This is a genomic window from Chryseobacterium sp. Leaf394 (assembly GCF_001424105.1).
Classification (GTDB): domain Bacteria; phylum Bacteroidota; class Bacteroidia; order Flavobacteriales; family Weeksellaceae; genus Chryseobacterium.
Window position 1 is genome coordinate 1,114,401 of record NZ_LMQH01000011.1, and the last position, 57,671, is coordinate 1,172,071.

Genomic DNA, 57,671 nt, shown 5'->3' on the forward strand with positions numbered 1-57,671 from the left:
CCTTTTTCTTCATCAGGAATTCCGCCAATCACAAAAGCTGCGCCTTTTTCAGTTTCAAAATGTGCTTCCATAGCAGCTAATTTTATAGGCTGTCTTTCTGCAACAGATTTTGCGGCAACGTCACCACTCAAAGGTGCGCCAAAAGCTCCAATCAATGCAAAGCCGGCGGCAATTCTGAACGCTTTGGTATGAAATTCAACATTCTTTTTTCTCATAATTAATAATGCATGAACTCCCGCAACGGCAAATCCTGTCGCACAAAATGCGGCAACTGTCATGTGTAAAGCCTGAGGAAACCACGCTTCATTGAACATGGCTTTAATAGGATCGATATTGACGTATTCTCCATTAATATAATCAAAACCCGTAGGTGAATTCATCCAGGCATTCGCTGCAACAACCAGAATTCCTGATGCCAAACCACTTAATCCAACCAAAAATCCGCAAAACCAATGAAACCATTTGTTGAATTTATCCCAACCGTAAAGAAAAAATCCAATGGCGATAGCTTCAATAAAAAATGCTGTACCTTCTAGAGAAAACGGCATTCCGAAAATTGGTCCGGCGTGCCTCATAAAACCCGGCCAGAGCAATCCTAACTCGAAAGAAAGCATGGTTCCTGAAACCGCTCCGGTGGCAAATAAAATGGCAACGCCTTTGCTCCATGCTTTCGTAAGCCCTTTGTAAATTTCGTTTCCTGTTTTCAGATATTTCCAGTGGGCAAATGCCATGAGAAAAGGCATTACCATTCCCACGCAGGCGAAAATGATGTGAAATCCTAATGAGAGTGCCATTTGGGCCCGTGCAGCTAAGAAATCGTCCATAATTTTAATTTTTCAGCTGAAAGTTACGGATAAAATTATGGTAACATAATATGATTTAAAACATTGCAATTATTTCAGATTTGGGTTGTAACTTTAATGTTTTTTATGTCCGGAAAGGACTCACTTTTTTAGGATAAATTCTGATATTTTAAGATTCAAAATACTTTCATAAGTCGAAAAAAATCACGATATTTGTAAGAATTTTTATTCAAAACGAAGTGCAAAGAAAACGAAGTGTAAAATTATTAAACAGAAAGGGTGCTATCGCCTTTTTTCTTTTTTCTGCTTCATTTTATTCTGCTCAGTTTATGAATGGGTTGAATCGTATTTATATGCAGGAAGGAGAGAAAATAAATCTTCCCAGAGAATACAACTTTTTTGTAAATGAACAGAAAAAAAATTCACAAGAAATTTTTTTTAAAAACCTTCAGCATTCAGATGGAAATGGAGGTAGTTTCAATTCTTTAGATTTAATTTTCTTCGAAAACAAAAAGTACGATTTTTTGAAGACGGGATTTGTGATTGTTCCTGAAATCAACAGCAAATTGATGGGTAAACCGATTTCTACAGTCCCGGTAAGAGCCACAGGTACTTGGAAAGCACCCAAAGGAACCGTAGATTTTGACACCTACAATCCTCGAAATAATACCACGAATTTCTTTTATATGAAGTTTTTTGGTAACATTACTGATGAACAGCTGTTAGCTCACTTTTTTAATATGAAAGTGGCAAATTTTAATAGTAAAATAGATAACTCCGTACAGTTTATCAGGGATATTAATAAAGCAAATAAAATTCAGATTAATGAGAATTTTGATTCAGAATCACCTGGTCTGTTGACTAGGTTATGTAAGGAAATAAATAGTAAGATGCCAGATTCTGATTGTAATTTTGCTCCATACAAAGCCTATCTGGCAAACCCTGATGAGGATAAAACCAGAAAAAACCTTGATGACTTTTATGGGAGTATTTGGAATAATGGAGTGGACGATGTAACCAATGAGTATATTCTTCCGAGAGGAAGTATTGATTTACCGCAGAACGCTTTGAAACTTGTACTTCCGAATCAGTTCTTTTACGGAAAAAGCAAAAATGATCAATCTGACGTATTTTTTTACATCAACAATATTCAGCATAATTTAACATACGATTTCAAATTAAAAACATATGTTTTTATATTTAAAATAACTCCATTTGCAGACAGTCTTTCTTCCGATTTTAAATTTATTAGCAGCTATCATAATACGCTCAAAGGAAAACAGGAAGTTGGAGAAATTGAGGTGAAAAAAAATGAGATTAAAAATATTGAACTTTTATTATATCCCGACAGAATGGAAGTACAGGTTTATTTTAAGGGAAATGATAATAGATTCGATTACCATTATAAATTGAAAAATATATTTAATATTAAAAAGAACAACCAATAAATATGAGTCAAAAACAATATAATGCAGGAAGTATTCAGGCCCTTGAAGGGATGGAACACGTTCGATTAAGACCGTCCATGTACATCGGTGATGTGGGTGTGAGAGGTCTTCATCACTTGGTTTATGAGGTAGTGGATAACTCTATCGATGAGGCATTGGCCGGACATTGTGACACCATTTTGGTTACGATACATGAAGGAGAGAGTATATCTGTCAAAGATAACGGTAGAGGAATTCCTGTAGATTTTCACGAAAAGGAACAAAAATCAGCTCTCGAGGTTGTAATGACCAAGATCGGAGCGGGTGGTAAATTTGATAAAGATTCCTACAAAGTTTCCGGAGGTCTTCACGGGGTTGGGGTATCTTGTGTGAACGCGCTTTCTACTTTATTAGTTGCGACGGTAAGCCGTGACGGTAAATTATACCAGCAAAAATACTCTGAAGGTAAGGCTCTGGCAGACGTTGCTGAGATTGGTACAACAGACGAAAGAGGAACCGAAGTTTTCTTTCAGCCGGATGGCACTATCTTTCAGGAATTGGTGTACAATTATGATACGCTTGCCGCAAGATTAAGAGAATTATCTTTTTTAAATAAAGGAATTACGATTACACTTGTTGACGAAAGAGAAAAAAATGAAGACGGATCTTACGCTTTTGAAGTTTTCCATTCTGAAGGAGGATTGAAGGAATTTGTAGAATTCATCGACGGAAACCGTGAATCTATCATGGAGAACGTTATTTTCATGGAAGGGGAAAGAGAAAATATTCCTATCGAAGTGGCAATGCGCTACAATACGTCATTCAGCGAGAATCTTCACTCTTATGTAAATAATATCAATACGCATGAAGGAGGTACTCACCTGGCAGGTTTCAGACGTGCTTTAACAAGAACTCTGAAAAAGTATGCTGATGATTTGGGTATTCCGGCTAAAGAAAAAGTTGAAATTACCGGAGATGATTTCCGTGAAGGTTTGACGGCTGTAGTTTCTGTAAAAGTAATGGAACCTCAGTTTGAAGGTCAGACGAAAACTAAATTGGGTAACTCTGAAGTTTCCGGTGCGGTTGATAAAATCGTTGGTGAAATGTTGACCAACTTCCTCGAGGAAAACCCTAATGAAGCAAAGCTTATCGTACAGAAAGTTGTTTTGGCTGCAAAGGCAAGACAGGCTGCGAAAAAAGCCCGTGAAATGGTTCAGAGAAAATCTCCGATGGGAGGTTCCGGTCTTCCGGGAAAATTGTCTGACTGTTCTTCAAAAAATCCGGCAGAATCTGAATTATTCTTAGTCGAGGGAGATTCGGCAGGTGGAACTGCCAAACAGGGGCGTGACAGATTTTTCCAGGCTATTTTACCGTTAAGAGGTAAGATTTTGAATGTTGAAAAGTCGATGCTTCATAAAGTTTACGATAACGAAGAAATTAAAAATATTTACACGGCACTCGGAGTTTCTGTAGGAACTGAGGAAGACAGTAAAGCTTTAAACTTATCTAAATTAAGGTATCACAAAGTTGTGATCATGACCGATGCTGATATCGACGGTTCTCACATCTCAACTTTGATTCTGACGTTTTTCTTCAGATTCATGAAAGAAATGATCGAAAACGGTTATATTTATATCGCTCAGCCGCCTTTATATTTATTAAAGAAAGGTAACAAAAAGATTTACGCTTACAACGAAAAAGAACGTGAAGAATTTACTCTTGAAATGGCTCCGGACGGAAAAGGTGTTGAGGTTCAGCGTTATAAAGGTCTTGGGGAAATGAATCCAGAACAGCTTTGGGAAACAACTCTGAATCCTGAACACAGAATTCTGAAGCAGGTGACGATTGATAATGCAGTTGAAGCAGATTCAGTATTCTCAATGCTGATGGGGGATGAGGTTCCGCCAAGAAGAGAATTTATTGAGAAAAATGCCAAGTATGCGAAGATTGACGCATAACTGATCATACAAAATTATATAGTAAGGAAGACTTTTTTAGGTCTTCCTTTTTTTATTTCTCAAAATATTGATTTTTTATTTAACATTTAATTAAGATTTTTATATTTTTGGTGAAAACTATATTCACGATGAAAATCATAATTGCCGGAGCTTTATTTGTGGCTTCATTTTATTACTCCCAAACTTATCCTGTCTCTTCAATCTCTCCGGAAATTAAAAAAAATGCCAGTGCGGTCATCCGAAGTGAAAGCACTCAGGTTGAAATTAATAAGATCGATGAGATCATTTATAAAAATTATTCTGCGGTAAGCGTTCTTAACAAAGAAGCGGTGAGTTTTGCTGTTCCAAAAATATTTTATCAGAAAGGCGATGTCATCAGCAATGTAAAAGTTGTGGTTTATGACGAAAGCGGAAAGAAAATTAAATCATTTTCCAAAGGTGATTTTCTGGATATCGCAGCGAACAGTCAGGGATCTTTTTATTCAGACAGCAGGGCGTTAATTTTGTCTTATACTCCATCTGTATTTCCGTATACCGTAGAGTTTTCATATGAACAGAAAGATGAAAGCACGGTTTTTATTCCCGATTTTACGCCGTTCGCCAATTTCAATATTTCCCTTGAAAAAAGTACATTTTCGGTGGTAAACAATTCAGGAATTAATCTCAGATCAAAGGTGTATCCGTCGTCCTTCGGTTACGCGTCCGTAAGTGCCGATGACAAAGGCAATACAAAGACTTATACTTATCAGAATATTCCTGCGCTGGATGAGGAAGTTTTGGTTCCGAATCCTCAGAAAATTCTGCCTAAAGTAAGTTTTTCTCTTGATGAGTTTAATCTTGTCGGGAAAAAAGGAAAAATTACGACTTGGAAAGATTTCGGATTATGGTATCACAACAGCCTGTTAAAGCCTGTTTCAGCATCTACTCCACAAATCAAGGCGGAAATTGCAGCTTTAAATCTTACCGGAACCAAAGAAGAAAAAATAAAGAAAATCTACCAGTATATGCAGAGCAAGACAAGATATATTTTTGTTTCTCTCGGAATTGGCGGATGGCAGCCAATGTTACCGGATGATGTTCAGAAAAAGGGCTACGGAGATTGTAAAGGTCTTACCAATTATATGAAAATACTGCTTGATGAAGCTGGAATAGAATCGCATTACGCTATCATCAATTCAAATCCCTCAGCAATAAGTTTTGATAAAGACTTTCCGAAGATGGGTGGTAACCACGTTATTCTGGTAATTCCGACTGAAAAAGGAAATATCTGGCTGGAAAATACATCGCAGGAAATTGCTTTTAACCATTTGAGCTACAGTACTACAGACAGAAATGTTTTGGCGGTGAAACCATCCGGAATAGAAATTATTGATACTCCGAATTACACAGCACAGCAAAACAGAGAAAAACAGTTGATTAATATCGTTTTGAATGCTGATAAAACCATTAACGGAAAAGCAAAGATGCAGTATACCGGAAATCAGTATGATTTTAATCTTGGATTTGCGGGTTTGTCTCAAAAAGAAAGAAATGACGCTTTAAAGTCACAGATGTCTATGCTGAATTTTGAGAATCTTGAAATGAATGACTTTAAAAATGACCGCGATGTGGCATCCATTAATTATGATCTTAGTTTTAAAGCTTTAAACTACTCAAAACTGGTGGGCAGCAGTCTTATTTTCAGAGCCGTACCTATTTATTCAGAAGGCTTTTTTCATGATAATGAGACAAGAAATTTACCGTTCGAAACAAAATTTGCCTACGAAGACGATTACGAAATCGCTTACGAACTTCCCGAAGGCTACTTCATTGAAGAATTGCCACAAAACGGAATTTTAACTTCTGAATTTGGAACATACAGCCTGAGTTTTGAGAAAAAAGAGGCTCAGCTGATTGTAAAAAGAGTTATTCAGATAAAAAAAGGCATTTACAACAAAGAAAAATACAACGATTATGTAAGCTTCAGAAAAAAAATTCTGAATGCGGACAACTCAAAAATAATGATCTCCAAAAAATCTTAACCATGAAAAAAATATTATTAACCTTCTGCTGTGTTTCAGCAGCATTTCTGTATTCTCAAAAACATGAGTTTCTGAAAATGCCCAAATTTACAATTGAAGATTTAAAAAAAACAAAGTCTGCAATTGATGAGAAAGCACCGGCAGAAATACTTTACCGTTCAGTTCACTACAGAATTGACGATACTTCCGGCGATCTTCTGAAAAATATTTCCTACAGAATAAAGGTTTATGATAAAGATAAAGTGGAGGATTGGATGAATCTCGAAATCTCGCTCTATGACAATAATTCCGGAAGTAAAGAGGCTTTGAGATCAATGAAAGCTGTAGTATACAATCTTGAAAACGATAAAATTGCAGAAACAAAAGTTGATAAGAGTTCGAAATTTAAATCCAAGGAAAATAAGCATACTACTGTAAACAAATTTGCTTTCCCCAACATCAAAAACGGATCTGTAATTGAGTACAGATATGAAGTTTCGTCGCCTTTTGTCTATCAGGTTCCGATGGCATATATCGAGCTTGATATTCCCTCTGAGTACACAGAATACGTTTTTGAATCACCTGTGGAAATGTCTTATCACATCGACTTTACCGGTAGTCTTGCTCCTAAACACCGGAAAGTGGAAGAGGCGCAACTCTATGGCAGAACTACAAAAACTTACCGTTTTGCCTATGAAGATTTAAAAGCATTTAAATCTGAAAAGTTTGTAAAAAATGAAGACAATTACCGCACAAAAATACGTGCTGAACTGCATTCTACTTTTTTCAATAACAATTTAAAAATGTATACATCTACATGGGAAGATATCAGGAAAAAACTTTGGGATGATGAAGATTTCGGAAGTCAGTATAAAAAAGACAGGGCCGTGAAAGAGATAATGCCTGCCGAAATATTGAGTGAGAAGGATGAGATTGCAAGAGCAAATAAGATTCATAATTTCGTAAAAACCAATTATATCTGGAACGAAAACAACGGATATTACGCAGAAAATGGAGTGAAAAATCTTATCAAGACAAAAACCGGCAATTGCGGAGATTTAAATCTGATGCTGTTGAGTATGTTCAGAAGTTCTGGTATTAAAGCGTATCCGGTTTTGATTTCTACCATTAAAAACGGAAATGTAAATGTAACTTTTCCCAATGTCGGAAACTTTAATTACATGATAGTCTGTGCTGAAATCAATGGGAAATCTTATCTGTTTGATGCAACATCAAAACAGTCTGCAGAAGGAATTCTACCATCAAGAGTCTGGAACAACACAGGTTTACTTCTGAAGGATGATAAGGCTGATGTCATCAGTATCAACAATATCAAAATGTCTTATAATTATCTGACGACGAAGGCTAAAATCAATGAAAACGGCAGTATCAGTGGGATTTATGAAGATAAAGATGTTGGTTTGTTCGCCATGAATGCAAAAGAAAATTACGATGAAAATCAGGAAAAATACAGGAAACAGTACAAAGAAAATTTCTCAGTAGATTTTACAGATATAAAAACGAACGTCCTTGAAAACGGGGACTTTGAATCTAAAATGAGTTTCAGTTCTGAAAACCTGATTGATAATGTCGGAAAGAAAAAGATTTTTAATCCTTTGCTGTTTCTGCATTCGACAGGTAATGATTTCAGTCAGACTGAAGATAGAAAATACATGATCGATTTTATTTCTCCCGTCTCAAAAATTAAAACAGTTGAAATTGAAATTCCTGAAGGTTACGAAATCAGTGATTTGCCAAAAAGCAAAAAAATTGTCACTGAAGATAAGGAAATCAGCTACTCGTATATCGTGGAGAAAACCGATAGAAAAGTAAAGGTTATTTCACAATACAAAATAGCAAGTGCAGATTATCCTAAAGAATATTATCCTGCCTTCAAACAGATCTGGAAGGTTATTTCTGACAGTGAAAGCCAGGTGATGAGTTTAACGAAAACAAAGCAGTAATAATGATAAAACGATTTGCGGTAGGATTAGTAATGTTTTCAAATCTTTATTTTTCGCAACACAAATTTTTAGAGTACCCTGTGATTAATGAGGAGGAACTGAAAAAATCAAAATCACTTATTGATCAATCCGCTGCGGCGGAGATTCTTTACAACAGTATACGGTATAATATTGAAGGCCTGTCGGCAGAGAAAACTTATTTTTCGAAAATAAAAATTTTTGACAGAAAAAGATCTGAGAAATGGCTGAATATCGAGATTCCTGTAATGTCTGGTGAGATGATTTCCGGTTTTATAGTTAATGTATATCATCATAATAATGGGAAGGTAGAGAAATTGAGCTATAACAAAAAAGAGCAGCTCAAGGAAAATGTAGTGAAAGGTTTAAAATTTTACAAAATGGCGATCCCTGATGTGGCAGATGGCGATGTGATCGAATATTCTTACAAACTCGATACGGGAATTTTTAATGTTAGCTGCTACCTCGAACATGATATTCCTGTTGTATATCAGGAGTATAACCTGGAATATCCTGACGATATTATTTATACATTTAATAATGCTGGGAGTCTTTTACAACCGAAACATCATGAGTCAAAACTCGACAGCCGTTTGGGAAAAGCATACAGAAGTGAAAGATTTGCCTTCGCCGATATGAAGCCGGTGAAGCAGGAAAAGCATGTGAAAAATATTGACAGATTCAGAAAAAGGATCAAACCTGAACTTCAGAAGTACACGTTCGGAAACTATAGTTATGAATATGCAAGAACATGGAATAAAATTGCAAAAAATCTTGATGGAAATGATAACTTTGGAGGTTTTCTAAAATCTTCAGTAAAAAATGTTTTGTCTGAAGAAATTAAAACAACAATAAAAAAAACAGACCGGGCAGACAAGATTTTTGCATATGTAAAAACGAACTTCAGGTGGAAAGATGATTATGGAATCATCACAAGTCAAACTCCTAAACAACTGGTAAAAGAAAAATCAGGAAATGCGGCAGACGTCAATTTGCTTTTGGTAAGTCTTATGCGGAGTGCTGGTCTGGAAGCTAATCCGCTGCTGATTTCCACTGTAAATAATGGAATTTTAAATATCGTCTCTCCCAATGTCAATAATCTGAATTTTGTATTGGCAGCAGTGAAAATTGATGGTCAGTATTATTTCTATGATGCGACTTCACCAAACTCAAAAGCAAACCTGCTTCCGGAAAGAGACTGGAATGACTTTGGTATTTTGGTTGAGGGAGAGAAAGCTACCGATATCTCCTTTTCAAACACAAACAACAGCACGAAAAATTTATTTGTAAAAGCTAAATTAGATTTGGAGAATTCTCAAATTAGAGGTAATTTTTCTCAGAAAGAAACCGGAATGTATGCTATCGAAACATACGACTCTTACGAATATAGTCCTGTAAAATATAATGATGCTTTCAAAGCTCAATTAAATATTACCACTGCAAATGTTGAGACCAAAAAGATAGCAGACGGTGAGATGCACTCCACATTACTTTTTACTGATAACGGAAATATTGATATCGTTGGTTCAAAAATAATTTTAAATCCATTATTATTTTTAAAAGCACAAAATCATGGTTTTGATCAGGTGGAAGAACGAATAAACTCAATTGATTTTGTCTCACCGAATCACCACACAAAGACTGTAGAAATCGAAATTCCTGAAGGTTATAAGATAGCTGAGATGCCAAAACCGCAGAGTACCAGAACTGATGACGACGAGGTGTCTTACAGGTATAAATGCGAAATTTTGAAAGACAATATTTTGCGGGTAACCTCTGAAATTAAAATTGCTAGTGGAAACTATCCCAGAGAATACTATCCTTTTTTCAAACAGGTTTATAAATTAATTTCTGATGCCGAAAATCAGGTCATCAGTTTAACAAAAAAATAAAAACATAAAAAACCATTCACATTTGAATGGTTTTTGCATTCAAAAGCTAAAATTGTTGTATGAAAAAATCTGCCTTAGTACTCGCCATCGGAATTTGCGCATCTTTTATGTCCTGTAAGGAGGAGAAAAAGGTTGATGTGGCAACCAGCTCAGTTCCGTCGACAGAAAAATTTGTTGTAGATTCAATTTCGGTAAAAGATTCGTTAGTGATGAGCCCAAAACTCTCACTTGAGTACCGTTCGGAGGTTCTGCTGTATCCTTCAGTTAAAAATAAAGCTTTGCTGGACAGTATTTATTTCATCTATAAAGGCATCACAGATTTTTCTATTAATGGAATGCAGGATTTCCTTCAGAAAGATAAAAATGATTATTTTGACGATACAAAAAAGCGCAGCAAAGACTGGCTTTCAGATATTAGTTACAAGCAGAGCTGGTACACGAGTTTCAAGATGACGCAGACCTCGCATAAAAATGATTTTCTGCAGATGGAATATCTTTCTTCAGCCTATGAAGGCGGCGCTCATGATAACTATTGGTTTTCAAACAGGGTTTTTGATTTAAAGAACAGTAAAAAACTGACTCTATCGGACATAACAACGATGCCTGAGGCAAAAATTTCGCAGATCCTGAAGAAAAATATGGATAAAATTCACAGTGGAACTACCGATTCTCGGGGAGATGTGAAAAATTCTGATATGCTTCTCGTAGATGTGATTGAACCGAATGAGAATTTTTATTTTGATGAGAAAAATCTTTATTTCCATTACAGTCCCTATGAAATTGCGGCCTTTGCTGCCGGCGATATCGTGATTCCGGTATCCTGGATTGAATTGCAGGGAACATTGAAACCTGAATTTCAACAAAGATTAAATTTGAAGTAGATTAAAAATAATCAGTTCAAAAACTTTGAAATAGAAATTTATAAAACTTTCCAAATACTGATTTTGGAAAGTTTTTTGCTTTCAGTCTGAAAAAATATTCATGAAAAAAATTGCCGTGGCACTGTCCGTTTTCGCCTTATTTGCATCCTGCAAAAAGAATGTTGCACAGACTCAGGTTACCAAAACTGAAGACAGCATAAAAATTGAGAAACAAAATCCTGAACTTACCATCGACTCACTGCTCGTGCACGATTCCGCAAAAATTTCTAAAAACCTTTCTGCAGAATTTAGACAGAAGTTATTGACTTTTGAAGGTTTAGAAAAAAAAGTCCTTGACAGCCTTTATTTTGGAGAACTTCTTTTAAAAGATCAGCCAATGGAGGACTTTTCGAAAGAAAAGATTCTTCAACGGATGAATGACAATATGAAAAATTATTTTGCAGAGACAAAAACGGGAGAGGAAGATTTTGTAAGAGAGTATAAACAGACATGGGACCAGATTTCTGATATGAAAGTTTTCTCGAAGACCAAAGACTATCTCACCATACAGTATAACGGTTACGGCTTCAGTGGGGGAGCTCACGGTTATGGATATGATCTTTATAAAGTGGTTGACCTTAAAAATCAGTCAGTTATTCAATTGTCTGATCTTATTGACAGTTCAAAAATCACATGGAAACCCATTTTATTGAAACATGTTGACAGAGAAATGCTTTTCGATGAAAATATTACAGCAAACAATAACTTTTATTTCGATTCGAATTCTCTCACATTTATTTACAATCAGTATGAAATTGGTCCTTACGCCGCCGGAATAATTGAAATCAAAGTTCCGTTTTCAGAAATTAAACAGGCTTTAAAACCTGAATTTAAAAAGAGACTCAACATTAACTAATATTAATGCTTCCGGATCAGGAAGCATTTTTTATTTTTACAAAATGGAAAAAGTAGCTTTCATTATCAATCCTTTTTCAGCCAAAAAAAATTATCAGCCTTTTCTTAGCGAGCTGAAAGCAAAAGTAGAAAATCCTTTGTACTACATTTCAGAATCAATTCCGGGGACGGATGAGTTTATCAGACAGAACTATGATAATGTGGAAATTTTTGTAGCGATTGGAGGGGACGGAACGATTTCTACGGTAGCAGGCAATATCATCAATTCAGAAAAAATACTTGCCATATTTCCGGCAGGTTCTGGAAACGGTTTTTCCAACGAAACGCAGTTCAGTAAAAATCTGGATGAGCTTTTAGCTAAAATTAAATTTAAAAAATTCCGGAAAATTGATACGTTTACCGTTAATGAAAGGCTTTCCATCAATGTTTCAGGCACGGGTTTCGACGGTAAAGTCGTGAAGGAATTTGAAAAAACCAGCCGTGGATTCAAAAATTACATCAAAGTTTCTCTGAAAACATTTTTCAGTTACAAACCTATCAAACTGAAATTTTCTGATGAAAAATACAGTCAGTACAACGGTAAATATCTGATGGTAAACATCGCAAATACCCGTCAGTTCGGCAACAATGCTTATATCGCACCAATGGCAAGCAAAAGTGACGGTTTGGTAGATATGGTTTTGGTTAAAAAATTTCCGCTGACCTATTCACCTTTGTTTGCATTCAGGATGTTTACGAAAAAACTGAAAGAAGATGACTACATCACTTATCTGCCGGTCTCAGAAATTGAATTTAAAGTGAATACCAAAAACTGGCATCTGGACGGTGAGTTCAACAGAATAGAATCTCCGATCCGCATCAAAGTGCAGCCGGCAAGTCTGAACATTTTGATCTGAAAATAAAAAGAAAATATTCAAAAAGGCTGTTATTTTCTGAACATCACAGTTCTCAGAATGAAATAACCCTGCCAGCGTTCAAAATGCTGGCAGGGCTATTTTTATCGTTTGGATTAACTTAAATTATTTAAAAACTAATTTTCAAACTTCCAGTTTCTTTTCAATCTCATTTGGATTTGCAAGACAATATTTCAGCTGCTCTTTATCAAGTTGCTTTTCCCAGTTGGCCACAACAACTGTCGCCACAGAATTTCCAATGACATTCGTTAAGGCACGGCATTCACTCATAAATTTGTCGATTCCCAATATCAATGTCATCCCTGCAATTGGTATTTCGGGAACTACTGCCAATGTTGCAGCCAAGGTGACAAAACCCGCGCCCGTAACTCCTGCAGCTCCTTTAGAACTCAACATTGCAACTAAAAGAAGCATCAGTTGTTTTTCGAGGGAAAGATCTACATTCAAAGCCTGTGCAATAAAAAGTGAAGCCAATGTCATGTAAATATTTGTTCCGTCAAGATTAAATGAATAACCGGTGGGAACAACAAGACCAACAATGGCTTTCGAACAGCCTGCCTTTTCCATTTTTTCCATAATCCCGGGAAGGGCAGATTCTGAAGAACTCGTACCTAAAACCAGAAGAAGTTCTTCCTTAAGATAATACATCAGTTTAAATATATTAAAACCGTTGTACCAGGCGACAGCTCCCAAAACTACGACAACAAAAAGTGCGGATGTAATGTAGAAAGTTCCCACAAGAAAAATCAGATTAAGAACAGATGCCAAACCGTATTTCCCTATTGTAAATGCCATAGCACCGAATGCTCCTATTGGTGCAAGTTTCATGAGCATATGAACGATTTTGAAAACCGGAGTAGATAACATCTGGAGAAATTCGGTTATTTTTCCGCTTTTTTCCTTCGTTAAAACAAGGGCAACTCCAAATAAAATGGCAACTAATAAAACCTGTAGAATATTTTCGCCGACTAAAGGACTGAAAAGCGTTTCCGGAATGATATTCATAATAAATCCCGTCAGAGTAGTATCGTATGCCTTTTGCTGATATTGTGAGACGTCACCGGAAAGACTTGCGGGATCGATATTAAGTCCGGATCCCGGTTGTAAAATATTTCCGACAACCAATCCGATGATCAAAGCTAAAGTGGAGAAAGTGAAAAAGTAGATCATTGCTTTCACTGCAATTCTTCCTACTTTTTTCAAATCGGTCATGTGCGCAATTCCCAGAGTAAGTGTAATGAAAATCACCGGAGCAATAATCATTTTCACCAGTTTGATAAAGCCGTCACCCAGAGGTTTCATTTTTTCACCGAGTTCAGGATAGAATTTTCCGAGAAGGATTCCCAGAACAATCGCAACAATTACCTGAAAGTACAATTGCTGATAAAACTTTTTTGATTTCAAAGTATAAATTTAGCGGGGAAATTAAGAAATTAAATTAAATAGTAAATTTAAATCTTAAATCTTAAATCTTAAATCTTAAATCTCAAATCTCAAATTTTAAATTTTAAATCTTGAATCTTGAATCTTGAATCTTCAATCACTCCACCGCAACAGAATCATCACCACGGCCATCGGCAACAGCATGAATATTTCCGTTTTCATCCACCAAAATCATTTCCGTTCTGCCAAGTTGATCCCATCTTTCAGATTTGTAGCCTAAATTTTCAAGGTTTTTGATAGTGAATTCTGGAAAATTCTTTTCGAACGCAACCCATTCAGGCAACCACTGATGATGGAATTTTGGAGAATTAACGGCAAGATTGGCATTTAATTTAAAATCAATTACATTCACCACAGATTGAAAAACGGATGTTGGAATCGTCGTTCCACCCGGAGTTCCCACAACCATAAAAGGTTTTCCGTTTTTCATCACAATCGTTGGAGTCATTGAAGAAAGCATTCTTTTTCCTGGCTGAATTTCGTTGGCTTTGCCTCCTATGGCACCAAACATATTGGGAACGCCGGGCTTCACGGAAAAATCATCCATTTCATTATTCAGAAAAAATCCTGCACCTGAAACGACAACTTTGCTGCCGTAAAGACCATTTAACGTCGTTGTCACAGCCGCTGCATTTCCATCCTTGTCGATTACCGAAATATGGGTAGTTTCCGTAGATTCTTTAGGTTGCTGAATGATTTTCCCAACCTCTGAACTCGGTGTGGCTTTGCTGAAACTGAAAGATTTCCATCTGCTTTTTAAATATTCATCAGAAATTAAGTACGAAGTTTTATCATTGATGAAATCAGGATCACCCATATATTCTGCTCTGTCGGCAAAAGCTCTTCTTTCTGCTTCCACCATGATTTGCACTGCTTCAGTCGAATTTTGCTGATAGTTCTGTAGGTTTTCAAAAGAAGACATTTTCAGCATCTGTGCCAAAAGAATTCCTCCGCTTGAAGGTAGAGGCATAGAAAAAATGTCATTTTCTTTATATTTAAAATTCAAAGCCTTTCTTTCTGCAACTTTATAATTTTTGAGATCGTTTAAAGTAATGATGCCGTTGCCGTTTTTCATTTCTTTTACAATTAAATCGGCAGTTTTACCTTCGTAAAAACCTTTCATTCCGTTTTTCTGAATAAGTCTTAAAGTTTCTGCCAATTCTTTCTGTATCAGAATATCACCTTGCTTCCAGTCTGAATTTTTTACGAAAGCAATTTTGTTTTTGTTGTGCTCTGCAAAAAACTTCCTGCTGTAATTCAGTAAATCCGCTTCCTGACTGGTGATGGCAAAACCTTTTTCAGCAATATCGATGGCAGGCTGAATAAGCTTGTCCATCGGAAGTTTACAGTATTTCAGTGTTGCAAAAAATCCGGCAACGCTTCCGGGAATTCCAACTGCCAATCTTCCGTTTTGAGACAGATCGGTATCAGCATTTCCTTTACTGTCGAGATACATATCTTTGAACGCCTTTGCAGGAGCGATTTCACGGTAATCCAAACTGAAACTCTCACCATTATTTTTCACACCTACCAAAAAGCCTCCGCCACCGATGTTTCCCGCCTGTGGATAGACTACGGCGAGGGCGTACTGAGTTGCAACAACGGCATCATAGGCATTTCCGCCCATTCTCAGAATTTTTGCGCCTGCTTCACTTGCCAGAGGATGTGCACTTACCACAACACCTTTTTTAGAAACCTTCACTTCTTTTACGATCTTTATATCGGTGTATTGCGCTGATAGAGAACATGCTGCAAAGAGTAAAATACAGATAATATTTTTCATCGTTAAAATTTACAGTCTAAATTACACTTTTTGTTTCACGATAGACTTTAAAATTTTATTTTTGCTTTCAGTCAACCAATAAAAATTAGAAATGGAGTCTTTCACGGAAAAAATACTGATAACAGGAGCTTTAGGACAAATAGGAACAGAACTTACCAACCGTCTTGTAGAGATACATGGTGCTGAAAATGTGGTGGCTTCGGGTCTCGACAGGTATCAAAAAGGGCTTACATCTGCAGGTTATTACGAAAGAATGGATGTTACCAATACGCAGTTGGTAAGACAGGTAATCAAAGATTATGAGATCACCACTGTTTATCATTTGGCTTCTTTATTGTCCGGGACATCAGAGAAACAGCCTGTTTTCGCATGGAAACTGAATCTTGAACCTCTGCTGCATTTTTGTGAAATGGCGAAGGAAGGTTTGCTTAAAAAGATTTTCTGGCCAAGCTCCATTGCTGTTTTTGGAAAAGGAATTCCTAAAGAAAACGTCGGGCAGGATGTTGTTTTAAATCCTACCACTGTTTACGGAATTTCTAAAATGGCAGGTGAAAAATGGTGTGAATATTATTTTGACAAACATGGAGTTGATGTAAGAAGCATCCGCTATCCAGGTTTAATCTCGTGGAAAACTCCTGCAGGTGGTGGTACAACCGATTATGCTGTTGAAATTTTTTATGAAGCTTTGGAAGAGGGAAAATACACAAGTTTCATTTCTGAAAACACAGGAATGCCGATGCTGTATATGGACGATGCAATTGATGCGACATTGAAGTTAATGGATGCTCCAAAGGAAAGTTTAACAGTCCGGTCATCATATAATTTGGGTGGAATGTCATTTACTCCGAAAGAACTTTCTGATGAAATTAAAAAAGAAATACCTGGATTCGAAGTAGATTACAAACCGGATTTCAGACAGGCAATTGCAGATTCATGGCCCGCATCTATCGATGATTCTGTAGCAAAAAAAGATTGGGGACTGTCTTACAATTTCGGAATCTCTGAAATGACAAAAGATATGATCAAGAATCTGAAAGTTAAATTAAATAAATAATCTGACTTAAAGCTTTTATGTAATATTTAAATTTAAACATCTGTATAAAAGCAGTTTATATATTTTATCTAAAATTAAATTGAATGATTCTCCTGACTTTTAATATTGTAAATTCTGATGCTGAGACCAAAAGTTCAGCAGGAATTTCAATGGTTGAAAGGTTGAAAATTACAGAAGAAAATACAAAATCGATTTTACACATTTTAGATGTACATGATATTAAAGCCAGTTTTTTTATTGAAATTTCCATCGTGGAAAAACTGCAGACACTTATAAAAGCAATTTCTGCTCAGGGGCATGAAATTGCTTTTTATAATGAAAATTCCGCGCTTGCAAAAATCGATAATGTAAAAAAGCAAACCGAAGAATTGCTTTCCAAGCAGATTCGTGGAATCCGTCAGAAGGAAGTGAAATATTCTTTAGAAGAATTGAAATCGCTGGAATTTAATTACGTTTCAAATATCGACAATGCCAATATTCTCTTTCCTTTCAAAAGATTAAAAAGAGATACCGAAATACTTGAAGATAACGGTGTGAGCGTTGTTCCGGAAAGTATTTCTCCCTACAGTCAGCTTCCATACAATGATTTTGTATTCCAGGTTTTGCCGATGCAGTATTATCAGAATATGGTTTTTGAAACACTGAAAAGTGAGGAGTATGTTTTGATTTACGTCAATTCATGGCAATTTACCGATTTCAGAAAGTACGGCCTGAAAATGCCATTTTACCGCCGTTACAATTCAGGCAAAAAAATGGAGGACAAACTTGTTGCCCTCCTTACTTTCATCAACGGAAAAGAACTTGCGACTTCCCGGATGAAAGATTATATTTTTTAAATGCAGGATACGTGTTTCTAAATATATACATCATGTACTGCCGCATCGATTTCAAATCTCAAATTTCAAATCTCAAATTTCAAATCTCAAATCTCAAATCTCAAATCAGTTTACGACAATTCAAAAAGCGTAATCTCCGGCAAAACGCCAACCCGTCCCGGATACGCCAGGACGCCGAAACCGCGGTTTACATAAAGCAATTTTCCTTCACTCTCATACAGATCAGCCCATTTAGGATATTTGTATTGTACAGGCGACCATTTTACATTTTTTAAATCCAAACCAAACTGCATACCGTGGGTGTGACCGGAAAGTGTCAGATGAACATTTCCTGGATGTTTTTTCACAATAGCATCAAAGTGTGAAGGGTCATGGCTCATTAAAATCTTTGGAGCAGATTCAGGGATGCCTTTCAGAGCCTTGTCTAAATCTCCGTATTGTGGAAATGGCTTCAGACCCCAGTTTTCTATTCCTAAAATGTAAAGCTTTTCACCATTTCTTTCAATGACACGGTTTTCGTTTCTCAAATTCTCAAAACCGGCTTGCCTTTCATATTCAATAAGTGTGTTCAGATTGTCAATTTTGGCTTGCGGAGATTTCCAGGTAACGTAATCACCGTAGTCGTGGTTTCCTAGTGTTGCCAGTTTACCGTCTTTAGATTTAATTTTTGAAAATAGTGGAATGAAAGGCTTGAATTCCTCAGCAACATTATTCACCATATCACCTGTAAAAAGAACAAGATCAGGCCTTTGCTCATTAATCAAATCAATTGCATGCTGCAGTTTTTCCGGATTTTGGAAACTGCCGCTGTGCACATCCGAAATCTGAATGATTTTGTAGCCTTTGAAACTTTTTCCCAGTCCCGGAATTTTAATTTTTACTTTTCTTACTCTGTGCCTGAACTTTCCAAAAGTAATTCCGTCAATAAACAGTGCGGAAAATGCTCCGCCAAGTCCCAAACCGACCAGACTTAAAAATTTTCTTCTTTCAGGAAAGAAATGATTGCCGGGTTTTGTGAAATTGAAAAAGTAAGTTCCTGTACGGAAGATATCATCCACTAATAAAAATAAAACGACAAAAATTTTTGGCAGTATAAAAATCAAAAACAGCGAAACAGTGAGATGAAGTCGGGTAGGGTCTTTGTCTGCACGGGAAATGTTGGTAAGCTCGTAAGCAAACAGTCCGTAAACCGATAATGTGATGGTCCAATATGCAATTTTGATCCAGAAATTATCGGTCAGTGTTCTCACTGCCTGATAGATATAGACTTCCAATAACAGGAAAATTGCGGTGATGATTAAAAAATTCTTCTGCATAACATTTAAAAAAGCACAAAAGAGAATTCCTTTGTGCTTTGTATTTTTAATTTAAAATAAATTTTAAGGGAATCTGTAAACAATAGCGTTGATGTTCATCCCGGCACCTACCGACGTCATCACTACATTGTCTTTTGCTTTAAACGAATGACCCTCCATTTTTCCTTTAATTATTAAATCAAACATAGTAGGAATCGTTGCTACAGATGAATTTCCAAACTCCTGAATGGTCATCGGTGAAATAGCATGATCATAATCTTTGATATCATAAAGCTTGTGAAGTCTTTCTATCATAGCATAATCCATCTTAGCATTCGCCTGATGAATTAAAATTTTACTGATATTTTCAATTGAAAGTCCGGCATCATCAATAGTTTCCTTGATGGCAACAGGAACGTTTTTCAGGGCGTATTCGTAAATTTTCCGGCCCTGCATTCTCACGTATAGTCTGTTTTGATCTGAATCTTTATTTAACGAAGATCCGTTGGCAAGATAATTCAATTCCGGACCGTTGTCACAGATAGTGTTGTGAGCAATAATACCTACATTTTCTTCTTCAGTAGCAGTAACTACAACTGCTCCGGCACCGTCTGCGAAAATCATTCTGTTTCTGTCGTAAGGATCAGTTACTCTGCTTAAAGTTTCGCTCCCTACCACCAAAATATTTTTTGCAGTTCCTGCTTTGATAAAATGGTCAGCTAAAATCATGGCCTCAACCCAACCCGGGCAGCCAAACATCATGTCGTAAGTGATGCATTTTCTGTTTTTAATGCCCAGAAGATTTTTCACTCTGGCAGCCATATTCGGCATGAAATCAGCGTATCCTTTGACGCTTACTTCACCGAAATTACTGGCATAAATTATATAATCTAAGGTTTCGGGATCAATTTTGGCGTCTTCGATCGCGTTTTTTGCTGCTTCGTAGCCAATTTTTGAGTTGCTTTGGTCATCTTCTATAAACCTTCGGTTTTCAATCTCTGTAATTTCTACAAATTTTGAAATAGTTTCTTCTGCGGGTTTGTCGATTTTCAAGCCGTCTTCTGCGTAGAATTCAGAATCTAAAAAAAAATCTCTTCCAACAATTCTGCCGGGAAGATAAGATCCTGAGCCGATAATGATCGTATTAGGCATTATTTTATATAATTTTTTTAAGGATGCAAAGTTAATAATTAATATTAATAAGAAAGAATTAAAATTATTATTAAATTTGCAAAAATTGTACTTTATACATTATGAAAAACAATCCTTCACTAAAAGGTCTTTTGATAGCATTGGTGGCGTTTGCAGGAGCCTTTGGGATTTATTTCTTTTTTCTTGCCAAGAAAAACTATTACGTGGTAGACAACCCTACACCGAAAACTTTTTACTATAAGATAAACAATGGCAGTGAAGGCGTAATCTCTGCAGGACAAACCGTTAATATTGATCTTAGCAAGGGTGAAAATAGCATAAAAGTTTTTGATCAGAATAAAAAAATCATTTACGATTCTGCATTTAAAGTAAATAAGGAAAGAGGGCTTATTAACCTTGCTCATCAGGATTATTATATCAATGAGCAATATTATGGGTACAACCTAAAGAAAGATTCCTTACTTTTGGCACTTGATAAGACTGTGATCGACGGAAAGGCATATTATGGCGGAGCAAAACATTTTAATAAACTTTATACGGAAGATTTTTATTATAATGTGGATGAAGAATATGACAGGCTGATCAAAAACATTCAAAAGATAGAATCCCGTACAAAGATTTTCAGAAAGCAGGATTATCTCAATTATTATAACGAATATTACAAGTTTTGACAAAAGATATCAACAATGTGACGCCTTACAACTCTGAGGCAACGAAAAAAAGCCAGGTGGAGGATATGTTTGACAATATTGCTCCGAAATATGATTTGCTGAACCACGTTTTATCAATGAAAATTGATGTTTTATGGAGAAATACATTGGTCAGCTGGATGAAGAAAGATGCGCCTCAGGAAGTACTTGATGTGGCTACCGGAACAGGCGATCTTGCTATTGCTGTTGAAAAAGGAACACAGGCAAAAGTAGTTGGTTTGGATTTATCGCAACAAATGTTAAATGTTGGCGTTATTAAAATAAAAAAACTTAAATTAGACGGCAAAATTTCCATGCAGAAAGGTGATGCTGAGAACCTTCCTTTTGAAGACAACAGGTTCGATTCAGTGTCTGTAGCATTTGGAGTTAGAAATTTTGAAAACCTTACAAAAGGTTTGTCTGAGCTGAGAAGAGTAGTGAAGGAAAATAAAAGTATTTACATACTTGAGTTTTCTAAAGTAGAAGGTTTTTTAGGACCGTTTTATATGTTTTATTTTAAAAACATTTTGCCGGCAATCGGCAGATTGGTTTCTAAAGACAACAGAGCCTACACCTACCTTCCGGATTCTGTGAATGCTTTCCCGTTTGGTGAAAAGATGAAGCAGATCCTTTTAGATACAGGATTTAAAAAAGTTGAATATAAAAAACTAAGTTTAGGTATAGCCACAATTTATAAAGCAACAAAGTAACCTATGAATAAATTTTTATTAAAAGCACTGGTTTTTGCCTCCGTAAATATCGCAGTTTTTGCAGATGCACAATTCAGAACCCGTAACAGGATGGATAAGTTGGAAAGTTTTGATCAGCAGAAAGTCAGCTGGGGATTCTATCTTAATGGTAATATGATGGACTACCATATCAACCTTAATCCGAGATACGGTATGGATGGAAACAGAAACCTAGTAACATCAAAACCGAGTTACAGCTTTGGAGCAGGGCTTATCGGAAAACTCAGAATCAATGATAATCTTGATTTGAGAATGGAACCGGGGTTACAGTTTGGTCAGAGAGAAGTTGTTTTCAACACGCAGTCTAATGATCAGTATCAGAACGGTACTTTGACGAATCCTCCATTTGCACCTCTAGGTCTGGCGGAGAAAGATACGCACAGACAGATTAAATCTACTTTAGTTGACGTTCCTGTATTGCTTGAACTTCACGGTGACAGATGGTACAACTCAAGACCGTACATTGCTGCCGGTGTAAACTATATCGTAAATCTTCAGTCTAATTCAGATTCTACAGAAGATAACCTTCAGCAGGTTTTCAGATCTACAACGCACAATTTTGCCTGGTCGGCAGAATTTGGAGTACAGTTTTACTTCAATAAGTTTAAACTTACGCCAGCAGTGAGAGGTACATTCTTCATGAACAACGAAATGGTGGCAGATAATGCATCTACACCTCCTTACTGGTCTGCGGCAGTTTCTACGCTTCAGACAAGAGCAGTAATGTTTGTTCTTAAATTTGAATGATTTAATTAAATGATAATAAAGGAGATACAGAAATGTGTCTCCTTTTTTCGTTTTAAACCTAAATATCATGGTTTTTATTTTTGTCCGTACCATTATTTTCCTATTTTTGTGAGAAGTTAGAATATCAACCTGAAATGCTTCAAGAATTAGAAACTCAATTTTCGGAACTGGAAAGAAAGATTCAGAATCTTCATAAAAGTTATCAGAATCTTTCAGAAAATTTTTCAGATTTAAACAGGGAGCATACCGAGTTGAAGAAGAAATATGATGAGGAAAGGAAAAAAAATCAGGTCTTAGCAGAAGAACAGAAAAATATAAAATTGTATTCAGCAATATCAGGAAATCCTGAACACAACAGACTCATGAAAAACCACATCAACAGATTGGTAAAAGAAGTAGACTTTTGTATTGCACAGCTTCAAAACAGTGGATTGTAATGGATGTAAGAAGAATAACCATCAACATTGCCGGTAGAATATATCCGCTGAATGTACCCGCAGCAGAAGAAGAAACACTTCGGAAAGTGGGGAAGCAGATCGAAAATATGATTAAAGATTTTGAACAGAATTTTGACGTGAGAGATAAACAGGATGCGTTAGCCATGTGTGCCTTAAAACTGGGTACCAACGCAGAAATGATTTCTCTTGCCAACGAAAAAAATATAAAATCTGCCAGCGAAAGATTAGCCAATATTAATCAGATGCTGGGAGAAACAGGGAAATAGATTTTTTTTCCCCGAACAGAACTGCCTACAATAATTCTAACACATTAAGGTAAACTCAACGCTAAACAATTAACGTTCGAATGTCTTTTCAATGGCGTGCTGCTTTACGCAGATTACAGAGAGAAGAAATCAGATCAAATCGTGTAGATCAGGAGTTTACTCTAAATCTCTGAATTGTTGTGGGCTTTTTTTATGTATTTAAAAGACAATTAAACTCAATATATATATGACAACAACCGCTATTATAATAAGCGTTATTTGCCTGATAGTCGGTGCAGTGGCAGGAATGTTATTTTCCAAAAGCTCACTTAATACCAAAGCAAAATTCATCATCGATGATGCCCAAAAGAATGCAGATAATCTTCTTGAAAAAGCCAGTTTACAGGCAGAGTCGATTAAAAAAGATAAACATCTTCAGGCAAAAGAAAAGTTTTTAGAACTTAAATCTCAGCATGATGCAGACATTCAGTCCCGAGAAAAGAAAATGCAGGAAGCTGAAAAACGCACCAAAGACAAAGAAAACAAACTCAACGACGAGCTCAGCAAAACAGGAAAATTAGAAAAAGATCTTGACAGACAGATTGCTGATTATGCCAAAAAGAACGAAATCATTGAAAGAAAGCAGCAAGAACTTGATTCTGCTACTGCCAAAAAGGTAGAAATGCTTGAAAAAATTGCCAACTACACGGCAGACGAAGCGAAAGCTGAATTGGTGGAAACATTGAAAGCAGAGGCCAAAACCAGAGCTCAAGCACATGTTCAGAGCATCATGGAAGAAGCTCAGCTGAATGCTAAAAGTGAAGCGAGAAAAATCGTGATCCAGACCATTCAGAGAATTGGGACGGAGCAGGCTATTGAAAATTCAGTGTCTGTTTTTAACATCGAATCTGATGAAGTAAAAGGTAGAATTATCGGTAGAGAAGGTAGAAACATCCGTGCTCTGGAAGCAATGACCGGTGTAGAAATTATCGTTGATGATACGCCGGAAGCTATCCTTCTTTCATGTTTTGATCCTGTAAGAAGAGAGATCGCAAGACTATCACTTCACAGATTGGTAACAGACGGAAGAATTCACCCTGCGAGAATTGAAGAAGTGGTGGAAAAAACCAGAAAAATGATCGAAGAAGAGATTATTGAAGTAGGTAAAAGAACCATTATTGATTTAGGAATCCACGGATTACATCCCGAATTGGTTAAAATCGTCGGTAGAATGAAATACCGTTCGTCTTACGGACAAAACCTTCTTCAGCACTCAAGAGAGGTGGCGAATATCGCTGCAACTATGGCTGCAGAATTAGGTTTAAATGTAAAAATGGCGAAAAGAGCCGGACTTCTTCATGATATCGGGAAAGTTCCTGAGCAGGAATCTGAACTTCCTCACGCACTTTTAGGAATGCAGTGGGCTGAAAAATACGGTGAAAATGCAGAGGTAGTAAACGCTATCGGAGCTCACCACGACGAAGTGGAAATGACTTCACTGTTGTCACCAATCATTCAGGTTGCGGATGCTATTTCAGGAGCAAGACCTGGAGCAAGACGTCAGGTTCTGGAATCTTACATCCAAAGACTGAAAGATCTTGAAGCTGCAGCATTAAGTTTTGAAGGTGTTTCTTCAGCTTATGCAATTCAGGCAGGTAGAGAACTGAGAGTAATGGTAGAAAGCGGAAGAGTGAATGACGAACAGTCTGCACAGCTTTCTTACGACATCTCAGAGAAAATTCAGAATGAACTTACGTATCCGGGACAGGTAAGAGTGACCGTAATCAGAGAAACAAGAGCTGTAAACATCGCAAGATAATTTTCAGTTTTAAAATATTAGAAACCCTTTCAAGAAATTGAAAGGGTTTTGTTTTATATCGGTGAATGGGAAAATTATTTGAAGAAGTAAGACTTATCTTTAATGTAATTTTTACTCAGCGAAATGCTCTCAAAAATATCTTTATCACTCGAATCCTGCTCCAGAAACCAATGTTTTAAGCCAGCCTTTTCCTTTGCCTCAAAAATTTTTTTAAAATCAATGGTTCCGTTACCAACTTCTGTAAAATATTTTGAGACAGCTTTCATATCCTTCACATGCCACAGCGGAAATCTTTCAGGGTACTTTTCAAAATAAACCAAAGGATCGAGGCCGGCTTTTGAAATCCAGTATAAATCCAGCTCCATTTTAACTAGATCTGAGGATGTGTTTTCTAAAATAAAATCATAGAAATTTCTCTGTTCGTCCATTTTCAGAAATTCAAAATCGTGATTGTGGTAAGCCAGCTGAATTCCTTTCTGTTTTGAAATTCTGCCTGCATTTTCTAGAACTTCAGGCAGTTTACGGTAATTTTCAAGACTTCTTTCAGCTTCCGGAAGGTAGGAGCAAACTGCATATTTCGCTCCGATAAAATTTAAATCTTCTAAAGTCTTCTGCCAGTTCTTCAGCAGTGTTCCGTCTCCGTCGTCAGTAATTCCGGTGCGGTGATGCGAACTGATCACTTTTAAGCCATGATTTTTTAAGATCTGACTGAATTCTTTCGCTGTTCTTCCGAAGAAAGTCCCGTTGTAACCATAGATTTCAAATTCAGTAAATCCCAGTTCCGCCAACCGCTCAAAGGTTTTCTCCAAATCTTTTGAAATGGAATGACGTACGGTGTACAGTTGAATGGCCAACATTTTTGAAGTATAATTTGGTTTTGAAATTCCACATGAAATTCCGAGAAATCCTAGTGTGGTCAAAGCTAAAAAATCTTTACGGTTCATACAATTTAAAGGAAAGGTTTCATCTCATCTTCAATCTGCGTTCTGAGTTCCATCAGGCGTTTTGCATATTTTTCCTGCTGTTTTTCTTCATCGGTTTCCGGAATCCATCTGGGAACGGGAAGTTTTTTTCCGTTTTCATCCACGGCTACAAACACGATGATGCAATGAGTTTTCTTATCAAATGTAGGCTGTTTCAGATTTCTTGAAAAAACATTGATCGATATATGCATACTCGAAGATCCGGTGTAAATCACCTGAGCTTCGACCTTTACAATTTCACCGATTTTAATAGGTTCATAAAAACGGATTCCGCCGACGTAGACGGTTACAGAATAATTTCCGCTCCACGTTGTTGCACAGGCGTATCCGGCCTGATCGATCCACTTCATCACACTTCCTCCATGTACATTTCCGCCGTAATTAACGTCAGATGGTTCAGAAATAAACTGAAAAGTCACTGGTTTGTTTTCCATTTATCATAAATTTTTACTAAAGGTATTTAATAATTCTTAAAACGGCATATTAAATCCTATTTTTGCAGATTGAAAACTGAAGGGGTTTTCATTTAACCATTAGAAATGTAAAACTCTCAATGAAAAAAGTATTCTATCTTAATACATGTGACACTTGCAGAAAAATTATAGGACAGTTTAATCTTAAAGAATGGGAACTCAGAGAAATCAAAAAAGAGCCCATCACAAAGGAAGAAATAGAAGCGATGTATGAACATACAAAGTCTTACGAAGCTCTGTTCAGCAAAAAATCTACTCAAATCAAACTGAGAGAGATAGATTTAAAAACTTTGACTGAAGATGATTATAAAGAATTACTTCTTGATCATTACACCTTTTTGAAACGTCCGGTTTTCCTTACAGATAAAGAAATTTTTGTAGGCAGCGAAAAAGCAACGGTACAAAGCGTGAAAGATTATTTCAGAGCAGATTAATCTATCTAAAGAGATCTTTTGATATAACCCAACCTCATAGGTTTTCAAAACCTATGAGGTTTTTTTGTGTAATGAATTTCCGAATTTTTAAAGATATGATTTGTATAAATTTCCAAACCTAACGGGTTTTCAAAACCGGTTAGGTTTTTCGATAAATACTTCTTATCTGTATCCTGCATTTTATTCCAAACAGATTGCGGGAAACAAAATGCGATTGCAGGATGTCTCCAACAAGTTGTGGGAAACAAAATTCACTTGCAGGAAGTCTCAAACAATTTGTGGGAAACAAAATGCAATTGCAGGAAGTCTCGAACAGCTTGATTGAAAGAAAATGCGATTGCAGGAAGTCTCAAACAAGTTGCTGGAAGTCTCAAACAATTTGCGGGAAACAAACTGCAATATGTTCAAACCTAACGGGTTTTCAAAACCCGTTAGGTTTTTTTCGGAAATTAGAAAAGGTATCTTTTGAAAATCTACAACATTGTTAAAAAGCGGAATTATCTCCTAGCCCAGATAGGAACGGCATCCTTTTTTGTGGCAGATGGAGTGAAACGGAAGCTGGCGCAAAAAAGATACAGTGGATAGCTGGATTAGCTCCTAAAAAACAACCGCCTCATCATTTTCTGACAAGGCGGTTTTCTGTAAATATCTTTTTGCTGATTAAACAAATGGCATTTTCACCACTTTTGCAGGGATGTTTTTGTTTCTTACCTGAATGAAAATTTCAGTTCCCAGTTTGAAGTGAGGCTTGTCTACATAAGCGATTCCCAAACCGATTTTCTTCATTGGCGACTGCGTTCCTGATGTTACTTTTCCGATCACATTTCCTTCTGCGTCTACCACAGGATAATCATGTCTTGGAACTCCTTTGTCTGTCAGTTCAAAACCAACTAATTTTCTGGTAACGCCTTCTTCTTTCTGCTTTGCGAAAGTCTCTTTGGAAACAAAATCTTTGTCGAATTTTGTGATCCAGCCTAATCCGGCTTCAATTGGAGAAGTGGTGTCGTCAATATCCATTCCGTAAAGACAGAAACCTTTTTCAAGTCTTAAAGTGTCTCTGGCAGCCAATCCGCAAGGAATAATTCCTTCTTCTGCACCGGCTTCGATGATGGCGTCCCAAAGTTTTTCCGCATCCTGATTGTTGAAATAGATTTCAAAACCACCGCTACCTGTGTAACCTGTGTTTGAAATAATGACATCACTTACTCCGGCAACAGAACCAACGGTAAAATTGTAGTAAGGAATTTCTGAAAGATTGGTTTCTGTGATTTTCTGAAGAATTTCAGTCGCTTTCGGACCCTGAACTGCCAACAGAGACATGTCGTCTGAAGCATTTGTCATTTTCGCTCCGAAAGTATTGTATTTTGAGATGTGATCCCAGTCTTTATCGATGTTTGAAGCATTGACAACCACGAAATATTTTTCGTCGTCCATTTTGTAAACAATCAGATCGTCTACGATTCCGCCGTTTTCGTTTGGAAGACAAGAGTACTGAGCTTTTCCGTTTTCAAGAACGTCCACATTGTTGGTCGTTACGTACTGCAAAAGATCTTTTGCTCCGGCACCTTCAATGAAAAACTGTCCCATGTGAGAAACGTCAAACAATCCCGCTTTTTCTCTTACTGCAAAATGCTCTTCCGTCACTCCGGAATACTGTACAGGCATATCAAATCCTGCAAAAGGTACTATTTTCGCTCCCAGAGAAACGTGCTTGTCGTACAATGCTGTTTTTTTCATGTTTAATTTTTATATTTATTTTCTGTTTTAATTGTAATAATTTTAATGCAAAGTCCGTAAAGATTTTTTTGGACTGTTTTCTGTTTTACGTTCGCAAAGGTTTTCTACTAGCAATGATTCCTAAAATTTTGAATTTTATTTTTTAATTTTAAAACTTTCAAATGCTTCGCTGAAAAGCATTTTGTAATTTCCGTTCCAGTGTTTCTGTTGGCAGTTGATGCTTATAAGATAGAGATCTTTGTTTTTCTGATAGACTTTCGTTACCCAGTAAAGATTTTCCTTTTCATCTAAATAATCATACTGATATTCTGAATACCCTTTTTTATTGCCCGTACTTTTTACTTTTTTCTCGTCTTCCGGCGAGTTGTATAAAGCTAAAATAAATTTCTTCACTTCTTCTTTGGGCAAATCCAGTCCATGATATTCTGAAATGGTAATCGCCCCAATCTGGTTGGTTGGAAAGATGTTGACGATTCCTTCATCATTGGTCGCCTTCCATAAGTCAGGCATTTTGATGGAGTAATTTTCGCTCTCGTAAAGTTCTGTACCTAATTTCTGCGAAAATGTAAATGTGCTCAGTAAAAATGCGGCAATTAAAAAGGATTTTTTCATCGTTGTGTGCTTAAAAATGATGTTTGTATTCTTCAAGAATGATTTTAAACCATTCGGTAAACTGTTCGGGATGTTCAGCAATTTCTTGATCTAAATCTTTCATGGAAATATAGCGGACTTCTTCCACTTCATTTTTATTTAAATTAAATTCTGAACTGTATTTTCCTGTAAAAACATGGTCAAGCTCATGCTCCCAAAGCCCGTTTCCGACGTCTGCCTTATAAATAAAATTAAATTTTTCTGAAAGTTCAGTTTTAATTCCAAGTTCTTCGGTCAGCCTTCTGTTGGCTCCTTCCAGATAGGTTTCGTCTGTTCTCGGGTGTGAGCAAACGGCGTTCGTCCATTGATTAGGAGAGTGGTATTTCTCTGAAGCACGCTTCTGCAAAAGCATTTCACCATTTTCATTGAATAAAAAAACTGAAAATGCGCGGTGAAGCAGACCATTAATATGAGCCTGCTGTTTTTCCATTAAACCTAAAACCTGATCTTCGGGATTTACCAGTACAACCATTTCTTCCATTCCTACAAATTTAAGTTTTAATCGTGATTTCGTAAAATAATTGTTTAAAATTTTTAATATTTATGAAATATTGGCTTTTATTTAAATAAAAATTACCATACTATTTTGTGAAAAATACAATAGAATACTGTCTTTGACCTGTAAATAAAGATTTTTATTGTTAAAATTTTAACATAAACGAAGATTAATACAAGTCTTTAATCAAGAATGATTAACTTTGCACTTTAAAAATTTGAACGATGGAGCTAGATTATATTGAGCATATCAGTCCGATACTAAAAGACGGAATTAAGAATTATCTGATCGATATCGACGGAACAATTACAGAAGATGTTCCCAATGAAGAGCCGGAAAGAATGGTTACCTGTGAGCCTTTTCCGGATGCGCTTGAAACAGTAAACAAATGGTACGATGAAGGTCACCAGATTTGTTTTTTCACGTCAAGAACTGAGAATTTAAAGCAGATTACCATCGACTGGTTAGACAAACACGGATTTAAATACCACAGTGTTCTGTGCGGAAAACCGAGAGGCGGAAATTATCACTGGATCGACAATCACCTTGTGAGAGCAACAAGATACAAAGGTAGATTTACCGATTTGGTTGAAAAACAGGTAACCATCGAAGTTTTTAAAGAAGATTAAATTACAGAGAAGATTTAAAGATTAAATGAAGGGCGAAATGCCGGAAATTCTTTTAGTTTTTAAATCTTTTTACATTTTAAATAGATTAAGTTAGTTATGAAAGTTTTAGCAAACGACGGTTTAGATCAGTCTGGAATTGATGCATTAACCGAAAAAGGCTTTGAGGTGATTACCGCAAAAGTTCCTCAGGAATTTCTTTTAGATTACATCAACGAGCACAAAATCCGTACAGTTTTGGTGAGAAGTGCGACACAGGTAAGAAAAGATATCATCGACAATTGTCCGTCACTGGAAATCATAGGAAGAGGTGGAGTAGGAATGGATAATATCGACGTAGATTATGCAAGAGAAAAAGGAATTCATGTAATCAACACGCCTTCTGCTTCTTCAGAATCTGTTGCTGAACTGGTTTTTGCACATCTTTTCTCAGGAGCAAGATTTTTGCAGGATTCAAACAGAAAAATGCCTTTGGTGGGAGATACTGAGTTTGCTTCTCTTAAAAAAGCATACGCTGCAGGTATTGAATTAAAAGGAAAAACCATCGGAATTGTTGGGATGGGAAGAATAGGTCAGGAAGTGGCGAAAATCGCTTTAGGTCTTGGAATGAGAGTGATCGCTGCCGATAATATGGTAGGAAAAGCGAGCATTAAAGTGACTTTTTACAACAACCAGTTCATCAATGTTGAAATTGAAACTGAACCATTGATTGAAGTTCTGAAACATGCAGATTTTATTACTCTTCACGTTCCGGCTCAAAAAGAAGGTTTTATGATTGGAAAGTCTGAGTTTGATATGATGAAAAACGGTGTTGCAATTGTAAACTGTTCAAGAGGTGGTGTGATCGATGAAGCTGCTTTGATTGAAGCTTTAGATTCAGGGAAAGTAAGATTTGCCGGTCTGGATGTTTTTATCAATGAGCCAACGCCATCGAAAGAAATTATCAACCATTCTAAAATTTCTGTGACGCCTCATACAGGTGCTTCAACACTGGAAGCTCAGGACAGAATCGGACTTTCTCTGGCAGAGCAGATTACAAGCATTTTACAGATTCAGTAAATTTGAATCTTTGGGAATAAAGAAAAACGCCGCAAAAATTTTGCGGCGTTTCTTATTTTTATAAAGTATTTTTTGATTTCAGTAAATCTCTGATTTCCATCAATAATTTTTGGTCTTCAGTAGGTCCGGCTGGAGCTTCAATCGGAGCATCTTCTTTTTTGCTCAAACTCGCAATTCCTTTTATAAGCATAAATAAAACAAATGCTACAATTAAGAAGCTGATAACGGAAGAAAGGAAATTTCCGTACTTCACACCGTTCCATGAAAGTTCAGCAATGTTTTTTACGTTGGCTTTTTCAAGTGCCGGATTCAGCAACAGCGGAGTAATGATGTCATCAACGAATGATTTTACAATAGCACTGAACGCCGCACCGATAATTACACCGACTGCAAGATCAACAACGTTTCCTTTGAAAGCAAAATCTTTAAAGTCTTTTACAAATCCCATAATTTTTATTTTTTTAAATGTTTTGCACAAAAGTATCATTTAAAAATAATAATATTAAATCTTTTGGGTATTTTTTTGCTTTAAACGATCAATAATTTTAAATAATTATGGTTAAATTTATTAAAAATAGTCCGTTATGAAAATTTTCACTACTGAAAACATCAGATCTGCAGATCAGTATACGATTCAAAATGAGCCGGTTTCGTCTGTTAATTTAATGGAAAGGGCAGCACAATCCTGTACCGAATGGATTACTTTAAAATGTAAAAACCACACAAAATTCGCAGTTTTCTGCGGAAAAGGAAATAACGGTGGAGATGGTTTTGCAATTGCCAGACTTCTGTATCTGAAAGGTTTCGATGTGGATGTTTTAATTGATAAAGCAAATTCTAAATTTTCAGACGATGCATTAATTAATTTAAAAAGATTAAAAGAGATTTCAGGAATAACACTGCATGATTTCAGTGAAACTGACGAATTTGATTTCGAAAAAACTGTGATTATTGATGCACTTTTCGGAACAGGTTTATCCAGAAATTTAGATGGGATCTATAAAGATTTAATTGAAAATTTAAATAAGAAAATCAGTCCTAAAATCTCGATAGATATTCCGTCAGGGATGTTTTCAGATCAGTTGAACGGTCCGAATGATGTAATTTTTAAAGCAGATTACACCTTGACTTTTCAGTTTTGGAAAAAGACTTTCCTTCATCCCGAAACCGGAGTTTTCGCAGGAAAAGTGGTCGTTTTAGATATAAAATTATCTCAGGAATTTATTGATCAGACTCAGACGGATGATTTTGTGATTGATGATGCTTTAATTTTAAAAATATTTAAACCAAGACAGGAATTTGCGCACAAAGGAACTTATGGTAAATCCATCATTGTTGGCGGAAGTTACGGGAAAATCGGCGCAGCAGTTTTAGCGACGAAATCGGCTTTGAGAACGGGCTCGGGTCTAACTTTTGTGCTGGCTCCGAATTGTGGTTATGAAATTCTCCAGACGAATTGTCCTGAAGCGATGTTCATAAATGGTGGAGAAAATTACATCAGCAGAATTGATGAGCAGGAAAAAGCAATCTACGGAATCGGTCCCGGTTTGGAAACGGAGAAAGAAACGGAAAATGCACTTTTGGAATTTCTCAAAAACCACCAATCTCCGTTAATTTTAGATGCAGACGCTTTGAATATCATATCACAAGACGAAAATTATTTAAAATTAATTCCAAAAAAATCCATCATTACACCACATCCCAAAGAATTCGAAAGGCTTTTTGGCAAGACCGAAAATTCTGTGGAAAGATCAGGATTAGCCAAGACAAAAGCCAAAGAGTTAGAGATTTATATTGTTTTAAAAGATCATCACACACAGGTCCTCACTCCAAACGGTCAGGTTTATTATAATGTTACAGGAAATTCAGGTATGGCAAAAGGCGGAAGCGGCGATATTCTCACGGGAATAATTACCTCACTTTTGGCACAGAAATATTCTTCTGAAGAAGCCGCAATTTTAGGTGTCTGGCTTCACGGGAAAGCTGCAGATTTAGCCGCAGAAAAATATTCAAGAGAAGCGATGCAGCCCACAGATGTGATTGATGAAATCGGAAATGTATTTCTCTACTTAAACAAAAAAGCCACAACTCAGTTGTGACTTTAAATTAAAATATTTTCAAAGCTAAAAACAATGAGCCAAAAGCTAATTGCCAAATGCCAGGAGCTTACTCCGGTTTTCCGTTTTCTGCTTCTGTAATTCTGTTGTTTTTAGAATAAATCATAATGACAACTCCTGCAATCATAAAAGGAATTGAGAGCACCTGTCCGGTATTTAAACTTCCGATGGAAATATATTCTTTTCCCTGTGGCTCTTTCAAAAATTCTACGAAGAATCTGATGGCCCAGAGTATAATAAAGAATAAACCAAATAGCCATCCCTGCTGATATTTTTTGTCAGTCTTTTTGTATAAAATCCAAAGCAAGACAAAGAGAAGAAGATAACCGATTGCTTCAAAAAGCTGTCCCGGATATCTTGGAACTGTTATACCATACTCATCGCTCATCTGAGGGAAAAGAATAGCAAAAGGTGAGTTGGGATCAACCTGTTTTCCGATAATTTCTGAGTTGAAAAAGTTTCCTAATCTTACGAAAGCACCACCCAAAGAAACCACAATTCCCAATCTGTCATACACCCAGAACGGATTTTTCTTAATAATTTTAAATGAATAATAAAGTGTGGTGAAAATCAAGGCTATCGTTGCTCCGTGGCTTGCCAATCCTGAAAAACCGGTAAATTCCAGTTCAGGTTTTGTTTTGATCGGAAGAAATACGCTGAGGAAATCTTCTCTGAAAAGTTCGCTCTGATAGAAAATAACGTGACCTAATCTCGCGCCCAAAATGGTTCCCAGCAAAGTCCATGTAAAAAGTGGATCAAGATATTTTTGGTTAACGTTATCAATGTCAAATATTTTTTTCATTAAAATATATCCGAAACCAAAAGCAATAACAAACATCAAACTGTAGTAGTGCAGCGTAAAGGAGCCGATGTGAATTCCCACTGCAGGATCCCATATTTTATAAGTGGTCTCCAGTGAAGTCTGATCTGCTTCTGTCAGAGGCTTTGAAGATTTTAGGACATATTTAAAATCTGCCTTATTTTGAGTAGGTTTAAAATCTTTATTTAAAAACTGATATCCGTTTTTCTGAAGAACGATAAATGCGTTGTCATAAAATTCGTCCCATCCGTTTTTTCCTTCAAGATTGGCTTTGTTGACGATGATCAGACTGTTTGAAGCATTTTTCCCTGCAAAATCAGCAAAGGTTTTGGCATCAGTTGTTGAAAATACTTTTACCGGAACAGATTGGCTGTTCACAATCAGATTGGCATCAGAAACGCCGTCAGGATAATTCTGTGCAAAAATATTCTGAACAAAAAACGCAAAGATGATCAGATAAACTCTAAAGAATATAGTATTCATTATAAAAATGTTTTTAGCATTAGTGGTTGCATTTTGGGGGAACGGGATCGTAGCCGCTTCCGCCCCAGGGATGGCATTTTGAAATTCTTTTTACACCGAGCCAAAATCCTTTAAAGATGCCGTGAACCTGCAGTGATTCTACCATATAGTGCGAACAGGTAGGCTCGTAACGGCAATTTTTTGGAAGTAATGGCGAGATAAACCATTGGTAAAATTTGATGAGAATTACCAGAGGAAATGTGATGATTTTATTAAATGAAAGTTTCAAAACATTGCAAAAGTAGGGTAAAAAATTGAAATTTAGTTTAAATTTGTTTGAAGTTTCGGGCAGTAAACCGGTGTTTCGCCGGATAAAATTATACGTTTGTCGATTCTGTTTTACTTTCAATAAATATTTTAAATTCAAATACAAAAATCTTGAATCACAACACGCCTTTAGCAGAAAGATTAAGACCGAAAACCTTAGATGAAGTTTTAGGGCAGGAACACCTTACCGGAGAAAAAGGTACCATCAGAAAAATGCTCGAAAACGATGCACTGAATTCTCTCATTCTCTGGGGGCCGCCGGGTACAGGGAAAACTACATTGGCAGAAATCATTTCAGAAAAATCAGGAAGGAAATTTTTTAAGCTTTCAGCGGTTTCTTCAGGAGTGAAAGATGTGCGCGATGTGATTGAAGATGCCAAGAAGCAAAATCTTTTTTCAGGGAAATCTCCGATACTTTTTATTGATGAAATTCACAGATTCAACAAATCTCAGCAGGATTCTCTTCTTCATGCTGTGGAAAAAGGCTGGGTCGTTTTGATTGGTGCGACGACCGAAAATCCGAGTTTTGAGGTTGTTTCGGCATTGCTGTCACGAAGTCAGGTTTATATTTTGAAGGCATTGAGCTATGATAAACTGGAAGAACTTATTGACATTGCTACAGCGAGATTTAATAAAGACGAAAATTCTGATTTTGTTATAAAAGAAAAAGAGGCTTTCATTCAATATTCTGGGGGAGATGGGAGAAAGCTGATTAATTCTGTGGAATTGGTTTTAAATCAGTTTAAAAATTCTGCAAACAAAGAAATTTCAAACGAAGATGTCATGTCGGTGCTTCAGGAAACGATGGCGCTTTATGATAAAAACGGAGAGCAGCATTACGATATTATTTCAGCTTTTATCAAATCGATGCGGGGAAGTGATCCGAATGGGGCGGTGTACTGGCTGGCAAGAATGATTGCGGGAGGTGAGGATATTAAATTTATCGCCAGAAGAATGCTGATTCTGGCTTCGGAAGATATTGGTTTGGCAAATCCAAATGCTTTGGTGATTGCGAACAACTGTTTTCAGGCTATTAACGTAATTGGAAATCCGGAAGCGAGAATTTTGCTCAGTGAAACAGCAATTTATCTTGCGGTATCCCCGAAAAGCAACTCTGCTTACATGGCAATCAACGAAGCGCTGGCTTTTGTAAAGAAAACCGGAAATCTTCCTGTTCCCTTACATTTAAGAAATGCCCCGACAAAACTGATGAAAGATCTGGATTATGGTAAAGAGTACAAATATGCGCATTCATTTGAAGGCAATTTTGTAGATCAGGATTTTTTACCTGAAGAAATTAAAGATGTGAAATTCTATGAACCGGGAAATAACGCAACTGAAAAGAAAATCTACGACGAACTTAAGAAAAAGTGGAATAATAAATATTAAAAAAGGATATTCAAAATGAATATCCTTCCTAAAAATATCTAATATGGCAATTTTTTATTTCTTTGGGCTGGTAATAACCAATGTTTTTTTACCGTTGTAATCCTTCACTTCTGAATTCTCCATCAAATTGGCGAAAATATTAATTTTGGTATCATTAAATTCATATCCGTCAATTACAACAGGCGTTTCTGCAGCTAAACCATTTTGCTCATTAAGTGCCGCAAGGCTAATGAAGTCAAGCGTACCATATTCTTTTTTAAATTTCACAGAAGCCAAACCGTTTTCAGCGAGAAAACTGAATTTTTTCAGATCCTGAGGCAGAGCAGCAGAATTTTTAAACATATTTACGCTTTGAACATACTGTTTATTGGCATCAAACATGGCAACAGTTCCTACATTTCCATTGGCAATAGCAAATTTAGTGGAAGGATTTTTCTGTGCAAAAACACTTACTGAAGCTACTAAAAGTAGAGAATATAGAATTTTTTTCATAATCAAAAATTATATCATTTAAATACGTGATAAATGTACATAAATTTTGATTAATATCCATAATAATTATAAATATTTCTAAATATCATTGTGGTAACAGGAAAAACAGATGACAGAATAAATGGAGATGGGATATACTTTGTTAATAACATAATATATTTTTAATGAGTTACTTAAGTGAAATTATTTTTTCTCTCTGTTACCGCCACTTTCTCCATTTGAATCAGATATTTATCAGATTTAATTCAAACCAAAATTCTCATATGCATCAGATTTATTCATTCTCAGTCTTCCATTCCTGCTGAATAAATGACATCAGAAAATCAGGGCATTTGATAACTCTCCCTGATTCTGCGTCCAAAAAGAAAAGAGTTGTCTTCGCATCGGTAATTTTAACATTCTGCGCATTGAAGATCTCATATCTAAACTCTATCTTTACTCCCGGAAGTTTTTCAATATAGGTATGAATTGTCAATTCTTCATCGTAAAAAGCTGGTTTTAAATATTTAATACTGTATTCTGAAACCGGAAGCCAAATTCCTTTTTTTTCGATGTCATTATATGAGATTCCTATGCTTCGGAAAAGTTCCACTCTTGCAACTTCCAGATACTCTGCATAGTTGCCGTAATAGACATATTTCATAGGGTCAGTTTCTCCGTAACGTACTCGTAATGAGTGTGTTGTATGTATCATTTTTAGGTCTTTTTTATACATACAAATATATTTTTTAATAATCAATAGGTGCAACATTTTTTTTTAAAAAGAAAATAAGTGACCTTTGCTGTCCACCTTTTTTAACGACTAACTACACAATATCAGGGCATAAAAAAATGAAAGAAAATTTGATGATGACATGGCAGAATTGCCTCCAGTTTATGAGAGATAATCTCAATGCGGCTGAGGATAATTCTGATTTGAAGAAACTTGAAAAATCCTTCGACTTACTTTTCGACAAAGTGCAGCCGGTTTCGTTGGTTGACAACAATCTTACGCTGATGGTGCCGAGCGATTTTTACAAAGAATATATTGAAGATAACTACCTGTCTCTACTTTCTGCAGCCCTGAAGAAATATATTGGCAAAGGCGTTAAACTTTGGTATTCTGTGATGGAAAACAAGCCGGCAGGACAGGAGAAACCCGTTACCATGAACATGAAAGGCAAAACAGTTGCTACACCAAAAGTGCAGGAGACTATGCCTCAGGGTTTTTCAGGAAATATTGTAAATCCGTTTGTAGTTCCGGGTATCAAAAAAGTAAATATTGATTCAAATCTTAAAGCTGATTTTTCTTTTGATAATTATGTAGAAGGAGAGAGCAATAAATTTGCTTCCACTGTGGCAAAATCTATCGCAAAGAGACCTGGTGCAACGGCATTCAACCCATTATTTTTATACGGTGGTTATGGTGTTGGTAAAACTCACCTGGGACAGGCCGTTGGACTTGAAGTAAAAAGCCAGTTTCCTGATAAAGTTGTTCTTTACCTTTCATCAGAGAAATTTATACAGCAGTTTATTTCAGCTGCAAAAGCGCATAAGCAGACAGAGTTTGCCAATTTTTACCAGATGGTGGATGTACTGATTATTGATGATATCCAGTTCCTTTCGGGGAAATCTGCTACTCAGGACAGTTTCTTCCATATTTTTGATTATTTACATCAGAATGGGAAGCAGATTATCCTTACTTCAGATAAAGCTCCGGTGGATATTATGGATATTCAGGACAGAATTGTATCCCGTTTCAAATGGGGACTTTCTGCAGAAATCAAATCTCCGGATCTTGAAACCAGAAAGCAGATTATCGTAGACAAATTAAGCAGGGACGGAATTGTTCTTACGGATGACATGCTCGATTTCCTCGCTTCTGAAGTGAAAACAAACGTAAGAGAACTGATTGGTGTTATCAATTCAGTGATTGCTTACTCTACAATTTATAAATCCGATTTAAGTCTTGAACTTTTAAAGGAAACAATCAATAAGATTGCAGCCAATCAGAAAAAAATCATCAATATTCCTTATATTCAGGAAGTTGTATGTGATTATTTCGGAATTAAAAGAGAGCAGCTTCTATCTAAAACAAGAAAAAGAGAAATTGCACTTCCAAGACAGTTGGCAATGTATTTTGCTAAAGAATATACTAACTCTACATTTACAAAAATCGGTGAAGAAATGGGAGGGAAGGACCACTCAACCGTAATGTACGCCTGCGAAACCATAAAAGACGTTTCGAAGATTGATAAAGAAGTGAAAAAATACGTGAAAGATCTTACTGAGCGAATTAAACATTAAGATTTTTTTTAAATTAAATACAGAAATGAAGGATAGATTTATTCTTCATTTTTTATTTTTGTAAAATATCAAATATCAAATATCAAATATCAAATATCAAATATGAAAATATTAATGGTTTGCCTGGGAAACATCTGTCGGAGTCCGCTGGCGGAAGGTATTTTGAAATCTAAACTTCCGGCAAATTTTACGGTAGATTCTGCAGGGACGATCAATATGCATGAAGGAAATGCTCCTGATAAAAGATCTGTGGAAGTTGCTTTAAAAAATGGTCTCGATATTTCAAAACAGAAATCAAGACATTTTCAGCCTCATGATTTAGATGACTACGACAGAATCTACTGTATGGATAAAAATAACCTTCGTGATGTACTTTCTCTAGCCACAACTGCCGAACAAAGGCAGAAAGTATTTCTGCTGATGGACAGTTTAAATTTAAATCATCATCCCACAGAAGTTCCGGATCCTTACTGGAGCGGTTCCGAAGGTTTTGACCAGGTTTACAGGCAAATTGATGAAGCCTGCGAAATCATCGCAAAAAATCTGGAACGGGAAACCTCCAACATCCAACGGTAACTTCGCCTTAACTTTAACCTTAGCCTCAACCTAATAAAAATGCTCTTCCTACTTCCCGCATATCTCTCAGAAAACACTTCTATCACTCATTTTTCGCCTGTGATAAAAGAATACATCATGCAAACTGACTATTTCTTTGTTGAAAACGAAAAAACAGCGAGAAAAGTGGTGAAATTTTTTGCTCCTGAAAAAAAGCAGGCTGACCTTAAGCTGTTTCTGCTCGATAAATACACGGAAAATGCCGATATTAAAGAAGCTCAGACCCTAATGCTGAAAGGTCAGGATTTTGGTTTGCTTTCAGAGGCAGGTTTGCCCTGCATCGCCGATCCGGGGAATTTAATGGTGAAGTGGTGTCATGAGAAAAATATTAGGGTTGTACCAATTTCAGGACCTTCATCAATTATTTTAGCATTGATTTCCAGTGGCTTCAATGGTCAGGAATTTACCTTCAACGGATATCTTCCAATTGATAAAGCTGAAAAGAAAAAACAGATTCTGCATCTCGAAAATCTTGTTCAGAAAACAGGGTATTCCCAGATTTTCATGGAAACACCATACCGGAATAATCAGCTTGTGGAAGATCTCTTAAAATTTCTTCCTGCAAATACCAAACTGTGCATCGCTGCCAATATCAACGATCCTGAAACAGAGTTTATAAAAACCAAAACCATCAGAGACTGGCAGAAACAAAAGCCTGAACTGCATAAGATTCCTGCAGTGTTTGTGTTGGGTAAATAATATTTTTGGAAAGTCTAATACAAATTAAACATTTTAGTAATTATAATTTGAAACAAATTAGTTTTAATTTTGGGCAAAGTGATCTGAAATAATTTAACAGCCGTTAACAACTCTTTAGCATCATTATTGTCATTACAAGGACATAACATCAAAATAATAAAATATGTCTGACAAAAAATTAGCTGGTCTTTGGATCGACACCCAGAAGGCTGTAGTTGTAAAAAATCATGATGCTCAGAATGCATTTAAATTTTTCCTATGCAGCCCTGTAAAAGCAATCATCCAGCATGGTAACTCAAGTGAAAATGCGGGAAATAATGCTGAACAAACCAACAAAGTAAAATTCTTCAAGGAGGTTGAACATCTTCTCACAAATTCTGAAGAGGTTTTGATCACAGGTCCGGGAACAATTCAGGAAGAATTGAAAAAGCATCTTCATGACACCGCCCAATTTAAAGATTTAAAAATCACGCTCGAAACTTCTCAGCAAATGTCTGATGAACAGGTTTTGGAAACGGTAAAGACACATTTTAATGCTTAATTAAATTGTTATTGCAAAGGAGACATCCGAATACCAAAAGTATTCGGATGTTTTTGTTTATTTTTTGATTCTGCTCTTCTTCCAGTTTCGCCAAATTACAATGACAACAGGAATAAGTATAAAGAAAGGCCAAAGAGAGATGAGTCCCAAAAGGAATGCGACAAACCCGTTCCATCCCTCAGTAAGAGAATCGGCAAAACGGCTTCCGAAACCGACTTTAGAAGTGGTGGAAGATCTCACTTTTTCTTTGAAAAGTGTCAGATTGAGCGTACTGTATTTTACACGGTCGTCAATAAATTTTAATCTGCCTTCAGATACATCAATCTCATCTTCAAGATTGCGGATATTTTCCTGAATTTCAAGCATATCACTTGTAGATTTTGCACTTTTAAGCATATCCCTGTACTTTTCAAGGTAAATCTTTTTATTTTCAAGTTTGATGGAAATATCAACATATTCTTCTGTGACGTCATCAGAGTAAATATTTTTTGCCGTTACCGTTCCAAAACCGTCTGAAAAAGAATTGATTAAAGATTCAAATTGCTGGTGCGGAACTCTGATTGTAAATTCCATTTCGTCGCGAGTGTCGCTGTTCCTGAAAGTTTCTTTCTGAATATAAGCCTGATTATTTTTAACGATGGATTGGATCTTGCTTTGGGATTTTGTAATATCTCCTACCTGTACAGTCATTTCCCCATTTTTAATAATCTTTTTCACAATTGAATTGATTTTGGGAAGCGGTTGAGATTCTATAGCTTTATTTTCTGACGCTTCGTCACTGCTTGACGCCGCGGCAACCCTTTGAGGAGCAAAATTGATGGAAGCATCGACCTTATCATCCCGAATCTCATCTAAATTGACTTCCATAATTTCCTCCTTATGTGGAGCAGCATCTTTTTTACTGCAGGAAATGAGGGCTGTAAACGTGAGGGCAATAAGAATTTTTTTCATTTTTTAAGTTTTGTAGATTTTAATCAGATGTTATATTCAATATTACGAATTTGTTTTCTATTTTTAAAACATGAAAAGATATCTTCACGCCTTTTTGCTTTTACCCATCATCAGCTTTGCGCAAAGTCCAAAACTGACGGATGAAATGGCTGTCAAATTATCAGAAAAACCACTTCACTGCATCAATCAGGAATATCCGAATAAGACAGCACACATCATCAACACTGCGAATGAAGTTCCATTAAGTCCGAAAGATTTACACCCAAGTTTTTACGGTTGTTTCGATTGGCATTCATCAGTTCATGGGCACTGGATGCTGGTTAGATTATTGAAAACGAAACCCACTTTATCGGTTGCTAAAGAGATTGAAAATATTTTAGACAATTCATTTAAGAAGGAAAATCTTCAGGTAGAAGCAGATTATTTTACTAAATACCAGCTGACAACAACTTTCGAAAGAACTTACGGATGGGCGTGGCTTCTCAAATTAGATGAAGAACTGATGACCTGGAATCATCCGAAAGCTAAGATCTGGCATGAAAATTTGAAACCGCTGACCGATAAAATTCTTGCATCATGGAAAACTTATCTTCCTAAACAGACCTATCCGAACAGAACCGGAGTTCATCCCAACACCGCATTTGCAATGGTTTTTGCGCTGGATTGGGCACGAGCTGCAAAAGATAAAGATTTTGAAAAACAACTGACCGAAAAAGCAAAATATTTTTATTTAAAAAATACAAAAACACCGGCGTATCTTGAACCGGACGGTTCAGATTTCTTTTCGCCAAGTCTTGAAATTGCTGATTTAATGCGGAGAATTCTGCCACAGAAAGATTTTGTAAAATGGCTGGATAATTTCTACGAAAAAAGAAGCTTGGAAAATATTGAGAAGATTCCGGTAGTCAGTGATCTGAGTGATTACCAAACAGTCCATTTGGTTGGCTTGTCATTTACAAAAGCCTGGTGCATGAAGGGAATTGCAAAGTCTCTTCCTGAGAGTCATCCGTTGAAAAAAGACTTTCAGAAAACAGCAACCATCTTTTTAAATAACGGACTTCCATTATTATTTCAAGGGAACTACGGAGGAGATCACTGGTTAGCGAGTTTTGCTGTATATGCTTTGGAAGATTGATTTTTCTTATTAATTTTAAACATGTGTAATTATTTTAATCTTGGCTTGGTATTTCTTTACTAAGTGAAACGCCTTGGTCTATCTTAAAATGAGCGCAAAGTTTTAAAGAAAACATTGTCTGACCTTGCGTTTAAAAACAAATTAAAATATTGATTAACTGCTGTTTTTATTGAAAGCATTTACCCTCACATTCACAAATAATTCACAGGATACACAACGCTTAGTGAACCTTGTGAAAAACCCTTGTGCTCCTTGTGGTAAAAATGAAAGGATTTAAATAGATCAAACAATCATAGAAATCAATATCTAATCCCCAGTTTCTTCAAAACAAAACTCAACAACCAAATCGGCCCAATCAAAAGAAACTGCAGATCTTTCAAAAATGACGGCTTCTTACCCTCAATTTTATGCCCCACAAACTGTAAAATCCAGGTGATAATAAATACTGCAAGAAAAACCATCCACGATTTATTTCCCAAATGAATATTGACAGCATACGCCAAATGTTCCATCAAAAGCATCGCAAAAATCATTATGAAAGCAATCAGTAAAGAAAGTCTGAGATAAAATAAAGTCACCAGAATCATAGCAATTAAACTTACCAAACTGATGCACCCAAAGTATGACGCACAAAAATGTGGGGAAGGAATTAATGATATAAAACCTAATATCGTCCAGAAAATCAGCGGCACACAGATCCAGTGAATCAGCTTATTAGTGGAGTTTCTGTGGCTTTCAGCGTATTCAGCGAAAAGTAAATCGATCTTTCTCATGGCTATGAATTTGGTTGTACTAAAATAATAAATTTTTGCAATCGGAAAACAGATTGTTTACATTTGCCCTATGTCTGCTTTAGAAAAATTCGGGGTCGAGATTTTTACGCAACACAATATCTTTGAGAGAATCTCCGCCGACAAACCTTTCCGTCCCGATAATCCTGCTTTTATTTTTATCAGAAGCGGTTCTATCAAACTGCGACAGCATTTCAGTGACCTCGAGCTTTCGGCCAATATGTTTATGGTGACCGACCCGCAGACCGTTTATGAACTCATTTCTGTGAGTGATGATTTTCAGTCGAGGATGGTTTCTTACAAACGGGAATTTATTTCCGCTTTGTCATTGAAATTCAACAGGTTGATAACGTATCGCTATTTCCGCCAGCAGATGAATGTGGGCGTTCCTTTTCACCAGGATGATATGGATGTGGTCTGGAAAAGTGTCAATTTTTTAAAATATATTCTCGATTCTCAAACTGAAATGACCTATAAAAAAGAAATGGTGGAGCATCTCTTCTCGGTTTTCTGTTACCAGATGGCCGGAATTATATCCAGCGAGGACAGCAATTCGATGAATCAGATGTCGAGACAGGAGGAAATAGTTTTCGTTTTTCTCAATGATTTGGCTTCTCATCATCATAATAACAGAACGGTAGAATTCTACGCCGAACGACAGTCGATTACAACCAGACATCTTTCGTCGGTCGTCAAAACTATTACGGGAAAGTCGGCGAGTCAGATTATTGCTTTAATTGTAATCAATGAAGCGAAGGTATTATTAAACTCTTCTAAAAAGCCTGTTTCAGAGATTTCAACCATTCTTGGTTTCAGCGACCAGTATTCATTTTCCCACTTTTTTAAAAAACATTTGGAAGTAAGTCCTTCTCAATACCGAAATCAGTTTGAAGGTTAAAATCCTACATTTGAACATCTTTTTCCAAATCTCAAACATTTGTTTGAGATTACATCCGTCGTAACTTTGCTTCGTAAAACAAGGTAAAATGACAAAGAATATAAAAACAGCACTGTCACTCGTGATGGCTATCTTTCCTGCGCTGTTTTTTTCACAAGAAATAAAACAGATGACAGCAAATGAAGTTGCCGAACTGGCGCTTCAGAACCACTACCAATTGAAAGTTTCGGCACAGAATATCAATATTGCCAAACAGCAGACCGATATTACCAAACTTCAAAAACTCCCTTCCATCACAGCTTCAACGACTCAATTTTATTTGGGAAATGTGGTGGCAATCGACAAAGATTTTTCTAACTCAACCGCGATTCCGATGCCTCATTACGGAAGTACGTATGGTGTGCAGGCCACTCAACTGATTTTCAAAGGCGGATTGGTCAATAAATCAATTGAACTGGCAGGACTTCGTGAACAGCTTTCTGAACTGGATTTAGAAAAGAATCAGCAGGATGTGAAATTTTTAGTGATTTCAAATTATTTAGATGTCTACAAAATCATCAATCAACAATCGGTTTTTGATAATAATAAAAAACTGGCTCAGCAACGTTTGAAGAATATCAACGATTTCTACAAACAGGGAATGGTAACGAGAAACGAAGTCATCCGTGGGGAACTGGCGATAAAAAATCTTGACCAAAGCATTCTGACTTTAGCCAACAACAGAAAAATCCTCAATTACAATTTAAATATTGGTTTAGGATTGCCTGCCGACACCGAAATTATTCCGGTTGAAAATTTAGAAAATAAAGAATCGGGAATCGGGATGGATTATTATTTAAATCTCGCTCACGACAGCAATCCGCAGTTGAAATCTGCGCAAACCAACATTGGTGTTGCCGACAAAAACATTGAAATCATCAAAACCGACAGGATGCCGACACTTTCCGGTTTCGGTGGGTACAGTCTGCAAAGGCCGATTACCAATAGAAATCCTGTATTGGATATGTATGCGAGCGGTTGGCAAGGTGGAATTTCTTTAAGCTACAACATTGATAATCTGTATAAAACCAAAGAAAAAGTAAAGCTGGGTGAATTGCAGAAAGCGCAGGCTAATGACGCTTTGACTTTGACACAACAGAATATTGATATGAATGTAAACGCTTCTTACGTCAAATATCAGGAAGCGATTCAGCAGGCCGATATTTTAAATGATGCGAAAAGACTGGCAGAAGAAAACTATAAAATCACCGAAGCGAAATACCTCAATCAATTAGCGGTGCAGGCAGAAATGATTGATGCACAAAACCAGAAACTTCAGTCTGAACTGGATTTTGCGAATGCGGAAATCAATGTGTTGTATCAATATTATAATTTGTTGAAGTCGACTGGGACGCTTTAATAATTTACGAATCTTAAAATTTAAAACGCAAAGTTTTATGATGGCTGAAAATATTATTAAGTGTGCAAAGATGAATCAACAAGTTGATTTTATTAAGCTCGTACATAAGCTTCGCGAAGCAAATTTATTTGCCTTTACACTCTTAAAATTTAGCGGTTTCAAATGAAATCTTTGCGTTTAAAAAAAGGCATTGCGAAGCTCAAAACATTTAATAAAAAAACTCTCTGAACTTCATGTTCAAAAAAGATATAAAACAAAAACAATGGAAAACAAGGAACAAAATACTCAGGATACACAACCACAAGCGCCGGTAAAACCTGTGGTTTCAAATGCTGAAGCTAAGAAAAAACAAAACAGGAAAAATAAAATCAGAGCCATCATTTCAAACGTTATCGTTTTTGCGGTGATTGGTTTCGGATTGTTCTGGCTGATTCGTCAGTACTTTCACATCGGAGACAAAACCTATACGGAAGCGGCTCAGGTGGAGGAATTTATCAATCCAATCAACACCAGAGTTTCGGCTTATATTAAAGAAATAAAATTCATCGAACATCAGCAGGTGAAAAAAGGAGATACGTTGGCCATTTTGGATGACCGTGAAATTATTACACAACTCGGACAGGCAGAAGCAGCGTATCAGAACGCGTTAGCTCAACGTTCGGCAACTGGTTCTTCAATCAATACCGTTTCCAACAACATCAGCGTGATGGAATCCAACATCGCCGGAGCAAAAGCAAGATTGTGGAATGCCGAACAGAATTTAGGCCGATACAAAAACCTTTTGGCGGCAGAAGCGGTGACGAGACAGCAATTTGACCAGGCCAAAACAGAATACGATGCGCAGAAAGCAGCCTACGAAACTTTGGTCAATCAGAAGCAGTCGGCCAACCTTTCGACAACCGAAGTGAAAAGCAAATTAGGCATCAACGATGCCGAAATCAAAAGAACAAAAGCTGCTTTGGATATGGCGAAAATCAATCTTTCATATACAGTAATTACTGCGCCTTACGACGGTGTGATGGGAAGAAGAACGATTTCTGAAGGACAGTTGATTCAGCCCGGACAGCAAGTTGCCACCATCGTTTTGAACAATCAAAAATGGGTCACTGCCAATTTCCTTGAAAGCCAGATGCCAAATATTAAAATAGGTGAAAAACTAAAGATGACTGCAGATGCTTTAGGCGGAAAAAAGTTTGAAGGAAAAGTCACCGCAGTTTCAGCCGCAACCGGTTCAAGATATTCAAGCGTTCCGACAGATAATTCAACCGGTAACTTCATCAAAGTACAACAGAGAATTCCCGTAAGAATCGAGTTTACAGATGCCAACAAAAAAGAAGATGTGGCGAAACTGAGTGCGGGGATGAATATGAATGTGAGCTTAGCAAGTAAAAAGTAAAAAGAATCAAGTAAAAAGTAGTGCGGTCGAAGTAAAATGATTTTGTTAAAGAGAAAGTTTTAGTAATCAATGATTTAATTATTAAGAACTTCCAACACCCTGGCTCTTTTGCCTTTTTACTTGGCTCTTACAAACCTAAAACTATGTATAATAAAGGTCTTTTCAGCGATTGGGTTCCGAAACCCGTACAGCTTCTGATGATGGTTTTACTGCTTATCGTGGTGATGCCGTTGGGAGGTGTTTACACCGGAAACATCAGTTTTATGGTGGGCGGAACCGGCGTGATGCAGGAATATTTTCTGTGGGCAAACTATGCCACCACTATTGGGATGGGAGCGTGTATGCCTGTGGTTTTAAGAATGAAAATGCGGTTCAAAGTCCGTGATAAATTGGTGATGTTATTGGTGCTTCTCGGTGTGTTAAGTTATATCAACGCAACCACTTTCGAACCGATGGTTATTGTGATGACCTCTTTGGTAATCGGGTTTTTAAAAATGATGATTACCATCGAATTATTTTTACCGTTAATGGCAATGCTGGGCGGACGTGGGATTTTTTACGGCGTTTTCTACACATTTGTTTTAATATTAAATCAGGTATCCGCTTATTATGCCGTGGAAGTTTCAATACTGTACAACTTCCAGCAGTTCTTTATTTTGGCAGCGGTGTTGTGTTTCGTCCTGGCATTATTGTGTTGGGTTCTGATGCACGATAAATATTTTGCATTGAAAGTTCCGTTGCATTACATCGATTGGCTCAGCGTCAATTTGTTTGTCGCAACGTTTATGTTTTCCGCGTACGTATTTTCGTTTGGAAAACAGCAGGATTGGCTTAATTCAAAAAATATCATCAACGCCAGCATCGCCGCATTTGTGAGTTTCGCTTTGCTTGCCATCCGTCAGCTGACTTTGAAAAGACCATATATTTCATTTCATATTTTCACCAAAAGCAATGTGCTCAACGGACTGTTTATGCTCCTGTGGCTGGGAATGTTTTTGGGAACAACATCACTTCAAAACATCTATTCTGTGGGAGTTTTAGGTTACGACCAATTGACCAATGCAAAACTGAATTTGATGATGACGCCCGGATTATTTCTAGCCGGAGTTATTGCTGTATTTTGGTTTAAAAAAGAAAGACCGCTGAAAATGTTCATCTTCTCAGGCTTCGCAGCAATGACGGCTTATGCTATCATTATGTATTTTTCAATGGTGCTGGAATTCAATTACGAAAACTGGTACTTACCGATGGTCCTGAAAGGCTACGGAATGTGCTCGCTCTTCATCTCGGTCTGGTATTACACCTTAGATAAACTGGAACTCAACGAAATGCTGGCTGCCATCGGACTGGTTTTGGTATGGCGAACCTTCCTCGCCGTAGGATTTTTCTCAGCCTTGTTTTCGTGGTTTCAGTATCAGTTTCAAATCGTCAGTTTAGGAGATTTGGCAGTCTATATGGACGGAATGACCATCACGCCGCAAACGGTTGCAACCAATATGAAAACCATTCAGCTCAATGCCATCATCTCCGCCAACAAAAAGATATTCGGCTATATTATCGTTACCGGTTTCGGAGTAATGCTCTATGTAATTACCCATCATTTCGGAAAACGTACAGAATATTTAAGAGTCATCAGAATCCTCAACGGAAAATCGGTCATCGCCAGACGCAGAGCGCGTGAAAGAAAAAAATTAGAAGAAGACCTCAAAGGCGCCACCGGCCCGGCCTTATAAAGAAACCTTGTTTTTACCCGTAAAGTCTCGTTTTGTTTTTCAAAGCGGGGCTTTACTTTTTAAAAAATCACCCATTACCTATTACTCATTACCCATATTTTAGGGAGCTTAATCCCGCTATCCACTATATCTTTTGCTCTTCGTTCCTCATCACAAAAGGGTGCCGTTACTATCGGGGCTAGGGAAGGGTTTTGTCAATCGATATGGGTCGAAAAAAATGACTATTGCGCATTTTTCACCTCGACACATTTATAAAAATTATGACACAGAATATTGAAATTGATAATCTTGAACAAAAACAATCTAAAAATAAGAAATGCCCTGCCAGAAAGGTCCCTGCACCCGTGCAACAGGTCTGCGGGAAGTCCGCAAGTCTGTCGCACCCCAGCAAGGAGCTTGCGGAAATCTCCGCAAGTGTGTTGCACCCAGTAAGAAGCTTTCGGGAAATCCTGAAAGGTTGTTTACCGTCGCAGGAAATTTTCGGAAGATTAAAATGTGTGTTACAAATTTTAACTTTTCGATTAGATCTCTCCTTAGTAAGATTCGATAAAAATATTTGAAAGACTTATCTTTGCAGTAGAATTTTTAGCATGAAAGACTTAATGGGACGCGCAATCTGGGATTATTTTCACAACGAAAATCCTGAAGATCTGCAAACAGAAACTTCAATTTCCGAACTCGACGAACTTCCGGTAGAATATCTTTTCAGAGACTTTAAGAGAATGAATAAAGTCGAACAGAAAGCTTTGAAATTAGCTCACGGGAAAGTCCTTGACATCGGAGCAGGAGCGGGTTCGCATTCACTCTATCTTCAGAATGAAAGAAATTTGGAGGTTACTGCATTGGATATTTCGCCAAAGTCTGTTGAAGTGTGCCAGTTAAGAGGAATTCAGAAAGCCGTTGCCCAAAATATGCTTGAATTTTCCGGAGATACTTACGACACGATTCTTCTTTTAATGAACGGAACAGGTATTTTCCAAAGCCTGAATGTGATTGATATTTATCTCCAAAAACTTCATTCTTTACTGAATAAAAACGGACAAATCCTGATCGACAGTACGGACATTCTGTACATGTTTGACACCGATGAAGATGGAGGAGTATTGATTCCTGCAGATGGATATTATGGTGAGCTTGATTATGTAGTTCATTATAAGGGCGAGTCTGAAGATCCTATCAAATGGCTGTATCTTGACTTTAATACTTTACAGAATGCCGCAGTAAATAATGGTTTTAAAATTGAAATGATTTTGCAGGATGAAGATTCGTATCTGGCGAAACTCATTAAAAAATAAATCAGCTAACCCTTTCTGAAGTTCCTCAATTATAGATTTTACGAAAAAGTACTACCAGACGGCTTTATTTTTCATTTGTGTAATGATTTATTTTTGTGATTTTGTTTAGTTAAAAGCAAAAGGCAAATCTCTAAGACATGTTTTTGTATTTACTTGCGGTATTTTTCAAAAAAGAGTATTGTAATCTCTTAGAAAACTTGTTATAAAGTAATTTGAAAACCACTCGTCAGGATTGATCAGAACTAACGCAATCATCACAAAAGAAATTGCAGCAGGAATCAAATAAGATTCCTTTCTGTAAGGTAAATTTTTTGGTGTAAAAGAAATCCAGAACAAAAATATAGTTAATGCTCCGAGACAGGAAACAAAGAATTCAGGAGAATTTTTAAGTGTATAAAATCTTTTGGAACTGTTTTCGTACATAAAGGGAACAAGAAAATTCTGTAAGTGAAAAAAGGCAAAACCAAAAAAGAATGTAAGAATTGAAGCACCGATTTTTTTAAGTTTAATAAAATTCAATCCTAAAAGTATACATCCCGGAATTGTTCCTAAAAAAATACTGATTATTAAAATAATTTCTCTCGGGAACAGCTGTATTGCATTTTGATCTGTTGTGATGTGATCTTTCCAGTCTTCTGCTTCTTCTCGCTTTTCTGCTGCTTCATTTTCTTTTTTGGATTGAATAAGATGCTGAATGTTGATTTTTTCTGCATCAGAAAATATTCGTCCTCTTTCCTGTAAAATGTCAAAAGCTAATTGAACTGCTTCGTGAACGAAGCGGTTTTCTGGATTAAAATAATTTTCTAATTCTCTATTAGAAAGTTTATATAAAACAGTTTTATTGACCATTATTCAGAAAAAATGAGCACTGAAAAATGCCCATTGATATATTATAGATATAAAAATTATCCGATTTCAATACCGTTCTCAACCGTTTCATCCGGCGTCACAAAAGACAATTTCCCGTCAGCTTTTGTTGTCAGCAACAACATTCCCTGAGATTCAATTCCTCTGATTTTTCTCGGAGCAAGATTTAATAAAATCATTACCTGTTTTCCGACTACTTCTTCTGCGGTAAAGCTTTCTGCAATTCCTGAAACTACCGTTCTTACATCAACACCTGTATCAACAGTCAGTTTTAATAATTTATCTGCTTTTTCTACTTTTTCAGCAGTTAGAATTGTTGCTGTTCTTAAGTCGATTTTGGTGAAGTCATCAAACTGTATTTCGTCTTTCATTGGGTTGGCGTTAGGGTTTGTTTTTTTATTGCTTTGTTTTGTATTTTCTAATTTCTGAATTTGAGCTTCGATTACATCGTCTTCGATTTTTGAGAAAAGAAGAGATGATTCGTTGATCTGATGACCGGTTTCAATTAAAACAGATTTTGTTTCGACATCGCTCCAGTTTGATTTTTCAACGTTGAACATATTTAACAGTTTCTCAGAACTGAAAGGCATAAACGGTTCACACAACTGCGCCAGAGCAACTGCAATCTGAGCTCCGACAAATAGCGACTGTGCTGCTTTTTCAGGATTGTCTTTAATGGTTTTCCAGGGTTCTTCAGCCTGAAGATACTGGTTTCCAAAACGTGCTAAATTCATTAAAGCTGTCAGAGAATTTCTGAACTCATAGTTTTCTAAGAATCCTGAAATTTCTTTCGCTGATTTATTGATTTCCTGCAATTCAGGAGCGTTTACATCTCCTTCAGGAATAATTCCATTATAATATTTATGAATCAAAACCGCAACTCTGTTGATAAAGTTTCCGAAAATTCCAACCAATTCAGAATTGTTTTTTGTCTGGAAATCTTTCCATGTAAAGTTGTTATCTTTAGTTTCAGGAGCCGAAGAAAGCAATGCGTAACGCAAAACATCCTGCTGTCCCGGGAATTCTTCCACATATTCATGGGCCCAAACTGCCCAGTTTCTTGAAGTGGAAATTTTATCGTTCTCTAAATTTAAAAATTCAAAAGCAGGAACATTTTTCGGCATGATGAAATCGCCGTGAGCCTTCATCATCGCAGGGAAAATAATACAGTGGAATACGATATTATCTTTTCCGATAAAATGAACCAAATCTGAGTTTTCACTTTGCCAGTAATCTTTCCAGTCTTTTCCGTTTTTTTCTGCCCATTCTTTGGTAAAAGAAATATATCCTATCGGTGCATCAAACCAAACGTACAAAACTTTTCCTTCTGCATTTGGAAGAGGAACAGGAACGCCCCAGTTCAAATCTCTGGTCATTGCACGGGGTTTTAAGCCGTCTGTTAACCATGATTTCACCTGTCCGTAAACGTTCGGTTTCCAGTCATCTTTATGACCTTCGATAATCCATTCGTTCAGGAAATCTTCATATTCATTTAATGGTAAGTACCAGTTTTTAGTCTCTTTTAAAATTGGAACGTTGCCGCTCAACATTGATTTTGGATTGATCAGTTCAGACGGAGAAAGAGTAGAGCCACATTTCTCACACTGATCGCCGTAAGCGTTTTCGTTGCCACAGTTCGGACAGGTTCCGACGATATATCGGTCTGCTAAAAATTCATTCGCCTGCTCATCAAAATACTGCTCAGACATTTCTTCTGTGAACCTTCCTTTTTCATAAAGCACTTTAAAGAAATCCTGGCTCGTTTCACGGTGGTTTTGAGAAGTTGTTCTCGAATATTCATCAAATGAAATTCCTAAATCCGAAAAAGATTTTTTGATGATTTCATGATATTTATCGACGATATCCTGTGGCGTAACGCCTTCTTTTTTAGCTCTTATGGTAATGGGAATTCCGTGCTCATCGCTTCCGCAGATAAAAGCAACATCTTTCCCTGACCTTCTCTGAAATCTTGCATAGACATCAGCTGGAATGTAAACACCCGCCAAATGCCCTATATGAACCGGTCCGTTGGCGTAAGGCAACGCTGCCGTAATCAATTTTTTATTTGACATTTTTTATACTAAAATTTAGATATGCAAAGATAATTATAATTTATCTAAAAGTTTAGATAAATGATTTCTCATCGGGCTTATCATAAAAACAGCCTAACAACTGTTCATTTTGTTAAACATTTGTTTAATTTTTTAATACTCTTACCCCTATATTATGCTATGTATAGTTTTTAATAAATATTTGAATATCAGTCAACTGTATAAATAATGTGGTTTAAGATAAAGAAAAATTAATAAATAATTAATATTATTTAACATCAAATAGTTTTTTGTTTAAATTGCAGGGCTGGTAAACAGCATCAACAAAGGAAACTATATAAAAATAATATTGTGAAAAACTTTACAACGGTATTAAAAATTGCACCGGCATTTTTACTGGCAAGCTCAGTAATGTTCGGGCAAGAGCAGGATTCTACTGCAAAGGAAAAGAAAATTGAGGAGGTTGTATTAATTGGGTATGGAAAGCAGAAGAAGACGGATCTTACGGGGTCGATTACTTCTATCAGTGCCAAAGATTTCAATCCAGGTGTTGTATCTGCGTCGCAGCTTATTCAGGGTAAAACACCGGGAGTACAGATTACCAATAACAGCGGTGCTCCAGGCTCGGGATCATCTATTAGGATCAGAGGGGTTGGATCACTTAACGGATCGCAATCTCCGCTTATCGTAATTGATGGCGTACCTCAGGATTTTAACGGTATCAGCGGGGCTTCTGACCCTCTTTCACTGATAAATCCTAACGATATTCAGACTTTTGATATCTTGAAGGATGCTTCCTCAACAGCAATTTATGGTAACAGAGCTTCAAATGGGGTTATTTTAATTACTACAAAGCAAGGTTCTGCAGGAAAACTGAAAGTGAATTTTTCAACTTTAGCTTCTGTATCTACAAAAATGGGAACTGTAGATGTATTAGATGCAAATGAATATAAAGCTTTTGTTAATCAGGTTGCTTTAACCAATACAACTGTTGCCAACAATCTTTCAAGACTGGGCAGCGCAAATACAAACTGGCAAAACGAGATTTATCAGGCAGGTGTAGGTACAGATAATAATCTTGCTCTTACCGGAGGTATTAAAGGATTACCATATCGTCTTTCCTTAGGATATAATTCACAGGATGGTATTGTAAGAACAAATTCATTCAAGAGAACTTCTTTAGGCCTTAATTTAAATCCTAAATTCCTTGATAATCACTTAAGTGTAAATGTCAATTTAAAAGGAACTTTTACGGACAACAGATTCCCTGCAGAAGGTGTAATTGCAAGTGCAACCTATTTTGATCCTACTCAGCCAATCTACTCTGGAAATTCTAACTACGGAGGATATTATGAATGGCTTGATCCGGGATCTGCAACAGGATTAAACGTAAATGCCAATGCAAACCCGCTTGCCCAGCTTGATGCTACAAGAGATGTATCGTCTGTGTGGAGAGGTTTGGGTAATATCCAGTTGGATTACAAGTTCCATTTTTTACCAGATCTACACTTCAATGTAAATGCTGGTTATGATTATGCCAAGAGTAATGGGGCGAAAACAGTTAGTGGATTATATAAAATTGGTGCAGCAGACGCAGGAAATTACAGAGAATACAGTCAGGAAAAGAACAATAAACTCTTAGAAACTTACCTCAGTTATACAAAAAATATATCTGCAATTGATACCAATGTTGATATCGTGGGAGGTTATTCTTATCAGAATTTCTACACAGAAACTCCTTATGCTGTGACGTATTATGGAAACAGAGCACCTTTGCCTGCGGGAATCGACTTTGCAACAAGAAATGTTCTTTTATCATTTTATGGAAGAGGTATTTTTACTATTGCAAATAAATATATTGTTTCTGCATCAATCAGAAGAGATGGCTCTTCAAGATTTTACAATGGTACAAGAGACAATATCTGGGGGAATTTTCCTGGAGTATCAGTTGCCTGGAAAATTAACGAAGAAGGTTTCCTAAAAGATATTACTTCAATTAATACCTTGAAACTAAGAGCAGGTTGGGGTAAAACCGGTAATCAGGAATTGAATACAGGTGACTATCCGGCATTTGCAAATTACACATTAAGCCAGCCAGGAGCTCAGTATCAATTCGGAAGTCAGTATTACTACATGTTCCGTCCCAACATTTATAACCCTATTCTTACTTGGGAAACCACTACAACACAGAATTTAGGATTGGATTTTGGAATTTTAAATAACCGTATTACCGGTGCAGTAGACCTGTATACAAAGAAAGCCGAAAATCTTCTTGTAAAAGCTCCAATTGCTGCGGGTGACCTGAGCAACGAAAATGTTTTAAATGCCGGTAACATGAAGACTAATGGTATTGAAGGAAATATCACATTTGTGCCTGTTAAAAACGAAACTACAACTTGGGAGTTTTCTGTAAATGCTACACACTATAACTCAAAGGTTACAAACCTTATACAGGGTGCAAATAGCTCATACTTCCTTCCTATTGGAGATATCTCAGGTGGTGTAGGTAACAAAATTCAGGCACATGCAGTTGATCATCAGCCTTATTCATTCCTGGTTTATCAGCAGGTATACGATACAAACGGACAACCCTTAAGCGGTGTTTATGTTGACAGAAATGGTGACGGAATTATCAATGCAAATGATCAGTATTATTATAAATCTCCTCAGCCGGATGCAATCATTGGATTTAACACGAAATTAAATTACAAAAGCTGGGATTTCGGGTTCAGCGCAAGAGCATCAATCGGAAATTACGTATATAATAATGCTGCATCAAACAGTTCCATTCAGTCTTTGACAACAAATAATTATTTACAGAATGTCTATTCTTCAGCAGCAGAATATCAGTTTGCGACGCCACAGTTTTTCTCTGATATATTTGTGGAAAATGCATCGTTTGTAAGATTGGATAACGTAAATATCGGTCATAATTTCAAAGATGTCTTTGGTAGAGGATCGAGTTTGAGAGTATATGGGATGGCTCAGAATGTTTTTGTTATCACAAAATATTCGGGAATAGATCCTGAAGTATTCAATGGAATCGACAATGGATATTATCAAATGCCTAAAGTGTATTCATTAGGTTTTAACTTTCAATTTTAATTAAGATGAAAAATTACAGAATAAATTTCAGAACATTAACAACAGCAGCGGTCTTAAGCTTAATGTTTATTTCTACATCGTGTGTGAAAGATCTGGAGCAGGAACCACCAACAGGTCTTACATCAGCGAGTGTATTTAAAGATTTTGCAAATTATCCGGGCGCTTTAGCAAAGGTATATGGTGGTTTTGCGGGAGGAGGTCAGGAGCCTAATGGAGGAAACTCAGACATCAATGGTATTGACGGAAACTTTTCTCAGTACACCAGACTTTTGTATACTCTTCAGACATTGCCAACAGATGAGGCTGTAATTGCCTGGAACGATGGTAATCTTCAGACAATGCACAAAATGACGTGGGATTCTCAGAATGAATTTATTTCAGGAGCATACTACAGAATTTATACTCAAATTGCCACATCAAACGAATTTTTAAGAAATGTAACTGATGAAAAATTAGCTTCAAATAATATATCAGGAGCTAATCTTACCGAAGCTAAATACATGCGTGCCGAGGCGAGATTTTTAAGAGCATTATCATATTATTATGCGCTTGATCTTTTCGGAAATGTACCTTTCGTAGATGAAACATATCTTCCGGGATCCACATCAGCGCCGCAAAGAATTTCAAGAGCAGAATTATTCAAATTTGTTGAATCTGAACTTAATGCAGTCGCAGGTGAATTAAAAGATCCTAAAACCAATGAGTATGCAAGAGCAGACAAAGCAGCAGCGTGGTCACTGCTTGCCAGATTGTATCTGAATGCTGCTGTTTACACAGGAACTGCCCGTTACAATGATGTGATCACAAACTGTAATAAAGTGA

Annotated in this window: 52 protein-coding genes (2 of these 52 cut by a window edge); 33 read left to right on the forward strand and 19 right to left on the reverse strand. The window is 36.6% G+C overall.

Annotated elements, in window-relative coordinates; genetic code table 11:
- Positions 1 to 824, reverse strand: partial view of a cytochrome ubiquinol oxidase subunit I gene (locus ASG21_RS09575; RefSeq protein WP_056078884.1) — the 5' portion only. It extends 520 nt beyond the left edge of the window; 824 of the gene's 1,344 nt are visible here — the first part of the coding sequence; its start codon is at positions 822 to 824; its stop codon lies off the left edge, out of view.
- Between the two features lie 332 nt (positions 825 to 1,156).
- On the opposite strand from ASG21_RS09575, the gene ASG21_RS09580 reads away from it, so the two are divergent.
- From ASG21_RS09580 to ASG21_RS09615, 8 genes are all read left to right on the forward strand, one after another.
- Entirely contained in the window at positions 1,157 to 2,251 is a 1,095-nt protein-coding gene (locus tag ASG21_RS09580) for a hypothetical protein (RefSeq protein ID WP_128414269.1), read from the forward strand.
- Between the two features lie 2 nt (positions 2,252 to 2,253).
- Positions 2,254 to 4,188 (forward strand): DNA topoisomerase (ATP-hydrolyzing) subunit B, encoded by a 1,935-nt coding sequence (gene gyrB, locus ASG21_RS09585; RefSeq protein ID WP_056078891.1) that lies wholly within the window; start codon positions 2,254 to 2,256, stop codon positions 4,186 to 4,188.
- 128 nt (positions 4,189 to 4,316) lie between these two features.
- Positions 4,317 to 6,209 (forward strand): DUF3857 domain-containing protein, encoded by a 1,893-nt coding sequence (locus tag ASG21_RS09590; RefSeq protein WP_056078894.1) that lies wholly within the window; start codon positions 4,317 to 4,319, stop codon positions 6,207 to 6,209.
- A gap of 2 nt (positions 6,210 to 6,211) precedes the next feature.
- Positions 6,212 to 8,152, forward strand: coding sequence for a transglutaminase domain-containing protein (locus tag ASG21_RS09595; RefSeq protein ID WP_056078898.1), 1,941 nt, complete (start codon positions 6,212 to 6,214; stop codon positions 8,150 to 8,152).
- A 2-nt stretch (positions 8,153 to 8,154) separates the two neighbouring features.
- Entirely contained in the window at positions 8,155 to 10,062 is a 1,908-nt protein-coding gene (locus tag ASG21_RS09600) for a transglutaminase domain-containing protein (protein ID WP_082482408.1), read from the forward strand.
- Positions 10,063 to 10,121: 59 nt separating this feature from the next.
- Positions 10,122 to 10,943, forward strand: a complete 822-nt coding sequence (locus tag ASG21_RS09605) for an RsiV family protein (RefSeq protein ID WP_056078904.1) — start codon at positions 10,122 to 10,124, stop codon at positions 10,941 to 10,943.
- 100 nt (positions 10,944 to 11,043) lie between these two features.
- The gene (locus ASG21_RS09610; protein ID WP_056078907.1) at positions 11,044 to 11,838 is read left to right on the forward strand and encodes a DUF3298 and DUF4163 domain-containing protein; all 795 of its coding nucleotides are present in this window, start codon (positions 11,044 to 11,046) and stop codon (positions 11,836 to 11,838) included.
- A gap of 43 nt (positions 11,839 to 11,881) precedes the next feature.
- A complete protein-coding gene (locus ASG21_RS09615; RefSeq protein WP_056078910.1) occupies positions 11,882 to 12,733 on the forward strand; it encodes a diacylglycerol kinase family protein in 852 nt (283 codons plus the stop codon).
- 141 nt (positions 12,734 to 12,874) lie between these two features.
- On the opposite strand, the gene ASG21_RS09620 is transcribed toward ASG21_RS09615, so the two are convergent.
- A complete protein-coding gene (locus tag ASG21_RS09620) occupies positions 12,875 to 14,155 on the reverse strand; it encodes a dicarboxylate/amino acid:cation symporter (RefSeq protein WP_056078913.1) in 1,281 nt (426 codons plus the stop codon).
- A 136-nt stretch (positions 14,156 to 14,291) separates the two neighbouring features.
- Positions 14,292 to 15,977 carry a gamma-glutamyltransferase gene (gene ggt, locus ASG21_RS09625; RefSeq protein WP_056078916.1) on the reverse strand — a complete coding sequence of 562 codons (1,686 nt, stop codon included), beginning with the start codon at positions 15,975 to 15,977 and terminating at the stop codon, positions 14,292 to 14,294.
- 91 nt (positions 15,978 to 16,068) lie between these two features.
- Between ggt and ASG21_RS09630 the strand changes: the two genes are divergently transcribed.
- Together ASG21_RS09630 and ASG21_RS09635 are read left to right on the forward strand one after the other, a co-directional pair.
- Positions 16,069 to 17,031: an NAD-dependent epimerase/dehydratase family protein gene (locus tag ASG21_RS09630; protein WP_056078918.1), complete on the forward strand. Its 963-nt coding sequence runs from the start codon at positions 16,069 to 16,071 to the stop codon at positions 17,029 to 17,031.
- An 83-nt stretch (positions 17,032 to 17,114) separates the two neighbouring features.
- Positions 17,115 to 17,867 carry a polysaccharide deacetylase family protein gene (locus ASG21_RS09635; RefSeq protein ID WP_056078921.1) on the forward strand — a complete coding sequence of 251 codons (753 nt, stop codon included), beginning with the start codon at positions 17,115 to 17,117 and terminating at the stop codon, positions 17,865 to 17,867.
- A 110-nt stretch (positions 17,868 to 17,977) separates the two neighbouring features.
- Here ASG21_RS09635 and ASG21_RS09640 read toward each other — a convergent pair whose 3' ends face one another.
- Positions 17,978 to 19,183, reverse strand: coding sequence for a metallophosphoesterase (locus ASG21_RS09640; RefSeq protein ID WP_056078924.1), 1,206 nt, complete (start codon positions 19,181 to 19,183; stop codon positions 17,978 to 17,980).
- Positions 19,184 to 19,246: 63 nt separating this feature from the next.
- Entirely contained in the window at positions 19,247 to 20,314 is a 1,068-nt protein-coding gene (locus ASG21_RS09645; RefSeq protein WP_056078928.1) for a ketoacyl-ACP synthase III, read from the reverse strand.
- A 101-nt stretch (positions 20,315 to 20,415) separates the two neighbouring features.
- On the opposite strand from ASG21_RS09645, the gene ASG21_RS09650 reads away from it, so the two are divergent.
- From ASG21_RS09650 to rny, 6 genes are all read left to right on the forward strand, one after another.
- On the forward strand, positions 20,416 to 20,985 hold the full coding sequence (locus ASG21_RS09650) for a hypothetical protein (protein WP_056078931.1): 570 nt from the start codon (positions 20,416 to 20,418) through the stop codon (positions 20,983 to 20,985).
- A complete protein-coding gene (gene ubiE, locus ASG21_RS09655; RefSeq protein ID WP_056078934.1) occupies positions 20,982 to 21,713 on the forward strand; it encodes a bifunctional demethylmenaquinone methyltransferase/2-methoxy-6-polyprenyl-1,4-benzoquinol methylase UbiE in 732 nt (243 codons plus the stop codon). The genes ASG21_RS09650 and ubiE overlap by 4 nt, the downstream gene beginning before the upstream one ends.
- A 3-nt stretch (positions 21,714 to 21,716) precedes the next feature.
- On the forward strand, positions 21,717 to 22,499 hold the full coding sequence (locus tag ASG21_RS09660; protein ID WP_056078937.1) for a porin family protein: 783 nt from the start codon (positions 21,717 to 21,719) through the stop codon (positions 22,497 to 22,499).
- A 134-nt stretch (positions 22,500 to 22,633) separates the two neighbouring features.
- Positions 22,634 to 22,936, forward strand: a complete 303-nt coding sequence (locus ASG21_RS09665; protein WP_056078939.1) for a hypothetical protein — start codon at positions 22,634 to 22,636, stop codon at positions 22,934 to 22,936.
- Positions 22,936 to 23,223 carry a cell division protein ZapA gene (locus ASG21_RS09670; RefSeq protein ID WP_056078942.1) on the forward strand — a complete coding sequence of 96 codons (288 nt, stop codon included), beginning with the start codon at positions 22,936 to 22,938 and terminating at the stop codon, positions 23,221 to 23,223. Before ASG21_RS09665 ends, ASG21_RS09670 begins: the two co-directional genes overlap by 1 nt.
- A 226-nt stretch (positions 23,224 to 23,449) precedes the next feature.
- Positions 23,450 to 25,021 (forward strand): ribonuclease Y, encoded by a 1,572-nt coding sequence (rny, locus tag ASG21_RS09675; protein ID WP_056078945.1) that lies wholly within the window; start codon positions 23,450 to 23,452, stop codon positions 25,019 to 25,021.
- 74 nt (positions 25,022 to 25,095) lie between these two features.
- Here the strand turns inward: rny and ASG21_RS09680 are convergent, their stop codons facing one another.
- On the reverse strand, positions 25,096 to 25,965 hold the full coding sequence (locus ASG21_RS09680; RefSeq protein WP_056078948.1) for a sugar phosphate isomerase/epimerase: 870 nt from the start codon (positions 25,963 to 25,965) through the stop codon (positions 25,096 to 25,098).
- A gap of 5 nt (positions 25,966 to 25,970) precedes the next feature.
- Positions 25,971 to 26,438 carry an acyl-CoA thioesterase gene (locus ASG21_RS09685; RefSeq protein WP_056078951.1) on the reverse strand — a complete coding sequence of 156 codons (468 nt, stop codon included), beginning with the start codon at positions 26,436 to 26,438 and terminating at the stop codon, positions 25,971 to 25,973.
- A 119-nt stretch (positions 26,439 to 26,557) separates the two neighbouring features.
- Between ASG21_RS09685 and ASG21_RS09690 the strand changes: the two genes are divergently transcribed.
- The gene (locus ASG21_RS09690; RefSeq protein ID WP_056030611.1) at positions 26,558 to 26,911 is read left to right on the forward strand and encodes an ArsC/Spx/MgsR family protein; all 354 of its coding nucleotides are present in this window, start codon (positions 26,558 to 26,560) and stop codon (positions 26,909 to 26,911) included.
- Positions 26,912 to 27,571: 660 nt separating this feature from the next.
- On the opposite strand, the gene gcvT is transcribed toward ASG21_RS09690, so the two are convergent.
- The 3 genes from gcvT to idi all read right to left on the reverse strand — a co-directional run bounded on the left by gcvT (position 27,572) and on the right by idi (position 29,780).
- On the reverse strand, positions 27,572 to 28,648 hold the full coding sequence (gene gcvT, locus ASG21_RS09700; RefSeq protein ID WP_056078957.1) for a glycine cleavage system aminomethyltransferase GcvT: 1,077 nt from the start codon (positions 28,646 to 28,648) through the stop codon (positions 27,572 to 27,574).
- A 135-nt stretch (positions 28,649 to 28,783) separates the two neighbouring features.
- Positions 28,784 to 29,260 carry a hypothetical protein gene (locus ASG21_RS09705; RefSeq protein WP_056082290.1) on the reverse strand — a complete coding sequence of 159 codons (477 nt, stop codon included), beginning with the start codon at positions 29,258 to 29,260 and terminating at the stop codon, positions 28,784 to 28,786.
- Between the two features lie 10 nt (positions 29,261 to 29,270).
- A complete protein-coding gene (idi, locus tag ASG21_RS09710) occupies positions 29,271 to 29,780 on the reverse strand; it encodes an isopentenyl-diphosphate Delta-isomerase (protein ID WP_056078960.1) in 510 nt (169 codons plus the stop codon).
- A gap of 239 nt (positions 29,781 to 30,019) precedes the next feature.
- Between idi and ASG21_RS09715 the strand changes: the two genes are divergently transcribed.
- Together ASG21_RS09715 and ASG21_RS09720 are read left to right on the forward strand one after the other, a co-directional pair.
- A complete protein-coding gene (locus ASG21_RS09715; protein WP_056078963.1) occupies positions 30,020 to 30,424 on the forward strand; it encodes a hypothetical protein in 405 nt (134 codons plus the stop codon).
- Between the two features lie 96 nt (positions 30,425 to 30,520).
- Entirely contained in the window at positions 30,521 to 31,480 is a 960-nt protein-coding gene (locus tag ASG21_RS09720; RefSeq protein WP_056078966.1) for a D-2-hydroxyacid dehydrogenase, read from the forward strand.
- A 58-nt stretch (positions 31,481 to 31,538) separates the two neighbouring features.
- Here ASG21_RS09720 and mscL read toward each other — a convergent pair whose 3' ends face one another.
- Positions 31,539 to 31,928, reverse strand: coding sequence for a large conductance mechanosensitive channel protein MscL (gene mscL, locus ASG21_RS09725; RefSeq protein WP_056078969.1), 390 nt, complete (start codon positions 31,926 to 31,928; stop codon positions 31,539 to 31,541).
- A gap of 136 nt (positions 31,929 to 32,064) precedes the next feature.
- Between mscL and ASG21_RS09730 the strand changes: the two genes are divergently transcribed.
- Complete coding sequence (locus ASG21_RS09730) at positions 32,065 to 33,579, forward strand: bifunctional ADP-dependent NAD(P)H-hydrate dehydratase/NAD(P)H-hydrate epimerase (protein ID WP_056078973.1); 1,515 nt, start codon at positions 32,065 to 32,067, stop codon at positions 33,577 to 33,579.
- A gap of 67 nt (positions 33,580 to 33,646) precedes the next feature.
- Here the strand turns inward: ASG21_RS09730 and lgt are convergent, their stop codons facing one another.
- Together lgt and yidD are read right to left on the reverse strand one after the other, a co-directional pair.
- A complete protein-coding gene (gene lgt / locus ASG21_RS09735) occupies positions 33,647 to 34,495 on the reverse strand; it encodes a prolipoprotein diacylglyceryl transferase (protein ID WP_241773512.1) in 849 nt (282 codons plus the stop codon).
- A gap of 424 nt (positions 34,496 to 34,919) precedes the next feature.
- Positions 34,920 to 35,168: a membrane protein insertion efficiency factor YidD gene (gene yidD / locus ASG21_RS09740; protein WP_056082296.1), complete on the reverse strand. Its 249-nt coding sequence runs from the start codon at positions 35,166 to 35,168 to the stop codon at positions 34,920 to 34,922.
- 149 nt (positions 35,169 to 35,317) lie between these two features.
- Between yidD and ASG21_RS09745 the strand changes: the two genes are divergently transcribed.
- Positions 35,318 to 36,595 carry a replication-associated recombination protein A gene (locus ASG21_RS09745; RefSeq protein ID WP_056078976.1) on the forward strand — a complete coding sequence of 426 codons (1,278 nt, stop codon included), beginning with the start codon at positions 35,318 to 35,320 and terminating at the stop codon, positions 36,593 to 36,595.
- 54 nt (positions 36,596 to 36,649) lie between these two features.
- Here the strand turns inward: ASG21_RS09745 and ASG21_RS09750 are convergent, their stop codons facing one another.
- Both ASG21_RS09750 and ASG21_RS09755 read right to left on the reverse strand, forming a co-directional pair.
- Complete coding sequence (locus ASG21_RS09750) at positions 36,650 to 37,087, reverse strand: hypothetical protein (RefSeq protein WP_056078978.1); 438 nt, start codon at positions 37,085 to 37,087, stop codon at positions 36,650 to 36,652.
- Between the two features lie 274 nt (positions 37,088 to 37,361).
- A complete protein-coding gene (locus ASG21_RS09755) occupies positions 37,362 to 37,781 on the reverse strand; it encodes a thioesterase family protein (protein ID WP_056078981.1) in 420 nt (139 codons plus the stop codon).
- 137 nt (positions 37,782 to 37,918) lie between these two features.
- On the opposite strand from ASG21_RS09755, the gene dnaA reads away from it, so the two are divergent.
- The 4 genes from dnaA to ASG21_RS09775 all read left to right on the forward strand — a co-directional run bounded on the left by dnaA (position 37,919) and on the right by ASG21_RS09775 (position 41,228).
- Positions 37,919 to 39,373 carry a chromosomal replication initiator protein DnaA gene (dnaA, locus tag ASG21_RS09760; protein ID WP_056078984.1) on the forward strand — a complete coding sequence of 485 codons (1,455 nt, stop codon included), beginning with the start codon at positions 37,919 to 37,921 and terminating at the stop codon, positions 39,371 to 39,373.
- Positions 39,374 to 39,475: 102 nt separating this feature from the next.
- Positions 39,476 to 39,949 carry a low molecular weight protein-tyrosine-phosphatase gene (locus tag ASG21_RS09765; RefSeq protein ID WP_082482410.1) on the forward strand — a complete coding sequence of 158 codons (474 nt, stop codon included), beginning with the start codon at positions 39,476 to 39,478 and terminating at the stop codon, positions 39,947 to 39,949.
- Positions 39,950 to 39,988: 39 nt separating this feature from the next.
- On the forward strand, positions 39,989 to 40,687 hold the full coding sequence (locus ASG21_RS09770; protein ID WP_056078991.1) for an SAM-dependent methyltransferase: 699 nt from the start codon (positions 39,989 to 39,991) through the stop codon (positions 40,685 to 40,687).
- 163 nt (positions 40,688 to 40,850) lie between these two features.
- Complete coding sequence (locus ASG21_RS09775; RefSeq protein WP_056078994.1) at positions 40,851 to 41,228, forward strand: hypothetical protein; 378 nt, start codon at positions 40,851 to 40,853, stop codon at positions 41,226 to 41,228.
- A 57-nt stretch (positions 41,229 to 41,285) separates the two neighbouring features.
- On the opposite strand, the gene ASG21_RS09780 is transcribed toward ASG21_RS09775, so the two are convergent.
- On the reverse strand, positions 41,286 to 42,179 hold the full coding sequence (locus ASG21_RS09780; RefSeq protein ID WP_056078997.1) for a DUF4349 domain-containing protein: 894 nt from the start codon (positions 42,177 to 42,179) through the stop codon (positions 41,286 to 41,288).
- A 70-nt stretch (positions 42,180 to 42,249) separates the two neighbouring features.
- Here ASG21_RS09780 and ASG21_RS09785 point away from each other — a divergent pair, with 70 nt between their 5' ends.
- Positions 42,250 to 43,314 (forward strand): DUF2891 domain-containing protein, encoded by a 1,065-nt coding sequence (locus ASG21_RS09785; RefSeq protein WP_056079000.1) that lies wholly within the window; start codon positions 42,250 to 42,252, stop codon positions 43,312 to 43,314.
- Positions 43,315 to 43,613: 299 nt separating this feature from the next.
- Here ASG21_RS09785 and ASG21_RS09790 read toward each other — a convergent pair whose 3' ends face one another.
- Positions 43,614 to 44,087 (reverse strand): Mpo1-like protein, encoded by a 474-nt coding sequence (locus ASG21_RS09790; RefSeq protein ID WP_056079004.1) that lies wholly within the window; start codon positions 44,085 to 44,087, stop codon positions 43,614 to 43,616.
- Positions 44,088 to 44,157: 70 nt separating this feature from the next.
- Here ASG21_RS09790 and ASG21_RS09795 point away from each other — a divergent pair, with 70 nt between their 5' ends.
- The 5 genes from ASG21_RS09795 to ASG21_RS09820 all read left to right on the forward strand — a co-directional run bounded on the left by ASG21_RS09795 (position 44,158) and on the right by ASG21_RS09820 (position 50,826).
- Positions 44,158 to 45,003, forward strand: coding sequence for an AraC family transcriptional regulator (locus tag ASG21_RS09795; RefSeq protein ID WP_056079007.1), 846 nt, complete (start codon positions 44,158 to 44,160; stop codon positions 45,001 to 45,003).
- A gap of 88 nt (positions 45,004 to 45,091) precedes the next feature.
- Complete coding sequence (locus ASG21_RS09800; RefSeq protein ID WP_056079010.1) at positions 45,092 to 46,402, forward strand: TolC family protein; 1,311 nt, start codon at positions 45,092 to 45,094, stop codon at positions 46,400 to 46,402.
- 262 nt (positions 46,403 to 46,664) lie between these two features.
- Positions 46,665 to 47,798: an HlyD family secretion protein gene (locus tag ASG21_RS09805; RefSeq protein WP_056082299.1), complete on the forward strand. Its 1,134-nt coding sequence runs from the start codon at positions 46,665 to 46,667 to the stop codon at positions 47,796 to 47,798.
- 143 nt (positions 47,799 to 47,941) lie between these two features.
- Positions 47,942 to 49,531, forward strand: coding sequence for a hypothetical protein (locus ASG21_RS09810; RefSeq protein WP_056079013.1), 1,590 nt, complete (start codon positions 47,942 to 47,944; stop codon positions 49,529 to 49,531).
- 590 nt (positions 49,532 to 50,121) lie between these two features.
- Complete coding sequence (locus tag ASG21_RS09820) at positions 50,122 to 50,826, forward strand: class I SAM-dependent methyltransferase (protein WP_056079020.1); 705 nt, start codon at positions 50,122 to 50,124, stop codon at positions 50,824 to 50,826.
- Between the two features lie 165 nt (positions 50,827 to 50,991).
- Here the strand turns inward: ASG21_RS09820 and ASG21_RS09825 are convergent, their stop codons facing one another.
- Together ASG21_RS09825 and metG are read right to left on the reverse strand one after the other, a co-directional pair.
- Entirely contained in the window at positions 50,992 to 51,675 is a 684-nt protein-coding gene (locus ASG21_RS09825) for a hypothetical protein (RefSeq protein WP_056079022.1), read from the reverse strand.
- A gap of 56 nt (positions 51,676 to 51,731) precedes the next feature.
- On the reverse strand, positions 51,732 to 53,765 hold the full coding sequence (gene metG, locus ASG21_RS09830; protein ID WP_056079025.1) for a methionine--tRNA ligase: 2,034 nt from the start codon (positions 53,763 to 53,765) through the stop codon (positions 51,732 to 51,734).
- Between the two features lie 330 nt (positions 53,766 to 54,095).
- Between metG and ASG21_RS09835 the strand changes: the two genes are divergently transcribed.
- Both ASG21_RS09835 and ASG21_RS09840 read left to right on the forward strand, forming a co-directional pair.
- Positions 54,096 to 56,849, forward strand: a complete 2,754-nt coding sequence (locus ASG21_RS09835) for a SusC/RagA family TonB-linked outer membrane protein (protein WP_056079028.1) — start codon at positions 54,096 to 54,098, stop codon at positions 56,847 to 56,849.
- A gap of 62 nt (positions 56,850 to 56,911) precedes the next feature.
- Positions 56,912 to 57,671, forward strand: the 5' portion of a protein-coding gene (locus ASG21_RS09840) for a RagB/SusD family nutrient uptake outer membrane protein (protein ID WP_241773513.1). 773 nt of this gene lie beyond the right edge of the window; the window shows 760 of its 1,533 coding nt (coding positions 1-760); it begins with the start codon at positions 56,912 to 56,914; its stop codon lies beyond the right edge, outside the window.

Coding starts and splice junctions, on each gene's coding strand:
- ASG21_RS09580 (WP_128414269.1), top strand. CDS start 1,157: ATGCAGGAAGGAGAGAAAATAAATCTTCCCAGAGAATACAACTTTTTT.
- gyrB (WP_056078891.1), top strand. CDS start 2,254: ATGAGTCAAAAACAATATAATGCAGGAAGTATTCAGGCCCTTGAAGGG.
- ASG21_RS09590 (WP_056078894.1), top strand. CDS start 4,317: ATGAAAATCATAATTGCCGGAGCTTTATTTGTGGCTTCATTTTATTAC.
- ASG21_RS09595 (WP_056078898.1), top strand. CDS start 6,212: ATGAAAAAAATATTATTAACCTTCTGCTGTGTTTCAGCAGCATTTCTG.
- ASG21_RS09600 (WP_082482408.1), top strand. CDS start 8,155: ATGATAAAACGATTTGCGGTAGGATTAGTAATGTTTTCAAATCTTTAT.
- ASG21_RS09605 (WP_056078904.1), top strand. CDS start 10,122: ATGAAAAAATCTGCCTTAGTACTCGCCATCGGAATTTGCGCATCTTTT.
- ASG21_RS09610 (WP_056078907.1), top strand. CDS start 11,044: ATGAAAAAAATTGCCGTGGCACTGTCCGTTTTCGCCTTATTTGCATCC.
- ASG21_RS09615 (WP_056078910.1), top strand. CDS start 11,882: ATGGAAAAAGTAGCTTTCATTATCAATCCTTTTTCAGCCAAAAAAAAT.
- ggt (WP_056078916.1), bottom strand. CDS start 15,977: ATGAAAAATATTATCTGTATTTTACTCTTTGCAGCATGTTCTCTATCA.
- ASG21_RS09630 (WP_056078918.1), top strand. CDS start 16,069: ATGGAGTCTTTCACGGAAAAAATACTGATAACAGGAGCTTTAGGACAA.
- ASG21_RS09635 (WP_056078921.1), top strand. CDS start 17,115: ATGATTCTCCTGACTTTTAATATTGTAAATTCTGATGCTGAGACCAAA.
- ASG21_RS09640 (WP_056078924.1), bottom strand. CDS start 19,183: ATGCAGAAGAATTTTTTAATCATCACCGCAATTTTCCTGTTATTGGAA.
- ASG21_RS09645 (WP_056078928.1), bottom strand. CDS start 20,314: ATGCCTAATACGATCATTATCGGCTCAGGATCTTATCTTCCCGGCAGA.
- ASG21_RS09650 (WP_056078931.1), top strand. CDS start 20,416: ATGAAAAACAATCCTTCACTAAAAGGTCTTTTGATAGCATTGGTGGCG.
- ASG21_RS09660 (WP_056078937.1), top strand. CDS start 21,717: ATGAATAAATTTTTATTAAAAGCACTGGTTTTTGCCTCCGTAAATATC.
- ASG21_RS09665 (WP_056078939.1), top strand. CDS start 22,634: ATGCTTCAAGAATTAGAAACTCAATTTTCGGAACTGGAAAGAAAGATT.
- ASG21_RS09670 (WP_056078942.1), top strand. CDS start 22,936: ATGGATGTAAGAAGAATAACCATCAACATTGCCGGTAGAATATATCCG.
- rny (WP_056078945.1), top strand. CDS start 23,450: ATGACAACAACCGCTATTATAATAAGCGTTATTTGCCTGATAGTCGGT.
- ASG21_RS09680 (WP_056078948.1), bottom strand. CDS start 25,965: ATGAACCGTAAAGATTTTTTAGCTTTGACCACACTAGGATTTCTCGGA.
- ASG21_RS09685 (WP_056078951.1), bottom strand. CDS start 26,438: ATGGAAAACAAACCAGTGACTTTTCAGTTTATTTCTGAACCATCTGAC.
- ASG21_RS09690 (WP_056030611.1), top strand. CDS start 26,558: ATGAAAAAAGTATTCTATCTTAATACATGTGACACTTGCAGAAAAATT.
- gcvT (WP_056078957.1), bottom strand. CDS start 28,648: ATGAAAAAAACAGCATTGTACGACAAGCACGTTTCTCTGGGAGCGAAA.
- ASG21_RS09705 (WP_056082290.1), bottom strand. CDS start 29,260: ATGAAAAAATCCTTTTTAATTGCCGCATTTTTACTGAGCACATTTACA.
- idi (WP_056078960.1), bottom strand. CDS start 29,780: ATGGAAGAAATGGTTGTACTGGTAAATCCCGAAGATCAGGTTTTAGGT.
- ASG21_RS09715 (WP_056078963.1), top strand. CDS start 30,020: ATGGAGCTAGATTATATTGAGCATATCAGTCCGATACTAAAAGACGGA.
- ASG21_RS09720 (WP_056078966.1), top strand. CDS start 30,521: ATGAAAGTTTTAGCAAACGACGGTTTAGATCAGTCTGGAATTGATGCA.
- mscL (WP_056078969.1), bottom strand. CDS start 31,928: ATGGGATTTGTAAAAGACTTTAAAGATTTTGCTTTCAAAGGAAACGTT.
- ASG21_RS09730 (WP_056078973.1), top strand. CDS start 32,065: ATGAAAATTTTCACTACTGAAAACATCAGATCTGCAGATCAGTATACG.
- ASG21_RS09750 (WP_056078978.1), bottom strand. CDS start 37,087: ATGAAAAAAATTCTATATTCTCTACTTTTAGTAGCTTCAGTAAGTGTT.
- ASG21_RS09755 (WP_056078981.1), bottom strand. CDS start 37,781: ATGATACATACAACACACTCATTACGAGTACGTTACGGAGAAACTGAC.
- dnaA (WP_056078984.1), top strand. CDS start 37,919: ATGAAAGAAAATTTGATGATGACATGGCAGAATTGCCTCCAGTTTATG.
- ASG21_RS09765 (WP_082482410.1), top strand. CDS start 39,476: ATGAAAATATTAATGGTTTGCCTGGGAAACATCTGTCGGAGTCCGCTG.
- ASG21_RS09770 (WP_056078991.1), top strand. CDS start 39,989: ATGCTCTTCCTACTTCCCGCATATCTCTCAGAAAACACTTCTATCACT.
- ASG21_RS09775 (WP_056078994.1), top strand. CDS start 40,851: ATGTCTGACAAAAAATTAGCTGGTCTTTGGATCGACACCCAGAAGGCT.
- ASG21_RS09780 (WP_056078997.1), bottom strand. CDS start 42,179: ATGAAAAAAATTCTTATTGCCCTCACGTTTACAGCCCTCATTTCCTGC.
- ASG21_RS09785 (WP_056079000.1), top strand. CDS start 42,250: ATGAAAAGATATCTTCACGCCTTTTTGCTTTTACCCATCATCAGCTTT.
- ASG21_RS09790 (WP_056079004.1), bottom strand. CDS start 44,087: ATGAGAAAGATCGATTTACTTTTCGCTGAATACGCTGAAAGCCACAGA.
- ASG21_RS09795 (WP_056079007.1), top strand. CDS start 44,158: ATGTCTGCTTTAGAAAAATTCGGGGTCGAGATTTTTACGCAACACAAT.
- ASG21_RS09800 (WP_056079010.1), top strand. CDS start 45,092: ATGACAAAGAATATAAAAACAGCACTGTCACTCGTGATGGCTATCTTT.
- ASG21_RS09805 (WP_056082299.1), top strand. CDS start 46,665: ATGGAAAACAAGGAACAAAATACTCAGGATACACAACCACAAGCGCCG.
- ASG21_RS09810 (WP_056079013.1), top strand. CDS start 47,942: ATGTATAATAAAGGTCTTTTCAGCGATTGGGTTCCGAAACCCGTACAG.
- ASG21_RS09820 (WP_056079020.1), top strand. CDS start 50,122: ATGAAAGACTTAATGGGACGCGCAATCTGGGATTATTTTCACAACGAA.
- ASG21_RS09825 (WP_056079022.1), bottom strand. CDS start 51,675: ATGGTCAATAAAACTGTTTTATATAAACTTTCTAATAGAGAATTAGAA.
- metG (WP_056079025.1), bottom strand. CDS start 53,765: ATGTCAAATAAAAAATTGATTACGGCAGCGTTGCCTTACGCCAACGGA.